General features: G+C 70.0%; 57 protein-coding genes and 1 tRNA gene (2 of these 58 only partly in view). 38 read left to right on the top strand and 20 right to left on the bottom strand.

Annotated elements, in window-relative coordinates; all coding sequences use genetic code 11:
* A protein-coding gene (locus OVA17_RS02925; RefSeq protein ID WP_267788069.1) for an NAD(+) synthase crosses the window boundary here: on the bottom strand, positions 1-1,108 show its 5' portion. It extends 953 nt beyond the left edge of the window; 1,108 of the gene's 2,061 nt are visible here — the first part of the coding sequence; it begins with the start codon at positions 1,106-1,108; its stop codon lies beyond the left edge, outside the window.
* 108 nt (positions 1,109-1,216) lie between these two features.
* Between OVA17_RS02925 and OVA17_RS02920 the strand changes: the two genes are divergently transcribed.
* Positions 1,217-4,765: a TM0106 family RecB-like putative nuclease gene (locus OVA17_RS02920; protein WP_267788067.1), complete on the top strand. Its 3,549-nt coding sequence runs from the start codon at positions 1,217-1,219 to the stop codon at positions 4,763-4,765.
* On the opposite strand, the gene upp is transcribed toward OVA17_RS02920, so the two are convergent.
* The gene (gene upp, locus OVA17_RS02915) at positions 4,750-5,382 is read right to left on the bottom strand and encodes a uracil phosphoribosyltransferase (protein ID WP_267788065.1); all 633 of its coding nucleotides are present in this window, start codon (positions 5,380-5,382) and stop codon (positions 4,750-4,752) included. The two genes, OVA17_RS02920 and upp, sit on opposite strands and share 16 nt — an antisense overlap.
* Positions 5,383-5,469: 87 nt before the next feature.
* Between upp and tadA the strand changes: the two genes are divergently transcribed.
* The gene (gene tadA, locus OVA17_RS02910; protein ID WP_267789348.1) at positions 5,470-5,901 is read left to right on the top strand and encodes a tRNA adenosine(34) deaminase TadA; all 432 of its coding nucleotides are present in this window, start codon (positions 5,470-5,472) and stop codon (positions 5,899-5,901) included.
* A gap of 4 nt (positions 5,902-5,905) precedes the next feature.
* Here the strand turns inward: tadA and OVA17_RS02905 are convergent, their stop codons facing one another.
* Both OVA17_RS02905 and OVA17_RS02900 read right to left on the bottom strand, forming a co-directional pair.
* Entirely contained in the window at positions 5,906-6,835 is a 930-nt protein-coding gene (locus OVA17_RS02905; protein ID WP_267788063.1) for an LLM class F420-dependent oxidoreductase, read from the bottom strand.
* Positions 6,836-6,871: 36 nt separating this feature from the next.
* On the bottom strand, positions 6,872-7,984 hold the full coding sequence (locus OVA17_RS02900) for an alpha/beta fold hydrolase (protein ID WP_267788062.1): 1,113 nt from the start codon (positions 7,982-7,984) through the stop codon (positions 6,872-6,874).
* 122 nt (positions 7,985-8,106) lie between these two features.
* On the opposite strand from OVA17_RS02900, the gene proC reads away from it, so the two are divergent.
* Both proC and OVA17_RS02890 read left to right on the top strand, forming a co-directional pair.
* A complete protein-coding gene (gene proC / locus OVA17_RS02895) occupies positions 8,107-8,952 on the top strand; it encodes a pyrroline-5-carboxylate reductase (protein WP_267788061.1) in 846 nt (281 codons plus the stop codon).
* A 2-nt stretch (positions 8,953-8,954) separates the two neighbouring features.
* Positions 8,955-9,242 (top strand): DUF1905 domain-containing protein, encoded by a 288-nt coding sequence (locus OVA17_RS02890; RefSeq protein ID WP_267788060.1) that lies wholly within the window; start codon positions 8,955-8,957, stop codon positions 9,240-9,242.
* 15 nt (positions 9,243-9,257) lie between these two features.
* Here the strand turns inward: OVA17_RS02890 and OVA17_RS02885 are convergent, their stop codons facing one another.
* A complete protein-coding gene (locus tag OVA17_RS02885; RefSeq protein ID WP_056224009.1) occupies positions 9,258-9,929 on the bottom strand; it encodes a potassium channel family protein in 672 nt (223 codons plus the stop codon).
* Positions 9,922-11,364 carry a TrkH family potassium uptake protein gene (locus OVA17_RS02880; protein WP_210073097.1) on the bottom strand — a complete coding sequence of 481 codons (1,443 nt, stop codon included), beginning with the start codon at positions 11,362-11,364 and terminating at the stop codon, positions 9,922-9,924. Before OVA17_RS02880 ends, OVA17_RS02885 begins: the two co-directional genes overlap by 8 nt.
* Before the next feature lie 68 nt (positions 11,365-11,432).
* Between OVA17_RS02880 and OVA17_RS02875 the strand changes: the two genes are divergently transcribed.
* The 8 genes from OVA17_RS02875 (at position 11,433) to OVA17_RS02840 (ending at position 17,233) form a co-directional block, all read left to right on the top strand.
* Positions 11,433-11,828 (top strand): ArsR/SmtB family transcription factor, encoded by a 396-nt coding sequence (locus OVA17_RS02875; RefSeq protein WP_267788057.1) that lies wholly within the window; start codon positions 11,433-11,435, stop codon positions 11,826-11,828.
* A gap of 139 nt (positions 11,829-11,967) precedes the next feature.
* The gene (locus OVA17_RS02870) at positions 11,968-12,159 is read left to right on the top strand and encodes a helix-turn-helix domain-containing protein (RefSeq protein WP_103205849.1); all 192 of its coding nucleotides are present in this window, start codon (positions 11,968-11,970) and stop codon (positions 12,157-12,159) included.
* An 82-nt stretch (positions 12,160-12,241) separates the two neighbouring features.
* On the top strand, positions 12,242-12,340 hold the full coding sequence (locus OVA17_RS02865) for a 30S ribosomal protein bS22 (protein WP_003792170.1): 99 nt from the start codon (positions 12,242-12,244) through the stop codon (positions 12,338-12,340).
* Positions 12,341-12,422: 82 nt separating this feature from the next.
* Complete coding sequence (locus tag OVA17_RS02860) at positions 12,423-12,716, top strand: rhodanese-like domain-containing protein (protein WP_210073101.1); 294 nt, start codon at positions 12,423-12,425, stop codon at positions 12,714-12,716.
* 66 nt (positions 12,717-12,782) lie between these two features.
* A complete protein-coding gene (locus OVA17_RS02855) occupies positions 12,783-13,061 on the top strand; it encodes a glutaredoxin family protein (protein WP_267788052.1) in 279 nt (92 codons plus the stop codon).
* The gene (locus OVA17_RS02850; RefSeq protein WP_210073105.1) at positions 13,058-13,360 is read left to right on the top strand and encodes a Dabb family protein; all 303 of its coding nucleotides are present in this window, start codon (positions 13,058-13,060) and stop codon (positions 13,358-13,360) included. The genes OVA17_RS02855 and OVA17_RS02850 overlap by 4 nt, the downstream gene beginning before the upstream one ends.
* A 109-nt stretch (positions 13,361-13,469) precedes the next feature.
* A complete protein-coding gene (locus tag OVA17_RS02845) occupies positions 13,470-15,242 on the top strand; it encodes a S53 family peptidase (RefSeq protein ID WP_267788050.1) in 1,773 nt (590 codons plus the stop codon).
* On the top strand, positions 15,239-17,233 hold the full coding sequence (locus OVA17_RS02840) for a hypothetical protein (RefSeq protein WP_267788049.1): 1,995 nt from the start codon (positions 15,239-15,241) through the stop codon (positions 17,231-17,233). Before OVA17_RS02845 ends, OVA17_RS02840 begins: the two co-directional genes overlap by 4 nt.
* A gap of 41 nt (positions 17,234-17,274) precedes the next feature.
* Here the strand turns inward: OVA17_RS02840 and OVA17_RS02835 are convergent, their stop codons facing one another.
* Complete coding sequence (locus OVA17_RS02835; protein WP_267788048.1) at positions 17,275-18,339, bottom strand: ATP-binding cassette domain-containing protein; 1,065 nt, start codon at positions 18,337-18,339, stop codon at positions 17,275-17,277.
* A 74-nt stretch (positions 18,340-18,413) separates the two neighbouring features.
* Positions 18,414-19,751 carry an aspartate--tRNA(Asn) ligase gene (gene aspS, locus OVA17_RS02830; protein WP_210073114.1) on the bottom strand — a complete coding sequence of 446 codons (1,338 nt, stop codon included), beginning with the start codon at positions 19,749-19,751 and terminating at the stop codon, positions 18,414-18,416.
* Positions 19,752-19,810: 59 nt separating this feature from the next.
* Between aspS and OVA17_RS02825 the strand changes: the two genes are divergently transcribed.
* From OVA17_RS02825 to ccsB, 7 genes are all read left to right on the top strand, one after another.
* Complete coding sequence (locus tag OVA17_RS02825) at positions 19,811-20,200, top strand: DUF6264 family protein (RefSeq protein WP_324289908.1); 390 nt, start codon at positions 19,811-19,813, stop codon at positions 20,198-20,200.
* Between the two features lie 100 nt (positions 20,201-20,300).
* A complete protein-coding gene (locus OVA17_RS02820; protein WP_267788046.1) occupies positions 20,301-21,026 on the top strand; it encodes a DedA family protein in 726 nt (241 codons plus the stop codon).
* Between the two features lie 85 nt (positions 21,027-21,111).
* Positions 21,112-21,756, top strand: a complete 645-nt coding sequence (locus OVA17_RS02815) for a histidine phosphatase family protein (RefSeq protein ID WP_267788044.1) — start codon at positions 21,112-21,114, stop codon at positions 21,754-21,756.
* The gene (locus tag OVA17_RS02810) at positions 21,756-22,361 is read left to right on the top strand and encodes a TlpA family protein disulfide reductase (RefSeq protein WP_210073120.1); all 606 of its coding nucleotides are present in this window, start codon (positions 21,756-21,758) and stop codon (positions 22,359-22,361) included. The genes OVA17_RS02815 and OVA17_RS02810 overlap by 1 nt, the downstream gene beginning before the upstream one ends.
* Positions 22,358-23,107 carry a cytochrome c biogenesis CcdA family protein gene (locus OVA17_RS02805; protein ID WP_267788042.1) on the top strand — a complete coding sequence of 250 codons (750 nt, stop codon included), beginning with the start codon at positions 22,358-22,360 and terminating at the stop codon, positions 23,105-23,107. Before OVA17_RS02810 ends, OVA17_RS02805 begins: the two co-directional genes overlap by 4 nt.
* On the top strand, positions 23,088-24,803 hold the full coding sequence (resB, locus tag OVA17_RS02800; RefSeq protein WP_267788040.1) for a cytochrome c biogenesis protein ResB: 1,716 nt from the start codon (positions 23,088-23,090) through the stop codon (positions 24,801-24,803). The genes OVA17_RS02805 and resB overlap by 20 nt, the downstream gene beginning before the upstream one ends.
* A gap of 4 nt (positions 24,804-24,807) precedes the next feature.
* Positions 24,808-25,818 (top strand): c-type cytochrome biogenesis protein CcsB, encoded by a 1,011-nt coding sequence (gene ccsB / locus OVA17_RS02795; protein WP_267788039.1) that lies wholly within the window; start codon positions 24,808-24,810, stop codon positions 25,816-25,818.
* Between the two features lie 177 nt (positions 25,819-25,995).
* On the opposite strand, the gene OVA17_RS02790 is transcribed toward ccsB, so the two are convergent.
* The 3 genes from OVA17_RS02790 to OVA17_RS02780 all read right to left on the bottom strand — a co-directional run bounded on the left by OVA17_RS02790 (position 25,996) and on the right by OVA17_RS02780 (position 32,093).
* Positions 25,996-26,805 carry an endonuclease domain-containing protein gene (locus tag OVA17_RS02790; protein ID WP_267788038.1) on the bottom strand — a complete coding sequence of 270 codons (810 nt, stop codon included), beginning with the start codon at positions 26,803-26,805 and terminating at the stop codon, positions 25,996-25,998.
* Between the two features lie 363 nt (positions 26,806-27,168).
* Positions 27,169-29,214 (bottom strand): YhgE/Pip domain-containing protein, encoded by a 2,046-nt coding sequence (locus OVA17_RS02785; protein ID WP_267788036.1) that lies wholly within the window; start codon positions 29,212-29,214, stop codon positions 27,169-27,171.
* Positions 29,211-32,093, bottom strand: a complete 2,883-nt coding sequence (locus tag OVA17_RS02780; RefSeq protein WP_267788035.1) for an MMPL family transporter — start codon at positions 32,091-32,093, stop codon at positions 29,211-29,213. The genes OVA17_RS02785 and OVA17_RS02780 overlap by 4 nt, the downstream gene beginning before the upstream one ends.
* Positions 32,094-32,209: 116 nt before the next feature.
* Here OVA17_RS02780 and OVA17_RS02775 point away from each other — a divergent pair, with 116 nt between their 5' ends.
* The gene (locus OVA17_RS02775) at positions 32,210-32,836 is read left to right on the top strand and encodes a TetR/AcrR family transcriptional regulator (RefSeq protein WP_267788034.1); all 627 of its coding nucleotides are present in this window, start codon (positions 32,210-32,212) and stop codon (positions 32,834-32,836) included.
* Here OVA17_RS02775 and OVA17_RS02770 read toward each other — a convergent pair.
* Together OVA17_RS02770 and OVA17_RS02765 are read right to left on the bottom strand one after the other, a co-directional pair.
* Positions 32,823-33,824, bottom strand: a complete 1,002-nt coding sequence (locus OVA17_RS02770) for an o-succinylbenzoate synthase (protein ID WP_267788032.1) — start codon at positions 33,822-33,824, stop codon at positions 32,823-32,825. The genes OVA17_RS02775 and OVA17_RS02770 overlap by 14 nt on opposite strands.
* 16 nt (positions 33,825-33,840) lie before the next feature.
* On the bottom strand, positions 33,841-34,020 hold the full coding sequence (locus tag OVA17_RS02765) for a hypothetical protein (protein ID WP_267788030.1): 180 nt from the start codon (positions 34,018-34,020) through the stop codon (positions 33,841-33,843).
* 94 nt (positions 34,021-34,114) lie between these two features.
* On the opposite strand from OVA17_RS02765, the gene OVA17_RS02760 reads away from it, so the two are divergent.
* On the top strand, positions 34,115-34,912 hold the full coding sequence (locus OVA17_RS02760; RefSeq protein ID WP_267788029.1) for an LLM class F420-dependent oxidoreductase: 798 nt from the start codon (positions 34,115-34,117) through the stop codon (positions 34,910-34,912).
* Positions 34,913-34,951: 39 nt separating this feature from the next.
* Here OVA17_RS02760 and OVA17_RS02755 read toward each other — a convergent pair whose 3' ends face one another.
* Entirely contained in the window at positions 34,952-35,131 is a 180-nt protein-coding gene (locus OVA17_RS02755; protein WP_210073143.1) for a hypothetical protein, read from the bottom strand.
* Positions 35,132-35,234: 103 nt separating this feature from the next.
* On the opposite strand from OVA17_RS02755, the gene OVA17_RS02750 reads away from it, so the two are divergent.
* Genes OVA17_RS02750 through OVA17_RS02740 form a run of 3 tightly spaced genes read left to right on the top strand, consistent with a single transcriptional unit; the run spans position 35,235 to position 38,294 of the window.
* On the top strand, positions 35,235-36,137 hold the full coding sequence (locus OVA17_RS02750) for a 1,4-dihydroxy-2-naphthoyl-CoA synthase (protein WP_267788027.1): 903 nt from the start codon (positions 35,235-35,237) through the stop codon (positions 36,135-36,137).
* Positions 36,138-36,153: 16 nt separating this feature from the next.
* Entirely contained in the window at positions 36,154-37,311 is a 1,158-nt protein-coding gene (locus tag OVA17_RS02745) for an AMP-binding protein (protein ID WP_267788026.1), read from the top strand.
* A gap of 11 nt (positions 37,312-37,322) precedes the next feature.
* Complete coding sequence (locus OVA17_RS02740) at positions 37,323-38,294, top strand: 1,4-dihydroxy-2-naphthoate polyprenyltransferase (protein ID WP_267788025.1); 972 nt, start codon at positions 37,323-37,325, stop codon at positions 38,292-38,294.
* Between the two features lie 70 nt (positions 38,295-38,364).
* Here OVA17_RS02740 and OVA17_RS02735 read toward each other — a convergent pair whose 3' ends face one another.
* Entirely contained in the window at positions 38,365-38,700 is a 336-nt protein-coding gene (locus OVA17_RS02735; RefSeq protein ID WP_210073150.1) for a DUF4229 domain-containing protein, read from the bottom strand.
* 109 nt (positions 38,701-38,809) lie between these two features.
* Between OVA17_RS02735 and OVA17_RS02730 the strand changes: the two genes are divergently transcribed.
* The 3 genes from OVA17_RS02730 to OVA17_RS02720 are packed head-to-tail and all read left to right on the top strand — an operon-like array spanning position 38,810 to position 41,917.
* A complete protein-coding gene (locus tag OVA17_RS02730) occupies positions 38,810-39,226 on the top strand; it encodes a PLD nuclease N-terminal domain-containing protein (RefSeq protein ID WP_267788024.1) in 417 nt (138 codons plus the stop codon).
* 3 nt (positions 39,227-39,229) lie between these two features.
* On the top strand, positions 39,230-41,005 hold the full coding sequence (menD, locus tag OVA17_RS02725) for a 2-succinyl-5-enolpyruvyl-6-hydroxy-3-cyclohexene-1-carboxylic-acid synthase (protein WP_267788022.1): 1,776 nt from the start codon (positions 39,230-39,232) through the stop codon (positions 41,003-41,005).
* Positions 41,006-41,059: 54 nt separating this feature from the next.
* Complete coding sequence (locus OVA17_RS02720; RefSeq protein WP_267788020.1) at positions 41,060-41,917, top strand: polyphosphate kinase 2 family protein; 858 nt, start codon at positions 41,060-41,062, stop codon at positions 41,915-41,917.
* 1 nt (position 41,918) lies between these two features.
* Here OVA17_RS02720 and OVA17_RS02715 read toward each other — a convergent pair whose 3' ends face one another.
* A complete protein-coding gene (locus tag OVA17_RS02715; protein WP_267789347.1) occupies positions 41,919-43,133 on the bottom strand; it encodes an isochorismate synthase in 1,215 nt (404 codons plus the stop codon).
* A 164-nt stretch (positions 43,134-43,297) separates the two neighbouring features.
* Between OVA17_RS02715 and OVA17_RS02710 the strand changes: the two genes are divergently transcribed.
* The 4 genes from OVA17_RS02710 to OVA17_RS02695 all read left to right on the top strand — a co-directional run bounded on the left by OVA17_RS02710 (position 43,298) and on the right by OVA17_RS02695 (position 47,131).
* The gene (locus OVA17_RS02710) at positions 43,298-43,861 is read left to right on the top strand and encodes a DUF402 domain-containing protein (protein WP_267788018.1); all 564 of its coding nucleotides are present in this window, start codon (positions 43,298-43,300) and stop codon (positions 43,859-43,861) included.
* A 9-nt stretch (positions 43,862-43,870) separates the two neighbouring features.
* Positions 43,871-44,590 (top strand): demethylmenaquinone methyltransferase, encoded by a 720-nt coding sequence (locus OVA17_RS02705; protein ID WP_267788016.1) that lies wholly within the window; start codon positions 43,871-43,873, stop codon positions 44,588-44,590.
* Positions 44,591-44,651: 61 nt separating this feature from the next.
* Complete coding sequence (locus OVA17_RS02700) at positions 44,652-45,713, top strand: polyprenyl synthetase family protein (RefSeq protein ID WP_210073162.1); 1,062 nt, start codon at positions 44,652-44,654, stop codon at positions 45,711-45,713.
* 44 nt (positions 45,714-45,757) lie between these two features.
* A complete protein-coding gene (locus OVA17_RS02695) occupies positions 45,758-47,131 on the top strand; it encodes an FAD-dependent oxidoreductase (protein WP_210073164.1) in 1,374 nt (457 codons plus the stop codon).
* Positions 47,132-47,229: 98 nt separating this feature from the next.
* Here OVA17_RS02695 and OVA17_RS02690 read toward each other — a convergent pair whose 3' ends face one another.
* The gene (locus OVA17_RS02690; RefSeq protein ID WP_267788013.1) at positions 47,230-47,853 is read right to left on the bottom strand and encodes a DUF6518 family protein; all 624 of its coding nucleotides are present in this window, start codon (positions 47,851-47,853) and stop codon (positions 47,230-47,232) included.
* A gap of 261 nt (positions 47,854-48,114) precedes the next feature.
* Between OVA17_RS02690 and OVA17_RS02685 the strand changes: the two genes are divergently transcribed.
* The 4 genes from OVA17_RS02685 (at position 48,115) to OVA17_RS02670 (ending at position 52,496) form a co-directional block, all read left to right on the top strand.
* Entirely contained in the window at positions 48,115-49,503 is a 1,389-nt protein-coding gene (locus OVA17_RS02685) for a GTP pyrophosphokinase (RefSeq protein ID WP_267788012.1), read from the top strand.
* Positions 49,504-49,621: 118 nt separating this feature from the next.
* Complete coding sequence (locus tag OVA17_RS02680; RefSeq protein ID WP_267788010.1) at positions 49,622-50,584, top strand: alpha/beta hydrolase; 963 nt, start codon at positions 49,622-49,624, stop codon at positions 50,582-50,584.
* Between the two features lie 20 nt (positions 50,585-50,604).
* Positions 50,605-52,308 (top strand): AMP-binding protein, encoded by a 1,704-nt coding sequence (locus OVA17_RS02675; protein WP_267788008.1) that lies wholly within the window; start codon positions 50,605-50,607, stop codon positions 52,306-52,308.
* Between the two features lie 47 nt (positions 52,309-52,355).
* The gene (locus OVA17_RS02670) at positions 52,356-52,496 is read left to right on the top strand and encodes a hypothetical protein (protein ID WP_210073172.1); all 141 of its coding nucleotides are present in this window, start codon (positions 52,356-52,358) and stop codon (positions 52,494-52,496) included.
* Between the two features lie 221 nt (positions 52,497-52,717).
* Here OVA17_RS02670 and OVA17_RS02665 read toward each other — a convergent pair whose 3' ends face one another.
* Positions 52,718-53,206 carry a YajQ family cyclic di-GMP-binding protein gene (locus OVA17_RS02665; protein ID WP_210073176.1) on the bottom strand — a complete coding sequence of 163 codons (489 nt, stop codon included), beginning with the start codon at positions 53,204-53,206 and terminating at the stop codon, positions 52,718-52,720.
* Between the two features lie 88 nt (positions 53,207-53,294).
* Here OVA17_RS02665 and OVA17_RS02660 point away from each other — a divergent pair, with 88 nt between their 5' ends.
* From OVA17_RS02660 to OVA17_RS02650, 3 genes are all read left to right on the top strand, one after another.
* Positions 53,295-53,795, top strand: coding sequence for an FBP domain-containing protein (locus OVA17_RS02660; RefSeq protein ID WP_267788005.1), 501 nt, complete (start codon positions 53,295-53,297; stop codon positions 53,793-53,795).
* Entirely contained in the window at positions 53,792-54,673 is an 882-nt protein-coding gene (locus tag OVA17_RS02655; RefSeq protein WP_267788004.1) for a PfkB family carbohydrate kinase, read from the top strand. The genes OVA17_RS02660 and OVA17_RS02655 overlap by 4 nt, the downstream gene beginning before the upstream one ends.
* Positions 54,674-54,761: 88 nt before the next feature.
* Positions 54,762-54,846: transfer RNA gene (locus OVA17_RS02650), tRNA-Tyr, on the top strand.
* Between the two features lie 58 nt (positions 54,847-54,904).
* On the opposite strand, the gene OVA17_RS02645 is transcribed toward OVA17_RS02650, so the two are convergent.
* Both OVA17_RS02645 and OVA17_RS02640 read right to left on the bottom strand, forming a co-directional pair.
* Positions 54,905-55,252, bottom strand: a complete 348-nt coding sequence (locus OVA17_RS02645; protein ID WP_210073182.1) for a hypothetical protein — start codon at positions 55,250-55,252, stop codon at positions 54,905-54,907.
* A 90-nt stretch (positions 55,253-55,342) separates the two neighbouring features.
* Positions 55,343-55,700: the 3' portion of a hypothetical protein gene (locus OVA17_RS02640; protein WP_210073184.1), read on the bottom strand. It continues 11 nt past the right edge of the window; 358 of the gene's 369 nt are visible here — the last part of the coding sequence; its start codon lies beyond the right edge, outside the window; the stop codon is at positions 55,343-55,345.

The following is a 55,700-nucleotide window of genomic DNA, read 5'->3' as shown; positions in this document are numbered from 1 at the left end:
TCACCCCGAGCACCGGCCGCGGGTTGCCGATGGCCTGCAGGCGCTGGACGAGCCCCGACACCTGGATGTTGAAGGCCTCGTAGCAGTCCTGCGCGAGGCGAGCGGGGTCGTCGGGGACGAACGGGAAGCGGTCGACGGCACGGCGCAGACCGAGATCGGTCGCCGGTGGTGCGAGCTCGAACGGCACCGTGCGGAATGCGGGGGCCGTGGTGCGGCGGTTGTCGTCGAACGTGCCCTGGCGCAGGCGATCCTGACGGAGCCGGTCGAGATCGACGTCGGCGACGCTGCGCCGCGGCCCGTCGGGGAAGCGCTCGGTCGTGTCGAGCAGCTGGCCGCTCTCGTAGATCATGGTCTGGCCGTCCCAAGAGACGTCGTTGGTCGACTCGCCCTGGCCCGCGGCCGCGTAGGCGTAGACGGCGAGGCACCGCATCGACTGCGATTGCGAGAGCAGGTTGCGGTCGTCGGCGCGCCCGATCGTGATGGGGCTGCCCGAGAGGTTCGCAAGCACCGTGGCCCCGGCCAGTGCCGCCCCCGATGACGGCGGGATCGGAACCCAGACGTCTTCGCACACCTCGGCGTGCAGGGTCAGACCGGGCACGTCGACCGCATCGAACAGAAGGTCGGGTCCGAACGGCACCGTCTGGCCCGCGACGCGGATGTGCTGCCCGGCCTGGTCGTCGCCGCGGGCGTACCAGCGGTGCTCGTAGAACTCGCGGTACGTGGGCAGGTACGCCTTCGGGGCGACGCCGAGCACCCGGCCCCGGTGGATCACGACCGCGCAATTGAACAGGCGGTTGCCCTGGCGCAGCGGCGCGCCCACCAGCAGCACCGGAAGGAGGTCTGCGGATGCCAGGAGCAGGCGCTCGAGGGCGGTCTCGACGGCGTCGAGCAGGGGATCCTGCATGACGAGGTCGTCGATCGCATAGCCGGTCAGGCACAGCTCGGGGAAGACCGCGACGGCGACCCCCTCGGCGTCGCAGGCGCGCGCCGATTGGAGCACGGCGTCGGCGTTCGTGGCGGGGTCGGCGACCGCGACGGGGATCGTGCACGCGGCGACGCGCGCGAACCCGTGCCGGTACACGTTCTCGAACGGCAGATCGGTGATCACCCCCTCAGTCTGTCAGCACCCTCCGACGGTGGGCAGTCCGGTTGCGAGAGCGACCTCCCCGTGGACGGTCGGCGGCCGATGTCGGCGGCCCCGGTTAGCGTGAACACCATGCGGTACATCGAGCAAGACGGGCGGATCGTCTGGAGCGCCAGCGACCTCAAGGCGGCGGCCGAGTGCGAATTCGCGTGGCTGCGCGCGATCGACGCCAAGATCGGACGCACCGCCCCCGTCGACGACCCCGAAGACGCCACCCTCGAGCGCGCGGCGCGGCTGGGTACGGCACACGAGCTGCGCGTGCTCGACGACGACCGCGCCCGCTTCGGCTCGGCGGTGCGCGAGATCCCCGCGGCGCGATCATCCGACGCCGAGGCGCTCGCCGAAGCCGTGCGCCTGACCGACGAGGCCCTCGCCGACCCGTCCATCGAGGTGGTCTATCAGGCCGCGTTCGCCACCGAGGAATTCGTCGGGTTCGCCGACTTCCTCGTGCGCGAGCCCGAGGCGTCGTCCGATGGAACACGCCGATGGATCGTGCAAGACACCAAGCTGGCGCGCCGCGCGCGCGTGACGGCGCTCATGCAGCTCGCCGCCTATGTCGATCAGCTCGATCGTCTCGGCGTGCCGCGCTCCGACGAGGTGCAGCTGCTGCTCGGCGACGGGTCGACGAGCACGCATCGCCTCGACGATCTGCTCCCGGTCTTCGGCCTCCGCCGCGAGCGCCTGCGCGCCCTGATCGCCGACCGCCGTGTCGACCTCGGTACCGCCGGACCCGTGATCGCCTGGGGCGACCCGCGCGGCGATCTCGGGGTCATCGCGTGCGGCCGATGCGCCACTTGTGAGCTCGAGGTCGTCGCCCACCGCGACCTTCTGCTCGTCGCGGGCATGCGGCCCGTCCAGCGCGACCGGTTGCGGGCGGGCGGCATCGAGACGATCGATCAGTTGGCGGTCGCGCCCGCGCCGCCCGCGGCCATGAGCGTCGACACCTTCGTCTCGTTGCGCACGCAGGCGCGCCTGCAGCTCGACAGCCCGGCCGGCATCCCGGGCGCCGACCAGCCCGCCCACGCGGTGCCCACGTTCGAGATCGTCGCGCCCAAGTCGCTGGGCGTGCTCCCGCGGCCCGACCACGGCGACCTCTTCTTCGATTTCGAGGGCGACCCGCTGTACACCGAGGGCGTCGGCGAGCACTGGGGCATCGACTACCTCTTCGGGTGGGTCGACACCCGCGAGGTCTACGGAGCGCTCTGGGCGCACACCTTCGACGAAGAGCGAGCCGCCCTCGAGCGTTTCCTCGACATGGTCGCGCTGCGACGCCAGCGGCACCCGGGCATGCACATCTACCACTACGCCCCCTACGAGCCGACACACCTGCTCACGATGGCCGCCCGCTACGGCGTCCGCGAGGCCGACGTGGATCGGCTCCTGCGCGACGGCGTCTTCGTCGACCTCTACCCGGTCGTGCGTCGAGCGCTGCGGGTGGGGTCGCGCTCGTACTCGATCAAGAAGCTCGAGCCCCTGTACATGGGCGACGACGTGCGTACGAGCGACGTGCAGCGCGGCGACGACTCGATCGTGAAGTACGTCGAGGCCCGCGCGCTCGCTGCCGACGGCGATGCGGTCGCGGCGCAGCGCGTGCTCGACGACCTGGCCGACTACAACCGCTACGACTGCGTCTCGACCCGGCGCCTGCGCGACTGGCTCGTCGATCGCGCGCGCGAGTCGGGGGCTGTCCCCGCGCGCGGAGCCGAGCCCGACGAGCAGGCCTACGAGCCGTCGCCCCGCGCGACGGCCCTGCAGCGCTGGGCGGGCGATGCGGCAGAACCCGACGCGACCGCACTCCGTCTCGCCGCGGCCGCGATCGACTACTACCCGCGCGAAGAGAAGACCTACTGGGCCACGCACTTCCTGCGTCTGCGCGAGCCGCTCTCGGTTTGGGAAGAGACCCGTGACGTCGTCGTGGTCGACGCGGCACGCTCGCGCGTCGTCGCCGATTGGCACTTCCCCGAGTCGGGCCGCGGATCGGAGCGCCGTCTCGTCGAGCTCCGCGGCGAGGTCGCACCCGGCACGCGCGTGAGCGTGGACGGCGAGCCCTTCGCGGTCTACGACCTTCCCGCGCCCTTCCCGCTCGAGACGCGCCCCCGATGGATCCACGGTGCGCGCCGAGTGACGGTGCGCGAAGTGCTCGACGACGGAGCGATCGTCGAAGAGACCGCCGTCGACGGCGCGACCTGGCGCGACCTGCCGCTCGCCCTCACCCCGCCCGCACCCCCGCGCGCCGGGAATCAGCAGAAAGCGATCGACGCATGGGCCGACGGAGTCCTCGCCGCCGCCCCCGGGATCCCCGACGGCGCGGCCGCCGACATCCTGCGTCGCGTCCCGCCGCGCACGCTGTCGGGGGCACTCTCCCCGGTCACGAGCGTCGACAGCGCGACCGGCGACGACGAGGTCACCGCCATCGCGCGTAGCGTCGCCGACCTCGACCACAGCTATCTCGCCGTCCAAGGCCCTCCCGGCACGGGCAAGACCTACGTGGGCTCGCACGTCATCGCGCGCCTCGTCGCCGAGCGCGGCTACCGCATCGGGGTCGTGGCGCAATCCCACGCGACCATCGAGCACATGCTCGATCAGGTCATCGCGGCCGGGGTGCCGGCATCCCGGGTCGGGAAGGCGCCGAAAGATCCGAGTGCCCCGCACGCTTTCACGGTGCTGCCCAAGAACGGCGTGGCGTCGTTCACCGCCGAGAACGCCTCCACCGGCTTCGTCGTCGGGGGGACCGCCTGGGATTTCAGCCACGAGGCTCGTATCCCGCGCGGGAGCCTCGATCTGCTCGTGATCGACGAGGCGGGGCAGTTCTCGCTCGCCTCCACCATCGCGGTGTCGCTCGCGGCGCAGCGTCTCCTGCTGCTGGGCGACCCGCAGCAGCTGCCGCAGGTCAGCCAGGGTACGCACCCCGAACCCGTCGACACCTCGGCCCTGGGGTGGATCATCGACGGTGCCGAGGTGGTGCCGGACGAGTTCGGCTACTTCCTCGCGCGCACGCGCCGTATGCACCCCGCCGTCGCCGAGCCGGTCTCACGGCTGTCGTACGAGGGGCGTCTCGCCTCGCACCCCTCCACCGCTCTGCGCCGTCTCGACGGCGTCGACCCCGGCGTCCACCCTCGTCCCGTGCGGCACCGCGGCAACTCGACGTTCTCGAACGAAGAGGCCGCTGAGGTCGCGCGCCTGGTGTCCGAACTCGTGGGGCGCGAGTGGACGGGCGCCGAGGGGGGAGCGGGGGACTCCGCCATCGTGCATGCTCCCCGGTCGCTGCGGGCCGACGACATCATCGTCATCACCCCCTACAACGCACAACAGGTCGCCGTCGAAGAGGCCCTGGCCGCCGCGGGCTTCGCCGATGTCCCGGTCGGGACGGTCGACCGTTTCCAGGGCAAAGAAGCGGTCGTCGCGATCCTGACCCTCGCCGCGTCGTCGGGCCGGGAGGCTCCGCGCGGCCTGGAGTTCCTGCTGCTGCGCAATCGCATCAACGTCGCGATCTCACGCGCGATGCAGGCCGCCTACGTGGTGTACTCGCCCGCTCTGCTCGACGATCTCCCGCGGACCCCCGAAGGGGTCGCGCGGCTCAGCGGGTTCGCTCGATTGGTGGGCGCTCAGGCCGTGCCGTAGAGACGGTCGCCGGCGTCACCGAGACCGGGCACGATGTAGCCCTTCTCGTTGAGGCGCTCGTCGACGGCGCCGAGCACGAGAGTGACGTCGTGGCCCTCGACCTGCTTCTCGATCGCCGCAACGCCCTCGGGCGCGCCCAGCAGGCAGATCGCGGTGACGTCCTGCGCGCCACGCGCGAACAGGAACTTGATGGCCGCGCCGAGCGAGCCGCCGGTGGCGAGCATCGGGTCGAGCACGAAGCACTGGCGGTCGCTGAGGTCGTCGGGCAGGCGCTCGGCGTAGGTCGTCGGCTCGAAGGTCTCTTCGTCGCGGACCATGCCGAGGAATCCGACCTCGGCGGTGGGCAGGAGCTTCACCATGCCCTCGAGCATGCCGAGGCCGGCGCGCAGGATGGGCACCACGATCGGCCGGGGCTCACTGATTCTCACACCCATCGTCTTGGTGACCGGGGTCTGGATCTCGATCGGGTCGACGCGCACGTTGCGGGTCGCCTCATACGCGAGGAGCGTCACGAGCTCCTCGGTGAGCTGGCGGAACACCGGCGACGACGTCTGCACGTCACGCAGCACCGTGAGCTTGTGGGTGATGAGCGGGTGGTCGGCGACGTGGACACGCATAGGCTCAAGGCTAACCGTTTCCCCCGCACCCCACCGCCGTCGATTCTCGGAGCTCCCGTGACGCCCACCGCCGCAGACCTCGCCGCGATGCGGCGGGCCTTCGAGCTCGCCGACGCCGCCGAAGTCGACGGCGACGTCCCGGTGGGAGCCGTCGTCGTCGACTCCACCGGCCGGATCATCGGCGAGGGTCGCAACCTCCGCGAGGCCACGGGCGACCCCACCGCGCACGCCGAGGTCGTGGCGCTGCGCGAGGCCGCCCGTAACCGAAGTTCGTGGCACCTGGCGGAGTGCACGCTCGTGGTCACCCTCGAGCCGTGCGTGATGTGCGCGGGGGCGATCCTGCAGGCGCGCGTCGAGCGCGTCGTCTTCGGGTCGTGGGATGCCAAGGCGGGAGCCGCGGGATCCATGTACGACGTCCTGCGCGATCGGCGTCTTCCCCACCGCGTCGAGGTGGTCGGCGGGGTCGACGAGGAGCGGGCCGCCGCACAGCTCCGGGCGTTCTTCGAGAACCGCCGCTGAGCGCTCAGCGCGGGAGGAGCGGCAGGACCTCGGCGCCGATCTGATCGGCGTGATCGACGTCGCGCAAGTCCATGAGCTGGAAGTAGACCCGCTCCGCGCCGAGGGCCCGCAGCCTTTCCACCTTCTCGGCGACCTGCTCGGGTGTGCCGACGATGTTCGTACCGTCGTCGAACTCCGCGCGCGTGCGGCCGATCGCCTGAGCGCGCCGCTCGATCGCGGCCTCGTCCGAGCCGACGATGGTCGGCAGCGCGACCGAGAGCTTCAGCGTCTGCGGGTCGCGGCCGATCGTCTCGCACGCGGCGCGGACGACGGCGAACTTCTCGGCCACGACGTCTTCCGCGACGAAGCCGATGTTGAACTCCGTGGCGTACTTCGCGGCGAGAGCGGGGGTGCGCTTCGGGCCGCCGCCGCCCACGATCACCGGCACCGGCGACTGCACCGGCTTCGGCAGCGCCGGCGCTTCGTCGAGCGCGTAGTGCTCTCCGCGGAACGAGAAGGTGTCGGCATCCGGAGTCGACCACAGACCCGTGACGACCTGGAGCTGCTCTTCGAGCAGGTCGAAGCGCTTCGCCGGGAAGGGGATGCCGTAGGCCGCGTGCTCGCGCTCGAACCAGCCCGTGCCGAGGCCCAGCTCGACGCGTCCGCCCGACATGGCGTCGACCTGTGCGACCTGGATCGCGAGGATCGCGGGGACGCGGTACGTCACCGACGACACGAGCGTGCCCAGGCGGATGCGCGAGGTCTCGCGCGCGAGGCCGGCGAGGGTCGTCCACGCGTCGGTGGGGCCCGGTCGGGGATCGCCCGGGCCCATGCGCAGGTAGTGGTCCGAGCGGAAGAAGCCGTCGAGGCCGTGCTGTTCTGCCGAGCGCGCGAAAGCGAGTTGATCGTCGTAGGTGAAGCCCTGCTGGGGCTCGGTGAACAGGCAGTACTCCACGGGGACCTCCGGGGGAACGGGCGAGTCGGGGACGGGTCAGTCGGCCGAGCGCAGGATGATCGCCTCGGTCGGCGGCGCCGGATCGGCGGGCCGACCGACGTAGCCGATGTGCGTCAGCAGCGCTCGGCGGAACTGCGCCGGGCGCTCGAGGTGCACGGAGTGTCCGGCCCCCTCGACGGGGACCTCGGTGACCTCGCCGCCCTTGTCCGCGTAAGCGGAGAGCACGTCGCGCGTCTGGGAGACCATCGGCTGTGCGGGGGCGACATCGGCGCCGGGCCAGTCGGGGACCACTCCGAGCGCGCCCAGGTGATTGACGTCCGAGAACGAGGCGTCCGAGACGATCGCGTCGGCGGTGCCGTAGATCCACAGGATCGCGGGCTTGTCTTCGAGGTCGACGATGCCCGAGACATCGAGGTACTTCGGCGCCAGCGCGTTGAGCACGCCGGTCGTGCCGGGGGCGAAGCCCGGCCAGGTCGAGGTGACGACCGAGTCGCCCGGGTAGTTGCCGGTGGCCGTGGAGGTCGACAGCATCGCCTCGACCCATACGTCCTCGTGCTCGCTCCGGTAGCCCGCGGCGACGTAGCCGGAGCGGAACACCGCGCGCGGCGAGGTCGGGGCCTCGTCGGTGGTGTCGTGGTCGATGAGTCGCTGGACGAAGTCGGGGTTCGCCGCCCCCGCACCGGCGCCGGCGTCTTCGTCGTTCAGCCGAGATCCGTCACGCCGCGTGCCCCCGAAGCCGTAGGGGGAGATGGGCGACTGCAGCGTGAGAGAGAGAACGGGGTGATCGAGCGCGTACTGCAGCACGACGGCCCCGCCCATCGACCAGCCGACGAGATGAGCGGAGGCGATGCCGAGGGCTTCGAGCGTCGCGTGGAGATCGTCGCTGAAGTCGCGGACGCCGCGGGTGGCGTCGATGGGGCTGTGCTCGGTGCGACCGAAGCCGCGCAGGTCGACGGCGACGACGCGCAGCTCGCTCGGCAGGTCCTGCATGATCTCCTGCCAGAGCAGCGAGGAGGCGACGTTGCCGTGCACGAAGACGACCGTGTGCTCGGGGGCGGTGGCGGGGTCGTCGCCGATGCGCTCGAGCACATTCACCCCCAGCCGGTCGGTCTCGACCAGGCGCGCGGTGATGCCGTCGAAGAGAGTCATCGCTAGTCCTCCGTATCGCTCGCCGGTGCTCCGGCACACCGTTTCCCGACTCTAACGCGCGCCCCTCTCGGTCGCACTCAGACTTGCCCCGCCGCGAGAGTCCGGTTCGTAGACTGGCTCGCATGACGGATGCCACGACCTCGCTGCCCCCGATCGCGATCCTCGGAGCCGGTTCCATGGGAGGCGCGATCCTCCGCGGCCTCGTCGCGGCCGGACTCACCGGGGGAGGGGTGACGGCGACCAACCGTTCGATCGCGAAGGCCGCCGAACTCGTCGACCTCGACGGGGTGACCAGCGTCGCTCTCGAGGCGAATCCGGCGGGAAACACCGACGCCGTCGCCGCCGCCGACATCGTGCTGGTGGGAGTCAAGCCCGCGATGGTGCCCGACCTGCTCGACGAGATCGCCCCGCATCTGCGCCCCGGCGCGATCGTGGTGAGCCTCGCCGCGGGCGTCACGCTCGACACGTTCGCCGCTCGTCTCGGCGAGGGCGTCGCCACCCTGCGCTCGATGCCGAACACCCCCTCGCTGGTCGGAAAGGGAGTCACCGGCCTCGCCGCCGGACCCGCGGCCTCCGCCGCCGACATCGCCGTCGTCCGGGCGCTCTTCGAGACCGTGGGCTCGGTCCTGGAGGTCCCCGAGTCGCAGATCGATGCCCTCTCGACCATCTCGGGCTCCGGTCCCGCCTACGTCTTCCTCCTCGTCGAGGACTTCACCCGGGCCGCCGTGCGGATGGGCTTCGACGACGACCAGGCGCGCCTGCTCGCGGAGCAGACCTTCATCGGGGCCGCAGCTCTCATGGCATCCGCCGATGTCGATCCCGCCGAGCTGCGTCGCCGCGTCACCAGCCCGAAGGGCACCACCGAGCGCGCCGTGGCCGTCCTGCAGGACGCCCGACTCGACGACGCCTTCACCACCGCCGCCGAAGCCGCCCTCGCCCGCGCGAAAGAACTGGCCGCCGGGAGCTGACCGTGCACCTGCGGTTCACCGGGACGATCTGGTACTGGCGCGGCCCCGCGCCGTTCCACTTCGTCTCGGTGCCCGCAGCTGAGGCCGCGATGATCGCCGAGATCGCCCCCGTCGTGACCTACGGGTGGGGGATGATCCCGGCATCCGTGACGATCGGCCGCACGACCGCGACCACCGCGCTCTGGCCGAAGGACGGCGGTTACGTCGTGCCGGTCAAGAAAGCACTTCAGGATGCCGAGGGGCTCGCCGTCGACGACGAGGTCGAGGTCGCTCTCGACATCGACGCCTGAGGCGGGCGCCGCGGCTCAGCGATCGAGCGAGGCGAACCGCTCGATGTCGGAGTTGGTCCCCGACACGATGATGAGGTCGTGGTTGGTGACGACCGTGTTGGCCTCGGCGTAGCGGAACGGCCGGCCGGGGCTCTTCACCCCCACCACGGTGACGTTGTACTTCGACCGCACGCCGGACTCGTTGAGGCCCACGCCGCGCACGAGCTTGGGCGGGTACATCTTGGCGAGCACGAAATCGTCGTCGAAACGGATGAAGTCGAGCATCCGTCCACTGACCAGGTGGGCCACGCGCTCGCCGGCCTCGGCCTCGGGGTAGATGACGTGGTTGGCGCCGACGCGGGCGAGGATCTTGCCGTGCGACTGCGAGACGGCCTTGGCCCAGATCTGCGGCACCTTGAGGTCGACGAGGTTGGCGGTGATGAGCACCGACGCCTCGATCAGCGAGCCGACGGCGACCACAGCGACCTGGAAGTCCTGGGCGCCGATCTGCCGCAGGGCGTCGATGTTGCGCGCGTCGGCCTGGACGGCGTGCGTGACGCGCTCCGACCACTTCTGCACGAGCTCGAGGTTGCCGTCGACGGCCAGGACCTCGCGGTCGAGTCGGTCGAGCTCGCCGGCGCAGGCGGCGCCGAAGCGGCCGAGTCCGATCACCAGGACGGGCGCGTCACTGCGGATGCGTTCAACCAACGATGGGCCTTTCCACGGGGAGCGCGTACAGCTGCGACCGGGACGACGCAGCCACTGCCGCAGCGAGTGTCACTGTACCAATGCGCCCCATGAACATCGTGGCCGCCATCACGTACTTCGCGGCTTCGGGGAGCTCGGCGGTGAGGCCCGTCGACAGGCCGACGGTCGCGAACGCCGAGACGACGTCGAACAGCACGTGCTCGATGGGGGCGTCGGTGATGCGGCTGATGGTGACCGTCGAGATCGCGACGATGGTCGCGCCCCACGCGACGACCGAGAGGGCGACCCGCTGCACGTCGCTCGGGATGCGGCGACCGAAGGCCTGCACCGAGGGGCGGCCCTTGGCCTCGGAGAACACCGCCAGAGCCAGCACGGCCAGGGTCGTGACCTTGATGCCGCCCGCGGTGGAAGCGGATCCGCCGCCGACGAACATGAGCATCGATCCCACGATCAGGGTGGCCCCGTTGAGGTCGCCGATGTTGATGACGCTGAACCCGCCGGAGCGTGTCATGGCCGAGAGGAAGAACGCCTGGAACGTGGTGTCCCACGCATCCATGCTTCCGAATGTGAGGGGGTTGTCGTATTCCAGCAGCAGAATGACCCCGGCTCCGGCGAAGAACAACACGACGGTGGTGATGATGGTGAGCTTCGCGTGCAGGGACCACAGGCGGAAGCGCCAGTAGTGCCGCCACAGCGTGAAGATCACCGGGAAGCCGATCGAGCCGAGGAAGACCCCAGCCATGAGCACCGTGAGCAGGAAGTAGTCCTGAGCGAAGGGTGTGAGGCCGTCGGCGTTGGGCACGAAGCCCGTGTTCGTGAACGCCATCGCCGCGTAGTACGGCGCCTCCCAGAGCGCCACGAGCGGGCTGATCCCGCCGACGACGAGCGAGGGGTAGATGAGGACGGTGAGTCCCGCCTCGATCACGAGCGTGGACAGCGCCACGGTGCGCAGCAGCTGGCCGACCTCGCCGAGACGCACGGTCTGCCCCTCGTTCACCGGACCGCCGTGCACACGCAGGGGGTTGCTGTCGCCGGCGGCGATCAGCTTCGCGCGAAGACCCAGGCGCTTGGAGATCACCAGCCCGAGGATCGAGGCGAGGGTCAGCACACCGAGGGCGCCGACGTTGACGCCGATGTAGGTGATGACGCGTCCGAGGGGGGAGAAGTCGGAGTACATGTTCAGCGTCGACAATCCGGTGACGCAGATCGTCGAGACGGCGGTGAAGAGCGCGTCGGCGAAAGGGAGGCGCACACCGGTCGCCGAGGCGGCGGGCAGAGAGAAGAGCGCCGTGAACAGGGCGATGAGCGTCACGAACACCAGCACCGCGAAACGCGCGGGGGACGCGGTCGTGAGATTGCGTAATCGGTCCCATGCCTCGAAGGCGATGCGACGCAGTCGCACGGCCAGTCGAGCCTCGTTCGGCGTCGCCGCCATGCGCCGCTCCCTTCGGTGCCCGAACCCGAATCATGGTACTCGGGCCGGGGCGCCGCTAATCTGATGCCATGGCGGACATCTTCGACGTGATCGCTGACGGAACGCGTCGCGACATCCTTCAGCTGCTCCTCGACCGGGTAACCGGTGGTGAACGGGGGACGAGCGTCTCGCAGATCGTCGCCGCTCTCGGTGTGAGCCAGCCGACCGTCTCCAAGCACCTGAAGGTGCTGCGCGAGGCGGAGCTCGTCTCCGTGCGCGAAGAGGGACAACACCGCTACTACAGCCTCGCGGTCGCCCCTCTCGACGAGGTCGACGACTGGCTCGTCCCGTTCTTCTCCATCGATGACGACCACGAACCGGCCCTTCCCGATTCGGCGATGCACGCCGCCGAGGTCGTGGGCCGCGCCGCCGCGTCGGTGAAGCACTCCTTCTCGACCGCGTTCCGCAAGCTGCCGGGGCGATGAGCCCGCGGATGCCGCGGAATCCCGGCATCCGCTCATCACATTCGTCACAGTGGGCCCATAGGTTTACAGCCGTCCCAGCCAGACCCTAGAGTGTGCTCAGCATCAGGAGGGTGAGTTCACCCGGAACGAGGGGTGAACGATGGCCGAGTTGCCGGACGTGCGGTTCTTGACGGTCGCCGAGGTCGCGGAACTCATGCGCGTCTCGAAGATGACGGTCTACCGTCTCGTCCACGCGGGCGAGCTTCCGGCGGTGCGGTTCGGACGCAGCTACCGGGTGCCCGAATCGGCCGTCGCCGATGCCGTGCAACGACCGGTGTCCGACGTCGGCTAGACTGATCCGAGGCTTTTTTTCAACGCCTGCTGTTCCCGGGGGCCGAAATCGGCACCCAGACCCCGACTTAGTGAGGTTTTCCGTGGGTTCTGTCATCAAGAAGCGCCGTAAGCGCATGGCGAAGAAGAAGCACCGCAAGCTGCTTCGCAAGACTCGTCACCAGCGCCGCAACAAGAAGTAAAGCGGCCACCACACCGAGCGCCTGTCCGATTCGCGACGGGCGCTTCGTGTATCCGGTGCCGTTCGTCTCTCCGGAGGTAAGCATGCAGTCCATCTCGGTCCACGACCTGCACGCGGGGCGTGAACGCCCCCTGATCGACGTGCGCGAGGAGCACGAGTTCGCCGCGGGTCACGTTCCCGGCGCCGTGAATCTTCCGATGTCGACCATCGGCGAGCACCTCGAGGAACTCCCCGGAGAGCCGTTCGACGTGATCTGCCAGGCCGGCGGTCGCTCGGCGCGGGTCGTCGAAGCCCTCACGGCGCGCGGACACGATGCGACCAACGTCGAGGGTGGCACGGGCGAGTGGATCGCCTCGGGCTACGACGTCGAGTCCTGACCAGCGAGCGGACACGCGCGTCGCGCACCGGCTCTCGCCCTTCCCCCGCCTTCTAGGATGGTCAGGGTGACGACTCTCACGCTGATCGGAAAGCCCGACTGCCACCTCTGCGATGTGGCGGAGCAGATCGTCGAGACGGTCGTGGGTGAGCTCCCCGAGCGAGTCGCCGACCGCGTCACGATCGAGCAGGCCTCGATCGCCGACGATGCCGCCCTCTACGACAAGTGGTGGGAGAAAATCCCCGTCGTCCTCATCGACGGGGAGCTTCACGCGCACTGGCGCGTCTCGGCCGACCGTCTCCGCGCCGCCCTCCTCGCGGCAGACACCCAAGGAGCCTCCGCGTGAGCATCCGTCACATCGTCCTCTGGAAGCTCTCGGCGGACGACGCCGACACGCGTGCGCTGCACGCGGAGCAGATCGCCGAGCGCTTGTCGGCCCTCGACGGGGTCATCGACGAGATCCAGCACATCGAGGTGGGGCGCAACGTCGTCAACCCGCAGTCGAACTGGGACGTCGCTCTGGTCAGCGAGTTCGCCGACGTCGACGCGCTCGAGCGCTACCAGGTGCATCCCGCCCACCAGGAGGTCGCGGCCTTCGTGCGCTCCGTCGTGGCGGAGCGGTCTTCGGTCGACTACCCGTTCTGAGCGGGCTCGGCCCCGACGGGGGCTTTCTTTTGCCCGTTTGTGATAACGGTTCTCAATATCGATAAGCTCTCGATCGGTTCACCCGAGCCACTGATCGAGAAAGCTGTCCATGCCCCCACGCCTCCGTCGTCGACCGACGACTTCCCTGGCCGTTCTGCTGCTCTCAGCAGCGGTCGCATCCACCGCCTGCAGCGCCCCGCCGGCGGCATCCACCGATTCCCCCGACGGTCGACGAATCCTCGTGTCGACCGCTCCGGGATGGGCCTCCGCCGCCCCCGAGGCGTCGCTCGACGCGCGCCTGACGGCCACCGTGCTGCTCACCGACTCGGCGACGGCCGCGGAGGCGAGTGCGGCGCGCTCGTGGCTCGAAACGGCCGGAATCGAGATCGTCCGAGACCGTGAGAGCATCCGCGCGCTCTCGGTGACCGGGCCGGCGTCGGCGTTCGCCTCGGCCTTCGACACCTCCTTCGGTGAGACGACCGTGGACGGTCGCGCGGCGTTCGCTCCCACCCGCGATCTGTCCGTTCCTCGCGAGGCCGGTGCCATCGAGTCCGTCGCCGGTCTCGTCGATACCGACGCGATGAGCCCCAGCACCGACGCCGCGCCCGTGCGCAGCGACGATTGCGCCGCGTACTGGGGGCAGACGCTCTCGTCGTCGTGGCCGTCGTCGGTCCAGGTCGAGCATCGCTCGAACGCGCTGTGCGGGTACGGGCCCACGCAACTGCGCGCGATCCACCAGCTCCCGGCGGATGCGCGCGGCGCGGGAGCGACCGTGGCGATCGTCGGAGTCTTCGACGATGACACGGTCGCCGCGAACACGGACGCGTACTTCGCGCGGGAGGGTCTGCCCGCTCTCCGGGAGGGGCAGTACACCCACCACGCTTCCGCGAACCCGGACGTCACCCGCTGCGGAGGTCCCTCGGCGTGGACCGTCGAGCAGCATCTTGACGTGCAGGCGGTGCGCGCGATGGCCCCTGACGCCGACATCGTCTACTGGGGGGCCGACGACTGCCTCGCCGCGACGCTCTATCTGCGCGTCCTCGACGCCGTCGAAGCCCCCGTCACCCCGAGTGTGATCTCGCTCTCGTTCGGCGGGCCCGAAGAGCTCGACACCGATGCCGACCGCACCCTGCTGAACCGCGTGCTGGTCGAAGCCGCGTCCCGCGGTGTGTCGGTCTTCGCCTCGAGCGGCAACGACGGCGACTACTCCCTCGCCGGCGACCACCACGACGAGACCGACGTGGCGACGCCGGCCTCCAGTCCGTACGTCACCGCGGTGGGCGGGGCCAGCATCGGCCTCGACGCCGACAATCGCATCGCCGTCGAATCCGGGTGGGAGGTGCAGACCCGCTTCGCCCAGAACGGTGGCATCATCCCGCCGGGCTTCCTCTACGGCGCCGGAGGCGGGGAGTCGGCCTTCTACCCGCGCCCCAGTTGGCAGAGCGAGCGCATCGCGCACGCGGGATCGGGGCGACTCGTCCCCGACGTCGCCTCGCTCGCCGATCCCAACACGGGCTTCACCGTCGCGGTGCCGCGTGACGGGGCACTGTCGTACGAGGCCCACGGCGGCACGAGCCTGGCAACGCCGATGGTCGCGAGCATGGTCGCGATCGCCAAGGCGCGCACCGGGGTGGAGGTCGGTCTTGCCGCGCCCTTCCTGTACGCCCTGGCCGGGTCGAGCGCGATTCGCGACGTCGTTCCCGCGTCAGCCGGCACGTGGTACCGCCGCGACGAGAGCACCGGTCAGCTGTGGCTCGAGACCCTCTACCTGTGGGACACCCGGCCCCAGTCCCTGCAGACCGCGGCCGGGTGGGACCCGGTCACCGGTGTCGGCATTCCGAACGGCGCCGACTTCCTCGATCGATTCGGAGCAGACCAGTGACCCCGCGACCCCGTACCCGGTTTCTCGCCGCCATCGTCGGTGCGCTCATCACGGCAGCCGCCGTCGCGGGCGCCGTCCCCGCGAACGGAGCGGTGTCGATCCCCTCGACCTCGGCCTCCGGCATCCAGATCCTCGATGCCGACGGCGGTGCGCTCCAGCAGCCCGCGCCCCTCAGCGAATGGACCAGCGGGGCGACCGCCGACAACTCCCTCTCGGAGACCGGCGACGCGCTGAAGCTCAACACCACCCGCGCGACGGGGTTGACCGCCCGAGCGGCCTCCGACGGAGCGCAGACGAGAATCGACAGCGGCCTGTTCCAGCTGCGCGACCGCGTCCCTGTCGCCTTCACCGGCCTGCGTGCCAGCTGCGGGACCGACGGGAGCACGTCGGTGACCTTCGACACGCTGACGGTCGACGGCAAGGACGTCTTGAATCCGTCCAAGCTGTCGGCGGGATACACGGTCGCGTTGCCGACGTCCGCCACGTGGGGGTCGACGCGGCTGGTCGTCGCCGAACGCACCATCGACCGCGGTCGAGCCCAGGTGACGGCCCTGCGGATCGAGGCCGAAGCGGGGTGGTCGGAGATCTGGCGCGTGCGTCTCGGCGTGGTGGCGTGTGCTCCCGCGGCGTCTGCGTCGCCCGCCCTCGTCTCGGGCGTCACCGTCACGGCGCCGAACGGGGCCGCGCTGATCCCGGGAGCTCCCCGCCTGGAGGCCGAAGGCTCGGTCGCCGCGCAGGCGGTGAGCGGGACGGCCCCGGCATCCTCCGCTGCAGACGTCTCCGTCGCTCACGCGGCCGACGGGTCGAGCGCGGTGTCGGTGGGATCGTTCCGCCAGGTGCCGGACACATCTTCCGTCGGCGAATACATGTGGTCGGCCCTACGCGTCTACGGCCTGCGTCTTTCGGTGGACGGCGACGGCTCGTCGCGCGTGAGCTTCGCCGACACCGGATCCGCCGTCTTCGTCAACGGGATCTGGATCAACACGGGAACCGACCTCTACACGGGCCTGGATGCCACGGGCTCGCCGCGCGTGCGGGTGCACCTGAACGAGCGCGTCACGCAGAGTGACGGCAGCGTACTGATCACCGCGCTGCGCTACGAGGACCTCACGGGCGCCTACCCCGCGGTCAGCCTCGGCGTCGTGCGGTGGTCTCCCGCGGCGGCCGCGCCGACGCCCACTCCCGAGCCGTCGACGACCAGCGCGCCACCGCTCCCTCCGCGTTACGCCTTCGCCGTCGACGCCGTGGGCCCTTCGGCCATCGCACCTGCTTTCGTGTCCGCACCCGGGGAGACGAAGGCCGCGCACGCCGCATCGGCCGACGCCGATGCGCAGACGGTCACCGACGGTTTCGCCGGCCAGATCAGCGTGCGGGGGATCGAGACAGCCAGCTCCGCCGGGGCGGCTTCGGTGGGGGTGGACGACCTCGTCCTGTACCCCGGGACGGCGATGGAGGTGTCGCTGCGGGACGTGCGCCTGCAGGTCACGTCGACCGGTACGACGCTGACCACCGGTGGCGGTACGGTCGCCGGGCAGACGATTCCTGCGGGGGCGGTGCCGGCGGGGACCCGCTTCGCCGTGGCGGGGCGGACGGCGGTCGTCACGCTGAACGCGCAGGCGGTCGACGGGCAGGCGCAGACCGCTGTGGCGCTCCAAGTGGATGACCGTCGCGGCCTCGGCGCGCTCGTGCGCGTCGGCGTCGTCGCGGCCGACGCTCCGCAGAGCTCGTCGGATCCGGGATCCGGGAGCCAGCCGGCACCGCAGCCTCGGCCCTCGGACGGCTCGTCCCCCGAGCAATTGACGCCCGGCCCGATCGGTAAGGACGACGTGCGCGTCCCCGGCGGTGTCGCGGCATCGACGTCGGGAGCGTTGGCGAAGACCGGTGCGGATGTCTCTGCCGTTCCCGGGCTGATCGTCGCGGGGGCGTTCGCGGCCGTCGGTGGCGCGGTCCTGATCGTCTTCACCCGACGCCGTCGCCAGGGACGCCGCTGAGGGGAGGGGGCTCCGGCAGTGCACCGGAGCCCCCTTCTCGGTCAGCCGATCGGGCGAACGGTCGCCGGCACGATCGCGAGCGCGAGGCGTACCGCGTCCCGGTCCTCGAGTCGTCGTCCCGGAGCGTGCTCGACGACGACGCGGCTTCCATCGCTGGTGAGAATCGTCGAACGGCGGACGCTGCCGAGGAAGGTCGAGTCCTCGACCACTCCATCTACCCCGGGCGAATCCGCTCCGACCAGCAGGACGTTCTCGGGGCGCACGACGACCTCGCAGTGACCGTCGTGCGCGGACTCCGCGAGCGGGAGCTCCTGGCCCCACACCTCGACGGTCAGACCTTCGACGATCCCCGGGACCGCGCTCACCGGTCCGAGGACCTCGGCTACCGCGGCATCCGCGATGCGCGCATAGACCTCGTCGGGACCGCCCGCGGCCGCGATGCGGCCTCGGTCCATGACGACGAGATGGTCGGCGACGGCCGCGGCCTCGGCGGTGTCTCGCGTCGCCCAGAGGGTCGTGACACCTCGGTCGCGGAGTTCGCGGAGCAGCCGGTCCCGCATCTCGGCGCGCGCGGTCGTGTGCAGCGCCGCGAGCGCGTCGTCGAGGAGGAGGGCCCGGGGTCGCCCGGCCAGCGTGCGCGCCAGCGCCCAGCGTTGCCGATCACCGAGCGAGAGGCGGTGCACGCTCTTGTCGGCGGAGCCGAGGCCCAGGAGGTCGAGGAGTCGATCGGTCTCCTTCTCGGGGTCGTCATCGCCGGCGTGCCGAGCCGCTGCGACGATCGCCGCACGGACGCGTCCGAACCGCGCGACGGGCGTGCGGTCGCGAACCTCCGGGATGCGCGGCGCTGCAGCCCCCGAGCGTCCCTCGACCGTCACCGTGCCGGCATCCGGTCGTTGCGTGCCGCTCACGACGCGCAGCAGGGTCGAGGCGCCGCAGCCCGACGGCCCGACGACGGCGACGATCGTGCCGGGGGCGACATCGAGATCGATGCCGCGGAGGACCGGCACTCCGGCGCGTTCGCGGTGCACGCCCCGGAGCGAGATGGACCACCCCGGGCCCGGCGACTCCCCGACGGGTGTCGGATCCACGGGGGTGACGGCGACCATTTGCTCACGCTAAAGAGAGCGCGTGACGCACGAACGCCCGGGGGGTGAACCCCGGGCGTCGTCCACTCGAACCTTTACGGAGCGAGGCGGGTGGGTCCGCGGAAGAGGAAGGTGACCTCGCGGATCGACGACTCGCCGAGCATCAGCATCAGGATGCGCGCGAGGCCCATGCCGAAGCCACCGTGCGGCGGGGCGCCGAAGCGGAAGAAGTCGAGGTAGAAGTCGAGGTGCTCGGGGTCGAGACCCTTCTCTTTCGCCTGCTCGATCAGCACGTCGACGCGGTGCTCGCGCTGCGCGCCGGTCGTGATCTCGACGCCGTTGAACAGCAGGTCGTACGACTTGGTGAGACCGGTCTCTTCGTCGCGCATGTGGTAGAAGGCGCGGATCTCGGGGTGGTAGTCGGTGATGAACACGAACGGGTGGCCGAAGGTCTCGCGCACGTGCGCGGCGATCTGCCGCTCGCCCTCGGGGTCGAGGTCGCCGTCGGTGCGGGGGATGTCGTAGCCGCGGGCGGCGACGATCTCGCGGGCCTCTGCCAGCGGGATGCGCGGGAACGGCACGGCGGGCACCTCGACCTCGACGCCGAACAGCTCGCGGATCTCGTCGCCGTGCTTGTCGGCCACGGCCTGGAACGCCGTGTGCAGGAGCTCCTCCTGCATCCGGGCGACGTCCTCGTGGGAGTCGATCCAGCTGATCTCGGCGTCGATGGAGGTGAACTCGGTCGCGTGACGGCTGGTGAACGAGGGGTCGGCGCGGAAGGCGGGCGCGATCTCGAAGATCTTGCCGAAGCCGGCGACCTGGGCCATCTGCTTGAAGAACTGCGGGCTCTGCGCGAGGTAGGCCGTCTTGTCCTCGAAGTAGGGCACCTCGAACAGCTCGGCGTTGGACTCCGAGGGGGATGCCATGAGCTTGGGGGAGTGCACCTCGATGTAGTCGCGCTCCACCCAGTACGTGCGCATGGCGTGCTCGAGGGTCGTCTGCACGCGGAAGATGAGGTTGTTGCGGCGCTGACGCAGGTCGATGAAGCGCCAGTCCATCCGCTTGTCGGGGCTGCTGTCGGCGGCGATCGGGGTCTCGGGGTTTGCGGCGGCCGCGATCTCGAGCTCGCCGACCTTGATCTCGACGCCGCCGAGCTTGACGCGCTCGTCGTGCTTGAGCTCGCCACGCACGGTCAGGAACGTGCCGGTCGCGAGGGCCCCGATCGTCTCGGTCAAGGCGAGGGCGGCGGCATCCTGCTCCGTCTCTTCGGAGGGACGCGTCGCCGGGTTGACCAACTGCACGGCGCCGGTCTCGTCGCGCAGGACGACGAACTGCACCTTCTTCTGGTCGCGCACGGTTTCGACCCATCCCGACACCTCGACGGGGCCGGCGGGGAGGGATTTCAGCTGGTTGACCAGGACGCGTTCGCTCACGATCGACCAGTCTACGTGCGTGGTCCTCACCCGACCCGGCGCAAACCTACGATGGGGGCGTGACCTTCTCGATGCCGCCCGAGTCGTTCCGTACGCTTCGGCCGGAACCGGCGGCGCGCACCTCACGCGGGTGGGACGTCGCCCTCACGATCGTGCTGCTCGTGCTGCTGCCGCTTCTGGCGCTCGCCGCCTCGTACGCCGGGGTGCTCCTGGCGTTCGCGTCCGACGCCTGCGGCTCGACGACCTGCAACACCGGGCTGATGAACATCGGCTTCTGGACGGCGGTCATCTCGCCCTGGGTCGTCCTCGTGATCGGGGTGATCGTCGCGATCGTGCGACTCGTTCGTCGTCGCCTCGCGTTCTGGGTGCCGCTGGTCACCGTCGTCGCCGTCGTCGCGGTCTGGTTCGTCGCCGCAGCCCTCGTGGGCGCCGGGGTCTCGGCATCCTGATCCGCTCGGGGGCAACCCCCAGGTAGCGCGGGCACACGCGACCTACCCTGGGAGCGGGCGTCCGCACCGGGCGGCCGATCACCGAGCGCGAAGGCACCCGATGACCGACACCACCCTCTCTCTCGCCCCGATGCGGTCGACTTCCGGCTCCGGGGGCGAACAGTCCTGGCTGACGTCGCTCGCGGACTGGACCGTCTCGCTCATGGAGATCATCGGCCCCGTCGGCGCCGGTGTCGCCATCGCCCTCGAGAACCTCTTCCCCCCGCTGCCCAGCGAGGTCGTGCTGCCGATGGCGGGGCTCACCGCCAGCCGCGGCTCCTTCTCTCTGTTCGAGGCGCTGCTGTGGACAACGGTCGGCTCTGTCGTCGGTGCGTTCATGCTCTACGGCCTGGGTCGCTGGCTCGGCGCGGCGCGACTGCGCGCGTTCGCCGCGAAGATGCCGCTCCTGCACCCCGAAGACGTCGACCGCACGATCGCGTGGTTCGAGCGGCACGGGGGCAAGGCGGTGTTCTTCGGGCGGATGATTCCGATCTTCCGCAGCCTCATCTCGATCCCCGCCGGGGTGGCGAAGATGCCGCTGTGGCGCTTCGGCCTGCTCACCGGTGCGGGCAGCCTCATCTGGAACACGATCTTCGTGCTCTCGGGTTTCCTGCTGGGCGAGAACTGGCACATCGTCGAGGAGTACGCCTCGATCCTTCAGTACGTGGTCATCGCCGCTGTCGCGATCGGCGTCGCGTGGTTCGTCTTCTCGCGCGTGCGCTCACTGCTCGCCTCGCAGCGCGCGGGCGACCGCGACGAGGCCGCATCCGCGCGACGCGACGCCTGATGGGCTGACCACGGGGTATCTCCACGTCGAAGCAACCGGCATCCGGACTCAGTCAGACCACAGAACCCGCCCGTAGACTGGCGATGTGCCCGCCGACCGCCTTCATCTCGTGCGCCACGGAGAGGTCCACAACCCCCGTCGCGTGCTCTACGGTCGGCTTCCCGGATTCGGCCTGAGCGTCGACGGGCGCCGGATGGCGCGCCAGGCGGCCGAGTACGTGAAGGGCCTCGAACGCGCGGTCGACGCCCTCGTGGTCTCGCCGCTCCAGCGCACGCGGGAGTCGGCCGAGCCCTTCGAAGAGCTGTTCGGCATCGAGCCCTACATCGACGACCGGGCCATCGAGCCGACCAATGTCTTCGAGGGTCGGCGCATGAAACAGGCCTTGGCGAATCCGCTCAACTGGCGGCACCTGAGCCGCCCGGCCGTTCCCAGCTGGGGCGAGCCGTACGAGCGCATCGTGGCTCGCATGACCGCCGCGATGACGGACGCCTGGAATCGCGTTCCCTCGGGCGACGTCGTCGTCGTGTCGCACCAACTCCCCATCTGGGTGACGCACCTCGCCCTGTCCCACCAACCCACCCGCCACGACCCCCGCAAGCGCCGCTGCGCGCTGTCGAGCGTGACGAGCTTCGAGCGGCGAGACGGCGCTGACGGCTCGCCGCGCTGGGTCGAGGTGGCGTACGCCGAGCCGGCGAGCACCGCCGGAGCCGTCGATGTAGGAGCCGTCTGATGCGCAGAATCCTCACCGCCGCGGCGTCGATCGCCGCTGCGGCCGCCCTCGTCGTGGGTCTGTCCGCGTGCTCGGAAGACCCGCTCGCCGCGCAGTACCGCGAGGGCGACAACAAGGGCTACATCGCGGCCAACGGCTTCCAGACCGATGAGATCGCTCCGGAGAACCGCACGGAGCCCGTGGAGTTCGCCGGCACCCTCGACAACGGCTCCGCCGTCTCGAGCGCCGACTTCGCCGGCAAGGTGCTCGTCGTCAACTTCTGGTACGCCACGTGCGGTCCGTGCATCATCGAGGCCCCGCGCCTTGAGCAGGCCTACCAGAGCTTCCAGGGGCAGGACGTGGCCTTCCTCGGCATCAACACCTACGACCAGCCGGCCACCGCCCTGTCGTTCGCGCGCGACCACGGGGTGTCGTACTCCAGCGCCATGGCCGTCGGCGACGCCCAGCTCAAGCTCGCGTTCACCGGTGCGACGCCGCTGAACGCCACCCCCACGACCCTCGTGCTCGACAAGCAGGGTCGTGTCGCCGCCCGCATCGTCGGCGAGCTGCCCGAGGCCTCGATCCTCGAGTCGATCGTGCGCACGCTGGTCGCGGAGAACGCGTGAACCCGGGCGCCCTCGTCTTCGACGGGGCGCTGTGGATCGCCGTTCCCATCGCTCTCGCCGCCGGCCTCATCTCGTTCCTCTCGCCCTGCGTCCTGCCGCTCGTGCCGGGATACCTCGGCTATATCGGCGGTGCCGTCGCACCGCGCGGGGGTTCGGCATCCGCCTCCGGCAAAGGCCGCCTGCTCGGCGGGACCCTCCTGTTCATCGCCGGGTTCACCCTGGTGTTCATGGCGATCAACGTCCTCGGCGGAGCGCTCGGCCGCTTCTTCATCGAGTACGCCGACCTCATCACCCGCGTCATGGGTGTCGTCATCATCATCATGGGACTGGTCTTCATCGGTCTCTTCGGCCTCGCGCAGCGCTCGGTGCGGATGCAGTCCCGTGGCAACCTCGGCCTCATCGGTGCCCCGCTGCTGGGCATCGCCCTCGGCATCGGCTGGACGCCCTGCATCGGCCCGACGCTCACGGCGATCCTGTCGGTGTCGTACAACCTGGGAGACCCCGGCCGCGCCGCGCTCCTGGGGCTGGCGTACTCGCTGGGTCTCGGCATCCCTTTCGTGCTCCTCGCCCTCGGATTCGGGTGGGCGACGAAGTCGGTGGCGTTCGTTCGCACGCACATCCGTGTCGTGAACCTCATCGGCGGAGCGCTTCTGATCGTGCTCGGACTGCTCATGGTGACCGGGTTCTGGGGCCAGTGGATGTCGACCCTGCAGGGGGTGATCGGCAATGTCCAGCTCCCGCTCTGATCGTTCCGACCGAGGTGACACCGTGACCGACCCGCTGCGCCCCTCCGACCACGCCGACTCGACGGCCGACGAGGTCACCCAGCCGCGCCTCGGGGTCGTCGGGTGGCTGCGCTGGGGGTGGCGCCAGCTGACGTCGATGCGCACCGCCCTCGTGCTGCTGCTGCTGCTCGCGATCGCGGCCGTTCCGGGCTCTCTCGTGCCGCAGCGCACCGCCGACCCGAACGGCGTCACGCAGTACTTCACCGACAATCCCGACCTCGCACCGGTGCTCGACAAGCTCAGCCTGTTCGACGTCTACAGCTCGCCGTGGTTCTCGGCCATCTACCTGCTGCTGTTCATCTCGCTTATCGGGTGCGTGCTGCCGCGGACGAAGCATCACTGGAAGGCCCTGCGCTCACAGCCTCCCCGCACCCCCGCGCGACTGTCGCGGCTGGACGACCACCGCACTCGCACGATCGAGGTGGAGGGCGACGCGGATGCCGCGGCCGCGGCCGCCGTGGACAGTGCGGCCGCACAGCTGCGCAAGAGCGGCTATCGCGTGGCCCGCTACGACTCGCGGGGCAGTTTCTCGGTGTCGGCGGAGCGCGGCTACCTGCGCGAGACCGGAAATCTGCTGTTCCACGGCGCGCTCGTGGGCGTCCTCATCGCCGTGGGGGTCGGCGGCGGCTTCACCTACACCGGTCAGCGCGTGCTCGTGGAAGGACAGGCGTTCAGCAACAGCCTGCTCGACTACTCCTCCTTCAATCCCGGTCGCTTCGTCGGCGGCGACACCCTCACGCCGTACTCGATGACCCTCGACAAGTTCGACGTCACCTACGTCCCGCCCGGGCAGCCCGGTTCGGGGCAGGCCGGCAACTTCGTCGCGCACGTGACGACCCAGGCTCCCGGCGGCGACGCACAAGACGGCGAAGTGCGGGTCAACCACCCCCTCGACGTGCAGGGCGATCGCGTGTACCTCCTCGGCAACGGCTATGCCCCGACCGTCACCATCCGCAACGCCCAGGGCGAAGAGGTGTTCCACGACTCGGTCGCCTTCCTGCCTCAGGATGCCAACATGACCTCGCTCGGCGTGATCAAAGTGGCCGATGGGCTTCCGCAGCAGCTCGGTCTGCTCGGCTTCTTCTACCCGACGATGGACGTGCTGGATTCGGGGGCCCTGACCTCGACATACGGTGCGCTCGAGTACCCGACGCTCACATTGCGCGTGTACGAGGGTGACCTCGGCATCGACGACGGCACGCCCCGGTCGGTGTACACGCTCGACCCCTCCGGCATGACCCAGATCGCCGGCGGCGACAGCGGTAACCCGGCGATCCAGCTCATGCCGGGCCAGACCGAGGACCTTCCCAACGGCCTCGGCACGATCACCTTCGAGAACGAGGCTCCGGCGGGAGCCGTGGGCTACGAGCAGTCGGTGAAACGCTTCGCCTCGCTGTCGATCCACCGCGATCTCGCCGGCCCCTGGGTGCTGGGCTTCGCGCTGCTGGCCCTGTTCGGTCTGCTCGCCGCACTCTTCGTGCCGCGCCGACGCATGTGGGTCAAGGCGACCCCGCGCGATGGCGTCGTCGAGATCGAGTACGCCGGCCTCGCCCGCGGTGAAGACCCGACCCTCGCGGCCGCCGTCGACCAGCTCGCCGACAAGCACGGCGCGACCCTTCCCACCCAGAGCCACCCCGACACCGGAAAAGTAGACTGACACCATGCCCGGAACCGACCCGCTTCTCCTCGACGAGATCTCCCTCCTCCTGGTGTGGACGGCGGTCGCCATCTACGTGCTGGCGTTCTTCGCCTACGCCATCGACCTCGCGCGTCGCTCCGACCTCGCGCTGAAGGCGAAAGACGAGGTCGTCGCGCGCGAGCTCGTCACCGCGGGCGGCGGGGGAGTGATCGGCGGATCCGCCGGTTCAACGGCATCCGGGACCTCCTCCGGCCAGCCCCGGTACCTCTGGGCTCGCCTCGGAACCGTGCTCACGGCGCTCGGCTTCGTCTTCCACCTCGTCGCGACGGTGTTGCGCGGTGTCGCCGCCGGACGCGTGCCGTGGTCAAACATGTACGAGTTCGCCCTGACCGGTCTGCTGCTGATCATCGCGGTGTACCTGGCTGTGCTGACCCGGTACGACCTGCGCTTCCTGGGCTCGCTCATGACCGGCCTCGCGGTGCTGCTGCTGGGCGGAGCGACCCTCGCCTTCCACGTCGAGGTCGTGCCCCTGGCCGACCCGCTCAAGTCGGTCTGGCTCGTCGTGCACGTGTTCGTCGCGAGCTTGGCGACGGCGTTGTTCGCTCTGGCGTTCGGCTTGTCGGTCGTCCAGCTCATCCAGACGCGGCGTGAGCGCAAGCTCGCGGAAGCCCCCGCGGATGCCGAGACGAAGCGCAGCTTCCTGCGCACGGTTCCGAACGCCGACGCGCTCGAGTCGCTCGCCTACCGTTTCGCGATCGTCGGGTTCATTTTCTGGACCTTCACCCTGATCGCCGGCTCCATCTGGGCCAATGACGCGTGGGGCCGGTTCTGGGGCTTCGACACGAAGGAAGTCTGGACCTTCGTCATCTGGGTGCTGTACGCCGGATACATCCACGCCCGCGCCACCCGCGGGTGGCGCGGCACCCGCTCGGCCTGGCTGTCGATCATCGGTTTCACCGCGGTGCTGTTCAACTTCACGATCGTCAACGTCTTCTTCAAGGGTCTGCACGCCTACAGCGGCCTGACGACCTGACGCGGGCGCGCGCGCCGCGCGGGCGCCCGCTGGGCACCGCGCAGCGCTCAGGCGCGCGCCGTGCCCGTCCCCCTGTTGAGTGTCCAAAACACCCGGACGATTTTCGAATCCGTCCGCGTGTTTTGGACACTCAACGTGCGTTTGCGCGGCTGCACGCACCATGTGGGCGGCGGGTGGTCATGAGGGCGCGACGGAGCCCGGCCAGCCTCGCGATATCAGAGCTCGTCGCGTCGGGTCGACGACACGGGCGTAGGGTTCGCGAAGGTGGTGGTCGAGCACGCGGATGAGGATCCAGCCCTGTCCGGCGATGGCCGGCCACCGGTCGGCATCCCGTCGGAACTGCGTCAGGTCGGCATGCTGGCGCCCGTCATACTCCACCGCGACACGGTAGGCGGGGTAGGCCATGTCGAGGCGGGCGACGAAGCGCCCCGCTGCGTCGCGGAGCACCCAGTTCAGCTCGGGCTCCGGCAGGCCCGCGCGCACGATCACAAGACGGACGGCTGATTCGCGAGGTGACTCGGCTCCCGCACGAAGGAACGGTACTGCCGCTGCCAGCGCCTTCACACCCCGGCGGCGCGGGCGCTCGGCGGCCTCGACCAGGTCTGCGTGATCAGCGAGACCGGCCGTCAGGAGCGCATCGCCCGCGGCGACGAGGTGGTCCTCCCCGAGGGAAGGGGCGAGTTGCGCCCACGTTTCGGCGGGATTCCCGACGGGAAGGCCGTGGCGCAGCGTCAGGAGGTCGGGCGACATCTCGAGTCGGTGCCCGATGATGCCTCGCGTGCGGGGCTCCGGCCCGGGCGCGATCGCCGATACGTGCAGGTGTTCCGGCGCGGGGCCGGGCAGCGGCACGCCCCACAGCAGCGCCGCGGTTTGATGGCTGAAGAACTGCGCCCCGGTGAGCCTGGGCTCGTAAGCGCGGCATCGGTCGACGGTGGTGGCGAGATCCATCGAGGTGCGCGTCCCATGGAACGGTGCGCTGAGGTCCATCGCTGTCAGCCGATCGCGCGGAACCCCGAGCCGTTTAGCCTCGCGCACGGTGAAGGACGTCCCGAGTTCTGCGGGGAGTGGTCGGCGTCGCACGCACCCACTTCAGCGCGTGGCGGCGTGGGCCCGCGTGCCTCACCGGCCCGATTGTGGACGGTTCCAAAAACGCGGGTGCCGGGGAGGAGTCGCCACGCGCGGCCGTCGACGCTCATGCCCGCCTGTTGAGTGTCCAAAACACCCGGACGGTTTTGAGATTCGTCCGGGTGTTTTGGACACTCAACACTCAACAGGCGGGAGCGGGAGCGGGAGCGGGAGCGGGAGCGGGAGCGGGAGCGGGAGCGGGAGCGGGAGCGCGACCCGGGCCGGTCAGCCCGCGGTCGCGACCGCGGCCCGCGCCGACACCGTGCGGCGACGCACCACCACCAGCGTCGTCACCACCAGCGCCAGCACCGCCCAGACCACCAGACCCGCGGCCCCCGCTCCCACGCCACCGACGGCCGAGAGGGCGCCGAGCATCGCGTTGTAGGCGGGGGAGGTCGGCAACAGCGTGGCGAAGGCCGCGAGCACCGGCGGCACCGTCGAGACGATGCTGGTCGCCAGAGCCAGCGCTCCGACGATCGCCGCGACCCAGCGGCCCGCGCCACCGAACAGCGCGACCAGCGCCTGGTTGACGGCCGCGAAGGCCACGCCGGCGACGATGCAGATCACCGCGAACCGGGCCCAGTCGCCCCAGTCGTAGTCCGAGGCGACCTGCACCACGCCCGCGACCAGCAGTCCCTGCACGGCTCCGACGATCGCGGAGGGGGTGAACCCGCGCAGCGCGACGAGCGCCGAGGGGCGACGGCTGGTGAGGGCGCGGGCCGAGACCGCCTGGAACACCACGAACGAAGCGAGAGCGCCGAACCACAGCACGGCCATCGCCAGCAGCGGCACCGCCGCGACACCGAACAGCGAGTTGCTGCTTCCCGTTGCCGAGACGGGGTCGGCGACGACGTCGGCGAGGTTCGTGGCCTGCGCGTCGGTGTAGGTGGGCAGCTTCGACACCGCGGCGTCCAGACCGTCAGCGAGCGACGTCGTGCCCGTCGCGACCTGGTTGACGCCGTCCGCGAGCTGGGCGGCTCCGGTCTGTGCGTCGGAGGCTCCGGATGCCACCTGCCCGGCGCCCGAGGCCAGGGCCGAGGCTCCCGTGCCGAACTGGCGGGCGCCGTCGGCGAGCTTCGTGGCTCCGCCGGCGATGCCGTCCATGCCGCCGGCGATGGTGGTGATGCCCTTCGCGGCGTCGTAGCCGCCATCGGCGAGCTTCTGGTTCGCCTCGGCGAGGGCGCTGAAACCGGCGGGGAGTTTGGAGGCCCCCGCCGAGAGGTCGCCGATCTGCGTCACCGCCTGTTTCGCCTTCGGCAGGGCCGCGTTGGCGTTGTCGGATGCCGTGCGCAGAGCCGCGCACTGCTCGGGGGTGCCGGTGCAGTCGTCGGCCGCTTTCTGGAGGGCGGCCGCGGCGTCGGTGAGAGCGGAGCTGATCTGCGGCGCCGCGTTCGCCAGCTGTTGCGCGTTCTGGGCGAAGCTCGGCGGGATCTGCGCGGCGAGGGCGCCGATCTGCTTCGCCAGTTCGGCGTTGCCGTCGGCGAGCTTCGTGACCCCTGCCGCCGCCGAGCGCGTTCCCCCGGCCAGTGCTTCCGCGCCGCTCGAGAGCTGGTCTGCGCCGCTGGCGAGAGGACCGGCTCCCGCGGCGAGCTTCGCGGCGCCGTCGGACAGACCGGTTGCGCCGGTGGAGAGCTGCCCCAGCCCGTCGCGGAGGCTCCCGGCGCCGTCGGCCGCTCGAGAGGCCCCGTCGGCGAGCTGGTGGGCGCCGCTCGCGGCCGTGCCGAGCTGGTCGCTCAGGGTGGTGAACCCGAGGAAGACGTTCTTCAGGTACTGCGACGACAGCGTGCTGCCGTAGACGTCGGAGGCGGTGGATGCCAGCGCTCCGGTGATCGCGCCGTCGACGACGCGCGCGTTGGGTGCCGTCTGCACACCGATCGTGGCCTTCTCGGGCGTCTCGCCCGGTCGGGTGGAGAGCGAGGCGGCCGTGAAGTTCTCGGGGATCGTGACGACGGCGGTGTACGTGCCGTCCTTGAGGCCGGCCGCGGCGTCTTCGTCGTTCGAGATGACCCAGTCGATGTTGCTCGGCTGGTCATCGGCTCCCTTGACGAGGCCACCGGTCAGCTGTCGCCCGAGAGGGACGAGCTGACCGTTGAGTTCCACGGCCTTGTCGTCGTTGACGATCGCGGCCGTGATGTTCTCGAGGCGGTCGGTGGGCTTGTACAGCGCGCCGACGAGGATGCCGCCGATGACGGCGGGCAGCAGCAGCACACCGATGAGCGTGAGCCAGGTGACGGGGCGGCGCGAACGGGAGCGCTCGACGGGGAGAGTCATGCGAACACCTCGGAGAGATCGGCGAAGGTTTCGGGTTCGGGGCGGTGGCGACGCGGGGTCGGCAGGGCGAGGGTCGTGACGTCGGGGCGCTGCGCTTGGGCGAGCAGGGCGAGAGCCAGGCGTTCGTCGCGGGCCGACACGATGAGCGTGAAGGGCGACGAGGCGTCGTCGCTGCGCTCGCGCGCATCGGTTGCGGCTCGGCGAAGCACCTGGGCCACGTCTTCCCGGGCATCGTCGTCGAGGCGGTCGATGTCCGACACCAGCACGACCCGCGTGCCGCGCGAGGCGGCTCGGGCGATGTCGGCCGCGGCTTCGGTGGGGTCGTCCAGCAGGGCGACGCCGACGCGCGAGCGCACGGCCCCGGCGCGCTCGGGTACGAGGAGTCCGTCGACGCGCAGGCGTCCATCGATCTGCGACATCCGTCCCGACAGGGCGAGCAGCAGGGCTCGCGTCGTGCGGGTCTCACCGGTCACGAGCAGGGTTTCGCCGTAGGGCAGTCGCAGCGACAGGTCCGAGAAGACCGGCTCCTCGGCATCCGTGGATCCGACCGTGCGCAGGTCGTCGGCGGCGATCGCGATCGAGGGCTCGCTCGGCCAGTCGGCCAGGCGCACCTCGCGTTCGACCGCTTCGCCTTCGACGTCGAGCTTCGGCAGCAACCGGTCGAGCCAACGGGGCATCCACCACGCTTTCGCGCCCAGCAGCGCGAGGATCGCCGGCACCAGTGTCATGCGCACCAGGAATGCGTCCACCGCGACGCCCACGGCCAGGCCCAGGGCGATCGGCTTGAGGCTCGAGTCCCCCTCGGGTACGAAGGCGACGAAGACGGCGAACATGATGACGGCGGCGGCGACGACCACGCGGGCGGATGCCGAGAACCCGCTGCGGACGGCTCCGAGGGCGATCTCGCGCGGCGTGCGGCCTTCGCGGTCGGCGTGCACGTAGTCCTCGCGCATGCGCGAGACGAGGAACACCTGGTAGTCCATCGCGAGCCCGAACAGCACGCCCATGACGACGATGGGCATGAAGCTGATGATCGGTCCGACCTTGGCCACGTGCAGAGCGTCGGCGAACCAGCCCCACTCGAACACCGCGGCCACGACGCCGAACGACGCGGCGACGGACAGCAGATAGCCGCCGGCGGCCGTGAGCGGCACCCAGACCGAGCGGAACACGATCATCAGCAGCACGAGCGACAGCCCCACCACGAACAGACCGAAAGGCAGCAGGGCGGCGCCCAGCTGGTCGGAGATGTCGATCGTGACGGCGGTGTAGCCGGTGACGAGCAGGTGCACGCCGAACTGGTCGTACAGGCGCGGTTCGGCGGCGCGGAGCTCGCGCACGAGGTCGGCGGTGCGCGGGTCGTCGGGGGCCGTCTCGGGCACGATCTGCACGATGCCGGTGTCGGCCGTCGCGTTGGGGGTGGCCAGGGCCACCTTGGCGACCCCCGGGATCTTCGCGATCTCGTCACCGATGCTCGTCATGAGATTCAGCGGGTCGTTCGAGGTGACGATCGTGCCGGTCATGATGAGCGGGCCGTTGGCGCCGGGGCCGAAGTACTCGTCGGTCAGCTCGTACGCCACGCGCGCCTCGTCGCCCTGGGGTAGTTGACCGGCGTTGGGCAGGGTGAGGGCGAGCGAGGCCGCGGGGATCGCGGTCACACCGAGCAGGCCGATCACCGCGACGGTGGTGACGACCGGATGCCGCGTCACCAGCCCCACCCAGCGCTGGGCGGGGCCTGTCCGTCCGGCGCGCGAAGCTGCCGCGGTGGTCTCCCTCTCGCGCTCCGCGTCGGCGTCGGCTTCCTGCGGGGGCGACATGCCGCGTCGGAGGCGCGCGGCCTTCGACCGGCTGTACCCCCAACCCACGACGCGGTGTCCGGCGAACCCGAGGAACGCGGGGGTGAGCGTCAGGCCCACGCACACCGCGATCGCCACGGCGACGGAGGCCGCGATGCCCATGGTCGTCAGGAACGGGATGCCGGCGAAGCTCAGCCCGATGAGCGCGATGAGCACCGTGATGCCGGCGAACACGACGGCCGACCCCGCGGTGCCGACGGCGCGGGCGGTCGACTCCTCGGGGTCCATCCCCGCGCGGGTCTGGTCCTGATGTCGCGACACGATGAACAGGGCGTAGTCGATGCCGACCGCCAGGCCCAGCATGACCGCCAGCAGCGGGGTGGTCGACGACACGGTCGCGAACCCGGTCGCGATGAAGATGAGCCCGATCGACAGCGCGACGCCGAGGATCGCGGTGGCCAACGGCATCCCGGCCACCAGGAACGAGCGGAACGTCACCATGAGCACGAGCGCGGCGATCAGTACGCCGAGTGCCTCGGTCAGCGAGGCGCCGGGGATCTCGGTGGCGAAGAGCTGGCCACCCAGGATCGCCTGCGACCCCGAGAGAAGCTCCTGCCCCAGGGCGGTGGTCGCGTCCCGCAGGGCGTCCTTGGTGGCGGCGGGCACCTCGGTCGATTCGCCGGCGAACTGGATTCGGATGATCGCGGCTCGGCCGTCGTCGGAGATCCCGCCCGAGATGCGCGCGTCGTAGGGGCCGGTGACGGCTTCGACGAAGTCGAGTCGACCGATATCGGTCGACGCCTTCTGAACGGCATCCTGATAGTTCTGGTCGCGCACGCTCGTGCCGTCGGCCGAGACGACGATGATCTGGGCGCTCGCCCCGCTGACCTGGGGGAAGGTGCGCCCGAGCATCTCGAGACCGGCCTGCGACTCGGTTCCCGGGATCGAGAAGGTGTTGTCGGTGCCCTTGGCGAACACGGCGACGCCGCCGCCCGCGATCACGAGGACCAGCAGCCAGCCCGTCAGCACGCGCCAGGGGTGGCGGAACGACCAGCGGCCCAGGGTGTACAGGAATGTCGACACGGCGGCTCCCACGATCGGTGAACGAGTCGATACATCACCGTATCGGATACATCAATGTATCGTAGACCTCGTGGGTGGGACCCCGGCTGGACGTCCACCTAGAACAGGAGACGCGGATGACCGACACCGCCCCCGCCCCCTCGCGACGACGCGAGAACACCCGCACGCGTCTCGTGGACGCCGCCGCCGAGATGTTCGCCGAGGTCGGCATCGACGCAGCCTCGGTGGAGGCGATCTGCGACCGGGCCGGCTTCACGCGCGGCGCCTTCTACTCGAACTTCGCCTCGAAAGAAGAGCTCTTCCTCGCCCTGTGCGCGCGCTCCGCCGAGTCGACGATCGCCGCCGTGCGCGAGCGCGTCACCTCGATCGAGGACCGGGGCCTGGATGCCGCGGGCGAGGTCCTGCATCTCGTGCAGGAGGTGCTCGAGGTCGCGGGAGAAGACCGGCTCGACGTTCTGCTGGGCGCCGAGACGCGCGTGCAGGCGCTGCGCAACCCGGAGTTCGCCGCCGCCTATCTCTCGTCGAACGGCGCGCTGTGCGAGAGCGTCACGCAACTCGTCCGCGACATCGCCGAGGCGCGAGGACTGACCCTTCGGCTGCCGGCCGACGCCGCGACCGAGCTTCTGCTGTCGGCATGGATCTCGACGGCCGAGACCGCCGTCATGACGGGGACGTCTCCCTCCGCCTCGCGCGCTCAGCTCGGGGAGAGGCTCGCGCAGATCGTGCGACTCATCCTCGAGTGACCTCGACGAGCGCGTAGCAGCGCCGCAGGCGATCCATCCACCAGTCGCGACGTTCCTCGCTCGCCTCCACCCGGTCGAGATCGGCGCTTCGCGGGCGGGGACGCTCGAGCGACAGCGCCCCGTCACGCGCAACAAGAGGGGATGCCACGACGTCGGCCGTGAACAGCGCGGCGGTGCCGAGGCCGCAGTCGTAGTCGAGTTCGGGCAACGAGGCCGCCAGAGCCACGCCCATCGACAGACCGATCGACGTGTCGAGCGCGCTGGAGACGACGGCCGGGAGCCCCGCGTGCGCGACGATTTCTCTAGCTGCGTGCACGCCGCCGAGAGGCTGGGCCTTGATGACGAGCAGATCGGCGGCGCCCGCGCGGGCCACCCGAAGAGGATCGGCGGCCTTGCGCACGCTCTCGTCGGCGGCGATCGGGATGTCGAGGTAGCCGACCCGCTCGCGAAGCGCGGCCAGCTCGTCGACCTCGGCGCACGGCTGCTCGACGTACTCGAGATCGAATTCCGCCAGTGCGTGGATGGCGCGCTCGGCCTCGTCGACGTTCCACGCGCCGTTGGCGTCGACGCGCACGCGCCCCTCGGGGCCCATCGCCTCGCGGACCGCTCGTACGCGCGCGACGTCGTCGGCGAGCGTCTGGCCCGCCTCGGCGACCTTCACCTTGACCGTGCGGCATCCGTCGTAGCGGGCGAGGATCCTCGGCACCTCGGATGCCGCGACAGCGGGCATGGTGGCGTTGACGGCCACGAGGTCGCGCACGGCGGGCGGTGATGGACGCCACCCGAAGTCGATGGCTCCGGCGAGCCAGGTCGCGGCCTCGACGTCGGCGTACTCGACGAACGGCGAGAACTCCGCCCAGCCCTCGGGCCCCTCGAACACGAGCGCCTCTCGCGTGTCGATCCCCCGGAAGCGGGCGGCGAGCGGAAGAGAGACGACGCGCGCCGACGCGAGGATGTCGGAGAGCGGGGGGAGGGCGACGGTGCTCATGCCCTCATCCTGCCGCTCAGCGCGGTCCGAAGCCGCCGAACCCGCCGAACCAGGACGTCTGGCGCTCGACCGTGTAGGACGACAGGTCCTTCTGCGAATCGAGCGATTGCCGAGCGTTCTCAGCCTGCTCGTGCGTGCGGCGCGGACCGAAGAGGTAGTCGCGCAGCCGCGCGAGCTTTGACACGTTCTTCGTCATGGTGACTCCGATCGTCGGTAGCCCTCCACGCTACGTGCGATCGACCCCGCGGTCCACCCGTCCCGGCGCACGGACACGGGCATAGGCTGACGCCATGCTCTTCGATACCCCCGTCCGGCTCGGCGTGCAGATCCAGCCGCAGCACGTGCAGTATTCCGACATCCGCGACGCCGTCCTTCGTCTGGAAGAGATGGGCGTCGACGTCCTGTTCAATTGGGACCACTTCTACCCCCTCTACGGTGACCCCGAGGGCGAGCACTTCGAGTCGTGGACCATGCTCTCCGCCTGGGCCGAGCAGACCGAGCGCGTCGAGTTCGGCGCGCTCGTCAACTGCAACAGCTACCGCAATCCCGACCTGCAGGCCGACATGGCCCGCACCGTCGACCACATCAGCAAGAAGGGCGGCGACACGGGTCGCTTCATCTTCGGCACCGGCTCGGGCTGGTTCCAGCGCGATTACGACGAGTACGGCTACGACTTCGGAACCGCCGGTTCGCGGCTCAACGCCCTGGCGACCGACCTCGACCGGGTCGTCGCGCGGTGGAGCAAGCTCAACCCGGCGCCCACCCGCAAGATCCCCGTCATGATCGGCGGCAAGGGCGAGCAGAAGACCCTGCGCATCGTCGCCCGTCATGCCGACATCTGGCACAGCTTCGTCACCCCCGACGAGCTGCCGCACAAGTTCGGGGTGATCGAGAAGTGGGCCGAGGCCGAGCAGCGCGACCTGTCGGGCCTCGTCGTCTCGAACGAGCTGAAGGACCGCGACGAAGACGTCGCCGACGCCCTCTACGACGCCGGCACGCGCCTGTTCACCCTCGGCTTCGGCGGTCCGGACTGGGACTACTCGCTCGTCGAGCGCTGGCTGCGCTGGCGCGACAGCAAGAACGCGTGACGACGACGGCGCCCCGGCGATGTCGGGGCGCCGTCGCGGTCACGGCTTGAATTGCGCGCCCCCGGACGTCCCCGTCCAGTTCTTCGCGGCCTCGCCCTGGTAGTACGCGGTCTCGCTCTGGTGGTTCAGCGACCGCCTCGCGTCCTCGGACTGCTCGTGTGCGGGCGCTCCGAGGAAGTACTCGCGGATGCGGCCCAGTATCGACACCTTCTTCGCCATGATGACTCCGATCGTCGGGTCGTTCAGGCTACGGGTGATGCCGGCGAGAATCCAGCTTCTCGGCGTCTCCGCACGCCCCGGCCCCCGCGCGTAGGCTGATCGGGTGACCGTCTCCGAGCTCTTCGATCCCGCGGAATGGACCCTGGCGCCCGGCGCCGCGGACTACACCGACATCACCGCCCACGTGACGCACGATGGGCGCGTCGCGCGCATCGCATTCGACCGACCCGAGGTGCGCAACGCCTTCCGGCCGCACACCGTCGACGAGCTGTACCGCGCCCTCGACATCGCTCGCCAGGACCACCGCATCGGCGTCGTCCTGCTCACCGGCAACGGTCCGAGCCCGAAGGACGGCGGGTGGGCGTTCTGCTCCGGCGGCGACCAGCGCATCCGCGGCCGCGACGGCTACAAGTATTCGACCGACGAGACCACCGTGCACGATCCCGGTCGCGCCGGACGCCTGCACATCCTCGAGGTGCAGCGCCTCATCCGTTTCATGCCGAAGGTCGTCATCGCCGTGGTTCCGGGCTGGGCCGCCGGAGGCGGGCACTCGCTCAACGTGGTCTGCGACCTCTCGATCGCGAGCGCCGAGCACGGCCGTTTCAAGCAGACGGATGCCGATGTCGGCTCGTTCGACGCGGGCTACGGCTCCGCGTACTTTGCGCGCCAGATCGGGCAGAAGTTCGCTCGGGAGATCTTCTTCCTCGCCGAGGAGTACTCGGCCGAGCGCGCCTACGAGATGGGCGCGGTCAACCGCGTCGTGCCCCACGCGGATCTCGAGCGCGAAGCCCTGTCGATGGCGCGGACCATCCTGACGAAGTCGCCCACCGCGATCCGCATGCTCAAGTATGCGTTCAACGCCGTCGACGACGGCCTGGTCGGCCAGCAGCTCTTCGCGGGCGAGGCCACGCGTCTCGCCTACGGCACCGACGAAGCCGCCGAGGGCCGCGACTCCTTCCTCGAGAAGCGAGACCCCGACTGGTCCGACGTGCCGTGGCACTACTGATCGCCGGGACCCGCGCGTGAGGCTCGACCCGCCGGCATCCGACGACCCGCGCGACGTGCTGCGGGCGTTGCGCGCGGCCGTCCTCGGTGCCGGGCCGGCCGTCGCCCTCGGCGGCGCGGTCCTGCCCGGCGAGGTCCCGCCGGGTACCGCCGCGGTCGTGACGACCTCGGGCTCGACGGGCGTGCCGAAGTCGGTCGTGATCGGCCGCAACGCCCTCATCTCCAGCGCGTACGCCACGGCCGCCCGCATCGGGGAGGGCGCGTGGCTGCTCGCGGTCCCGGCGAGCTACGTCGCGGGCGTCCAGGTGATCGTGCGGGCGCTCCTCGCCGATCGCGAGCCCGCGGTCGTCGCCGGTCCTTTCCGCCCGGAGCCCTTCGCTGCCGCAGCCCTCGGCATGGCCTCGCACCTCGACGGAGCCCGCGTCCCCAGCTATACCTCGCTGGTTCCGGCGCAATTGCAAAGACTCCTGGATGCCGCCGAGCACGACGCCACCGTCGCCCAGGCGCTGCGTTCGTTCGAGGCGATCCTCATCGGGGGGCAGGCACTCGCCCCCTCGGTACGCGAGCGTGCCGAGGCCGTGGGGGCGCGCATCGTGCGCACCTACGGCTCGAGCGAGACCAGCGGTGGGTGCGTCTACGACGGGGTGCCCCTCGACGGCGTCGATGTGGCGATCGTCGACGGAGAGGTACGCCTTTCGGGACCGACTCTCGCCGAGGGGTACCTCGGGGATCCCGAGCGCACGGCATCCGTGTTCCCCCGCGTCGACGGCACCCGCTGGTACCGCACGGGCGACGGGGGCGAGATCGTGCACGGCGTCCTGCAGGTCACCGGTCGTCTCGACAACGTCATCGTCTCGGGGGGCGTCAACGTCTCGCTGGACCGGGTCGAAGCCGCCGTGCGCGGCATCGCGGGGCTGGAATCCGCCGTCGTCGTGCCGATCCCGGATGCGACATGGGGTCAGGGGTCCGCCGTGGTGGTGCCCGGGATCGCGGCGGCTCGCGAACACGACCTGCTCGCCACGATCCGCGAGGTCGTCGGCGTGGCCGTCGGAGCGCCCGCGCGGCCGGCCCGCGTCGTCGCGGTCGACGAGCTCCCGACGCTGCGCTCCGGCAAGCCCGACCGCGCGACGCTGCGGCGCTTCGTCGGCGAAGGCGCGCCGAACCCGCGGGATTAGACTGACCCCTCGTGGCAGCACAGTCTCGCAAGCGTCCGAACACCGCCAAGACGCGTCGTCCCGGCGGCAACCCGCAGAAGGCGAAGACGGGTGCTCCGCAGGCCGTCGCCCCGGCGACCGCGCGCGACTGGATCGCCGCGGCGCGCCTGCGCACGCTGCCCCTCGCCATCACGCCGGTGCTCATCGGTACCGGAGCGGCCACGCTCGTCGATGACGACCTGCACTGGGTCATCGCGCTCGCCTGCCTGGCCGTCGCCTTCGCCCTGCAGATCGGCGTGAACTACGCGAACGACTACTCGGACGGCATCCGCGGCACCGACGACGTGCGCGTCGGGCCGGGCCGCCTGACCGGCGGGAAGAAGGCGAAGCCGCGGACCGTGCTGATCGTCGCACTGTCGTTCTTCGCGCTCGCCGCGGTGATCGGGCTCGCCCTGGTGATTCGGACGGGGCAGTGGTGGCTTCTCCCGGTGGGCGCCGTCTGCATCGTCGCCGCGTGGCTCTACACCGGTGGCAAACGCCCGTACGGCTACAACGCGATGGGCGAGATCTTCGTCTTCGTCTTCTTCGGCCTCGTCGCCACCCTCGGTACGACGTGGTTGCAGGTGCTGTCGCTGCCGCAGGAGGCGTGGTTCGGCGCGGTCTCGGCGGGTCTGCTCGCGTGCGCCGTGCTGCTGGCCAACAATCTGCGCGACATCGACCAGGACCGCCTCGCCGCAAAGCGCACGCTCTCGGTGCTCATCGGGCGGCGGGCGACCCAGGTGCTGTTCACGGTCTTCGTGCTGGTGCCCTTCGGCATCGCTGCGTTCCTGGCGCAGGTGTACCCGCTGGCATGGCTGGAGGGGATCCCCCTGCTCGGCGGTCTCGCGGCGATCCTCATCGTGTGGACCTACCGTGTCCCGCGCGAGCTCATCACGGCGCTCCAGGTGACGAGCTTCACGTCGGTGGCCTACGGCGCGATCCTGTTCGCAGCGTTCGCGCTCTGACGACGCCTCGCGCGGAGCGGCCGTCGGGCATCGGCGCGAGAACCGGGCTACCGAAACCCTCGAGGGGCGATCAGCCGCGCGGAGCCTCGCCCGCCGCGCTCGGATCCTCGGCGACGTCGGTGCGCGTGGCATCGACCACCGCATCTTCGGCGTCGGCGTCGGTCTGAGCGCCGGTCCGGCGACCGGTCGCGGTGCGCTGGGCGCGTCGCTCGGCGAGACCGCCGGTGACCTGGTCGAGCGGACGACGCAGGAACAGCGTCGACAGGCTCAACCCGATCAGAGCGGCGAAGATCGCGGCGAGCCACGGCAGCTCCTGGAACACCGGGAACAGCAGCAGGATGCCGAGGGGCACGAGGAAGGCGAGCAATCGCAGCACCGTGTAGACGAGGGCCGAACGAGCGCGCATGTCCTCATTCTACGGCGGACGCCTCGGCGCCCATCCCGGGTCGTTCGACGGCGGAAGATCGCGTGCCGGCTCCGGGCCGCTGCCCAGCCGGCACACGTAGAATCGGGTCATGGCACGGTTGCTTCTCATCCTGGCGCTCGTGGCGACCGTCTTCTGGGTCTACACGATCGTGGATTGCGCCGTGCAGAGCCCTGCTCGTCACCGCGGCGTCAGCAAGCCCGCGTGGTTGGCGATCGTCATCCTCCTTCCGGTGCTCGGCGGCATCCTGTGGTTCGCGATCGGCCGAGGCCGCGCGACCCAGACGGTCGTGCGACGCGCCCCCGACGACGACCCCGAGTTCCTGGGGCGCATGACCGCGTCGGCACGCGCCGAGCAGGACGAGCGGATCCGACGTCTCGAAGAAGAGCTGTCACAGCTCGATTCCGAGGCCGACGACCCGCAGCCTCCGAAGAAGGCGACCGACCCCGGTGACACCCCCGGCAAGGGCGACGACGACACCCGCGATCAGCGCGGCGCCGTCGGCTGAACCATGCCCCTCGACACCCGGCGCGCGGCCGCGCCGGCCACCGACGCGGCCGCCGCCCTTCTCGCCGGGCTGGTCTCGCGCGGCGTCCGACACCTCGTCGTGAGCCCCGGATCGCGCTCCCAGGCCCTGGCGTTGGTCGCCGCCGAGCTCGAGCGCCAGGGACTCGTGCACCTGCACGTGCGCATCGACGAGCGCGTCGCGGGCTTCACCGCCCTCGGCATCGGACGAGAGACCGGGATGCCGGCGGTCGTGGTCTGCACCTCCGGCACCGCCGTGGCCAACCTCGTCCCGGCCGCTCTCGAGGCGCATCACGCCGGGGTGCCCCTGCTTCTGCTCACCGCCGATCGACCGCCCGAGCTCCGCGGTGTGGGTGCGAATCAGACCACTCGACAGCCGGGGCTGTTCCGCTCCGCCGTCCGCCTCGAAGCCGACCTCGCGGTCCCCGCGGTTATAGACGGCGACGCGACCTCGGAGCAGACGGCCGAGCTCGACGCCGTGGCGGCTTCCGCGCTCGCCGCGGCTCTGGGGGAGGGCGCTCGAGCAGCCGGCCCCGTGCACCTGAACGTGCCGTTCCGCGAGCCGCTCGCGGGCGCGGTTCCGTCGTGGTTGGCCGAGCGGGCGGCATCCGGTGCTCACCCCGCCGAGGAAGACGCCGACGGATCCGGAGCCCTGTACCAGGGCGGCGGAGGCATCGGCGAGGCCGATGTGGCGCCCGAGGTCGAGGCGGCGTACGTGATCGAGCCCGGGCCGCGGACGGTCGTGATCGCGGGCGCCGATGCGGGCGCCGCCGCGGAGCAGGTGGCCCACGACGGGGGCTTCCCCCTCATCGCCGAGATCGTCAGCGGTTCGCGTTTCGGGCGACAGATCGTGCACGGCTACCGAGCGCTCGTGGACGACCCCGCGCTGGGCGGGCGTGTCGAACGCGTCGTCGTGTTCGGGCGCCCCACGCTCAGCCGCGAAGTGACCCGTTTGCTCATGCGCGGCGACGTCGAGGTGCTCGCGGTGCGCGGACCCGGTGAACCGGTCAACCTCAACGGCACGACGCAGGCCGTCGACGCCGTGCGCGTCGGATCGGGCGAGAACGACCGCGCGTGGTTGGGGGAGTGGATGCGCGCCTCTCGCGCCCGCACCGTCGACCTCTCGCCGCCCGCCCCCGACGCCGACGGACTCGCCTCCGCCGTACCGCACGAGCGGCTCGGGGCGATCAACGCCGAGGTCGAGGTCATGCGCGCGCCCCTCGATCGCCCCGCCCTGGTCGACGCCCTCTGGCGGGCGACCTGGCCGCACGACCGTCTCGTCTTCGGTTCGTCGCGCATCGTGCGTGTCGCTGACGAGCTGCTCGGCGGCAAGAAGGTCGCCGTGCACTCCAACCGGGGGCTCGCGGGTATCGACGGGACGATCGCGACGGCCACAGGTGTCGCTCTGGCCAGCCAGGTCGAGGAGCGCCCCGGTGTGACGCGCCTGCTGCTCGGCGATCTCGCCTTCCTCCACGACATCGGCGCGCTGATGCTGCCTCCCGGCGAGACGGAGCCGCGACTGCAGGTCGTCGTCGGAAACGACGGCGGGGGCACGATCTTCGACGGTCTCGAGGTGGCCGAGGTCGCCGGCGACGACGCGATGGCCCGCGTGCAGTACACCCCGCATACGGCCCGTCTCGAGCAGCTCGCCCTCGCCTTCGGGTGGGAGTACCACCGCTGCACCACGCGCGTCGCGCTCGACCAGGTGCTGACCGCCCCTACCGGCGGCCGGCAGCTGATCGAGGTCCCCCTCCCGCGCTGAATCCGGGCCGTCAACGGGTGGCGATGATCCCGGATGCCGCGGCAGCATGAGCCTATGAGCTCGAAGAATCGCTGGTCCACGCCCGCCGCCGACGCCCTGCGGGTGGAGCCCGGGTTCCGCCTCGTCGACATCGACCCCCGCTCGACGCCCGGCTACGACGGCGACAAGAACGACGGCCGAGCCGACCTCGAGGCGGGCCGTGCACCGCTCGAGGGACTGCAGGAGCGTCTCTTCGCGCAGAGCGTCGCAGGCACCGCCACGGGATCGGTGCTGCTCGTGCTGCAGGCGATGGACACCGCGGGCAAGGGCGGGATCGTGCGGCACGTCGTCGGAGCGGTCGACCCGCAGGGCGTGGAGCTCGCCTCGTTCAAGAAGCCCACCGCCGAAGAGCTCGAGCACGACTTCCTCTGGCGCATCGAGAAGCGGTTGCCGGATGCCGGTCGCCTCGGCGTCTTCGACCGATCCCACTACGAGGACGTGCTGATCGGACGGGTGCGCGAACTCGCCCCGCCCGAGGAGATCGAGCGCCGCTACGGCGCCATCGTGTCGTTCGAAGCGCAGGCGGCCGAGATGGGCATCCGCGTGGTCAAGGTCATGCTCCACATCTCGAAGGACGAGCAGCGCGAGCGCCTCGGCGAACGGCTCGCGCGCCCCGACAAGCACTGGAAGTACAACCCGTCCGACGTCGATGAGCGAAAGCTCTGGGACGCCTACATGGACGCGTACCAGGTCGCGATCGAACGCACGTCGACGCCGATCGCTCCCTGGCACGTCGTTCCTGCGGACCGCAAGTGGTACGCCCGCCTCGCTGTTCAGCAGTTGCTGATCGACGCCCTCGAAGACATCGACCCGCAGTGGCCCGCGGCAGACTATGACGTCGAGGTCGAGAAGCAGCGGCTCGCGAACTCCTGAGTCAGGCCAGCGCCTCCACGATCGGGCGGAACTTCACGCGCGTCTCGAGCAGCTCCGACTCCGGCACGCTGTCGGCGACGATGCCCGCTCCGGCGTAGGCGGTGATCGGCGCGGTGGGCGACGAGGGGGCGGCGCGATCGATCTGCGCGCATCGCAGAGCGATCGCCCACTCGCCGTCGCCCGAGGCAGCGGTCCAGCCGACCGCGCCGGCGTAGCGGCCGCGGTCGAAGGGCTCGAGGCGACGGATGACGTCCATGGCCGCGGCGGTGGGCGTACCCGCGACCGCGGCCGTCGGGTGCAGGACCGAGAGCAGGTCGAGGGACGAAGCATCCTCGCTCAGCTCGCCCTCGACATCGGTGGCGAGGTGCCAGACGTTCGGGAGTTTGAGAGTGAAGGGCTCGTCGGCGGCGGCGAGGGCCGAGGTATGGGGAGTGAGGGCTTTCAAGACGCTCTGCACGGCGAACCGGTGTTCGTCCTGGTCCTTCGTGCTCCGGGCGAGAGCGATGGATGCCGCGACATCGGCGTCGGCGTCGCCGCCGCGCGCCACGGTGCCGGCGAGGACGCGAGCGGTCACGGTTCCGCCCGAGACGGTGACGAGGGTCTCGGGGCTCGCGCCGATCAGGCCGTCGACGGCGAAGACCCAGCAGTCCGGGTACCCCTCGAGGAGGGAGCGGACGAGGCGTCGCAGGTCGGAGCCGGCGGGAACGGTTCCGGTGATGTCGCGCGCCAGGACGACCTTGCCCACCTCGCGGCGACCGATCGCCTCGATTCCCTGGCGGACGGCATCCTGATATCCCTCCGCCGTCTGCAGGCCCGGGCCGAGAGTCGCGGACCAGTGCGGACCGAAGGGGGAGCGGGGTGGGAGCTCGGGTTCGGGCTCGTCGGGGGTGTCGTCGAAAGCGAGGCGGGTCACCCAGGCACGCCCGCTGTGACGGCCGACGATCATGCCGGGGACGCGCAGGACGTTCTCGCGCTCGGACTGCGGATCGAACACGAACGACCCGAAGGCCACGAGACCTGTTCCGGGAAGCTGCACGGGGTCGTCGACCTCCGCCGCGGCCGCGATCGCGCGCCAGCGCTCCGAGACGGTGGCATCGCCGGGCTGCTCCCCGGTGTAGCGCAGGGTCAGCAGGTCGCCGAAGGCGGCGAGGGACTCGCCGCGACGACTCCAGAACAAGGGGTCGTAGGGGGTGGTGTAGGCCAGGACATCGTCCATGGGGGGCAGCTCGCGCGTGATCACGCGCAGGCGCGGCACGACGTCTTCCGCGGGTTCCAGCACGTGTTTCAGCGTAGACCCGCGTCCGGCGGGACGGACGCGGCACCGCGATGCTTCGGCGTCGAGCGAGACGCCGGCGCCCGAGCGCGTTTTAGACTCCGAGCATGGATCCTCGACCCGCCCCCGGCACCCGCCTGATGTTCGAGTGGCGCAAGTGGGACGGCTCGCCGCACTGGGTCCAGGACAGCGTGTACCTCGGTTCCGACCAGTGGGGCGAGTGGTTCGGCCAGCAGGTGGGGTGGCGCAGTGCCCGCCCCGGAGCCGAGTTCGTGTGCCGTCAACCCAATGTGACGCTGGTTCCCGCAACGGGCGACTGGGCCTTCACGCACAACGCCGACCCGCACCCGGTGGCCGTCTACATCGACCTCGGGTGGGACGTACGGTGGCACGACGACGGCGTGCCCCGCGGCATCGACATGGATCTCGACGTCGTCCGCCGCACCGACGACCGGGGCACCTGGATCGACGACCGCGACGAGTGGGACGAGCATCGCGTGCAGTACGGCTATCCCGCGCAGATCGTCGCGCACCTGGAGGCGACCGCCCTCGACCTCGAACGCCGTGTGCTCGCGCGCGAGGCCCCATTCTCGGACGACGTGACCGGCCCCTGGCTCGAACGTCTCGCCGCCATGGCAACCCCCGAAGACCCCTCGAGCCCGCGCGCCTAGAATCGACGGGTGAGCAGCGACCCCAACCGCGCCGACCTCGGCAAAGACCCGCAGCGTGTCAGTGGCATGTTCGACCAGGTCGCGGCCGCATACGACCGCACCAACTCCGTGCTGAGCCTCGGCAACGACCGCTTCTGGCGCGTCGCAACCTTGCGCGCGGTCGCCCCGCAGCGCGGGGAGCGCATCCTCGACCTCGCGGCCGGCACCGGCACCTCGTCGATGGCATTCGTGCCGAGCGGGGCGCACGTCGTCGCCGCTGACTTCTCGCGCGGCATGATCGAGGAGGGCCGTCGCCGTCACGGAGACGTGCCGAACCTCGAGTTCGTGCAGGCCGACGCCACCGACCTGCCCTTCGCCGACGGCGAGTTCGACGCCGTGACGATGTCGTTCGGCCTGCGCAACGTCATCGACCCGCGTCGAGCGCTGCGCGAGTTGCGGCGCGTCACGCGCCCCGGCGGTCGCATCGTGGTGTGCGAGTTCTCGCACCCGCCGTCCCGCGCCTTCAACGGCTTGTACCGCTTCTACAACGACCGGGTCCTGCCGATCGTCGCGAAGGCGGTGAGCTCGAACGCCGAGGCCTACGACTACCTCAACGAGTCGATCCGCGACTGGCCCGATCAGCCGACGTTGGCCGGATGGATGAGAGACGCCGGGTGGGACGACGTGGCCTACCGCAACCTCACCTTCGGCATCGTCGCGCTGCATCGCGGCATCCGTCCGGCTTCGTAACCCCTGTCAACCGTCGAGATACCGTCGGCGGGCCTGCGGCGCGCCAGGATAGGCTGAAACCGTGACCCCGAGACCGCCCGCGGCCGGCACCCGCCTGTCGGGCAAGCTGGGCCTGAGTGACCGCATCTTCGCCGGCCTGCGTTCGCGTACCCTCCTCTCCACCGTCGAGGCGGGACTCGCGCGTGTCGAGACCGAGCTCGAGGGCGAGGTGCGCAGCGCCGACAAGCTCGCCGACGTCACCGCCCGTTACCTCTACGAGGCCGGGGGCAAGCGTGTGCGCCCCATGCTCGCGATCCTCACCGCGCAGCTCGGTCAGGGCACGACCAAGGAGGTCGTCGAGGTGGCCACGGCCCTCGAGCTGACCCACCTCGGTTCGCTCTACCACGACGACGTCATGGACGGCGCCGACAAGCGTCGCGGTGTGCCCAGTGCGCAGACGGTGTGGGGAAACAACATCGCCATCCTCACCGGCGACCTTCTCTTCGCCCGCGCCAGCCAGCTCATGGCCCGCCGCGGCGAGCGAGCGATCCAGCTGCAGGCCGACACCTTCGAGCGCCTCGTCCTCGGGCAGATGCACGAGACCGTGGGGCCGCAAGAGGGCGACGAGCCCGTCGATTTCTACCTCCAGGTGCTCGCCGACAAGACGGGGTCGCTGATCGCTGCCGCCGCGCAGTCGGGCGTCATCTACTCCGGCGCGCCGAAAGAGTTCGAAGAGCCCATGGTCGTCTTCGGTGAGAAGGCAGGTGTGGCCTTCCAGCTGCTCGACGACGTGATCGACCTGTCGCCCGATCCCTCCGAGACGGGCAAGGTCCCCGGCACCGACCTGCGCGCGGGCGTGCCGACCATGCCGTACCTGCTGCTCGGGCACCGTTCCGACGCGGCATCCGCCGATCTTCGTGCGCGTATCGACGAGGGCCAGCAACGCATCGCCGCCGGAGCCGACCCGTCGGTGCTCGACGGCGCGCTTGCCGAGCTCCGCGAGCACGACACGACGCACGAGACCCTGCGCCTCGCGCACCAGTGGTCGCAAGAGGCGATCGACGCCCTCGCGCCGCTTCCCGACGGTGCCGTGCGCGAAGCGCTGACGCGCTTCGCCCGCGCCGTGGCCGATCGCTCGGCCTGACCCCTTTCCGCCCCACCCCCCCCGATCGCGATCGAGAGGAACCCATGACGAAGCTGCGCCTCGCCATCGTCGGAGCCGGTCCCGCCGGCATCTACGCCGCCGACATTCTGCTGAAGTCCGAGCGTCAGTTCGACGTGTCGATCGACCTGTTCGAGCAACTGCCCGCGCCCTACGGTCTCGTGCGCTACGGCGTCGCCCCCGACCACCCGCGCATCAAGGGCGTCGTCACCGCGCTGCGCGAGGTTCTCGACCGCGGTGACATCCGCATCTTCGGCAACGTGCGCTTCGGCGAGGACATCACCCTCGACGACCTCAAGCAGCACTACAACGCCGTCATCTTCTCGACCGGCGCGATCCGCGACGCCGACCTCGACATCCCCGGCATCGACGCCGACGGCTCGTACGGCGCCGCCGACTTCGTCAGCTGGTTCGACGGCCACCCCGACGTGCCGCGCGAGTGGCCTCTCGAGGCGGAGTCGGTCGCCGTCATCGGCAACGGGAACGTCGCTCTCGACGTGACCCGCATGCTGGCCAAGCACGCCGACGACCTGCTGCCCACCGAGGTACCCGACAACGTCTACCAGGGGCTCAAGGCCTCGCCCGTCACCGACGTGCACGTCTTCGGCCGCCGCGGTCCCGCGCAGGTGAAGTTCACCCCTCTCGAACTGCGCGAACTGGGCGAGCTGCGCGATGTCGACATGGTCGTCTACGACGAGGACTTCGACTACGACGAGGCGTCCCTGGCCGCGATCCAGACCAACAAGCAGGTCAAGGTCATCGACCGTGTGCTGCAGCAGTGGCGCACCCGCCCGGGCGTGAACAACTCCGGCGGAGAAGCATCGCGTCGCCTGCACCTGCACTTCTGGGCGAAGCCCGTCGAGGTCGTCAAGGATGCCGCGGGTCGGGTCGCCGCGTTCCGGTACGAGCGCACCCGGCCCGACGCCGAGGGCGGTGTCGTCGGAACCGGCGAGATCCGCGAGGTGCCGATCCAGGCCCTGTACCGCGCCGTCGGCTACTTCGGCTCACCGCTGAAGGGCGTTCCCTTCGACGAGAAGCACGGTGTCATCCCCAACCACGAGGGCCAGGTGCTCGCCGCCGACTCGAACTCGCGTCTGCCCGGCGTCTACGCCACGGGCTGGATCAAGCGCGGCCCCGTCGGCCTCATCGGGCACACCAAGTCGGATGCCATGGAGACGGTGCGCCACGTCATCAACGACGCCGGTGAGTGGTGGCAGCCCGCGCACCCCGAAGAAGAGGCGATCCCCGCCCTGCTCGAGGAGCGCGGCGTGCGCTGGACCGACCTCGACGGCTGGCACCGCCTCGACGAGCACGAGGTCGCCCTCGGTGCCCCGCACGAGCGCGCGCGCATCAAGGTCGTCCCGCGCGACGAGATGATCGCGATCTCGCGCGGCGAGTAACACGCCCATGAAGAACCGCCCCGGTGCTTACCGGGGCGGTTCTTCGTGGGGCGGCTGCCGATGCGCCCCGGCTCTTCGAGAGCGTGTCCGCTGAGTTCTCACCGCGCCGAACCGAGCTGGCCCAGCCACAGGTAGAAGGCGATGAACACCGCGGCGCCCGCGAGGGAAGAGACGGCGCCGATCGCGCTCGGCATGATGCGGGGGCGGGCGCCGACGATCGTGCCCGCGAGCAACGCGGTGCCCAGCACGATCTGCACGACCCAGTACGCCGGGCTCGTCGAGCCGGCCACGACGGTCAGGCCGTAGACGCCCTCTCCGATCAGCACGGCCGCCACAGGAGCCGCCGCGACAGGTTTCCACGGCACGGGTCCCGAGCGTACGAGAGCTGCGGAGAGTCCGACCACGGGACCGGCGACGATGCCGATGAGGGTGAACGTGTCGTGGAACGGCTCGGCGTAGAAGAAACCCCGCCAGCCGGAGACGATGCGATAACCCTCGATGAGCAGCACGAACGATACGAGTCCGAGAGCCGCGGCCACGGGGAGCCGGACTCGTGCCAGCCACACCAGGCCGAACGTGAGAATCGTCCATCCACCGGCGGAGTTCGCGAACGAGACCAGCGATTCGGGCAGGACGCTCTGGCCGAAGCTCGTCAGACCGCCGAGAACGAGGGATGCCGCGGCGACGGCGAGAGCGGGAAGAAACCACGATCGGGGGTGCACGTTCTCACGGTAGGCAGCGGCGCGCCCGGGCGCGTCCGTCGTGAGATGGCGTTGAGGTCATACTCCCGATGGATGCGGCGGTCGTAGGTTGAACCTCCTATCCGCTCGGGCTGCAGGCTCTTGCCCGCTCGTGACCGGAACACAGCCGGTGTGGTCTCGGCGTACGACCATATTTGGGTTTCAGTCCTAAGGTGGGCGACTCCGTCGCGACGGGCAGTGCCTGTAGCGTGTGGGCAGAAGGTGCTCTTGGGGGGCGAAGGCATGACGAAAGATGTATCGATCGATTACACGACGTGGGACTGGATCCCCGGTGCAGCGGCCGAGATGCAGGCGTATGTAGCTCGGTTGTTGCAGGAGGCGGGGATTCGGCCGCACGACGTGACGGCGCGAGTCAAGTCGATCGCGTCGGCGCAGCGCAAGCAAGCATCGAAGCGCTATGCATCGCCAATGCGGGAGATGACTGACATCGTCGCGGTCCGGATCATTACTTACTCCAACACTGACCGAGAACGGGCGGCAGATCTCGTGCGCGAGCGCTTCGTCGTGATCGACGGCGAAGATCGCAACCCTGGTGACGATAAGCCCATCCGTTTGCGCGGATATGACTGCCAACACATCGTTGTTTCGGGGCAACGTCCCACCCTCGAGACCGACTGGCTGGTCTCAGGTGGTCAGTTGTCGCAGTTCTTCGACGAACTCGGCGGTATCGAAATACAGATCCGAACGGTCGCGGGGCATGCCTGGGCGGAGTTCGAGCATGCGCGTCGATACAAGGGTGCCCAGTACGGGTCTATCGACACTCAGGACCAGGAGACGATTGATCAGCTCTTCGGAGCAGCGTCCGATGCGCGGCGGGCGCTGGACGAGGTCTTCGTCGCAATCGATCGCATGCTCGCGCGGCCATCCATCGACGAGTCGTCGATTCCTCTCGCGCAAACGGACGCAGAATCGGCGAACGTTGACGAAGGCGACGACGCCGCTATCGCGGCCGCTTCCCTTCGATCGTTCCTCTCCGCCCGCTTCCCAGACGACCGCGATCCAAGCGAGAACGGTCTCGAGTTCGGACTGAGGCTCGTCGCGGCTTGTGGAATCACGACGGTTGGTGCGCTTAAGGCCGCCCTCGAGCCGGTGGATAGCGAGCAGATTCTCGACCTCATGGATATTACGACGCCGGTCACTTCCATTCGTCGTCTCGATGACGAACTGCTCGCCAGGTATGGGGAGAGGTACATTCACGACACCGGATCGCTGGGACTGAATCAATCGCGCTCGCAGCAACTGGAATGGCGTTTCGACCGCTTAAGGGGCAAGAGTCGGTACAAGGTTTACTTCATCGAGGGGGCTGATCGTCCAGACGACCTCCCCCACAGGCCTCTGACGGCGACCGGAGTCGTGCGGGAACTTGCAGCTCTCGTCGCTCGTGAGAAGGGCGTCGAGACCGTCGTCGAGCTCGACGCTGTCAGTCGTTTTGATGACTTGCCGAGAGGGGCGCGGGGCAAGGCGGTTGCGATACGCCCGGGGGAGGTCATCTGGGTTTCGACCAACCTGAACCGCGACGGGTCTGAGGAATTGATGAGGAACCTCCTCGCTCTCGTGGACGGCTTCGACCTTCGAGTGCAAAGAGACGGGGAAACGGTAGCTGCTGCGTAGTAGTCCGCCGACCTCCCCGCGCCATGGGTGGCGCATTTCAGGATGTGCCATTGCAGGTGCATGAGGACGTGCCCGTTTTCACAACCAGGCTCGGATGCGGTGGTCGTAGGCTGGCGCGATGGGGGAGTGGCATCCGGATGTCCTCGGGGACGGGTTCGAACAGCAGACCCTGCCGCTTGGCAGCGATACCGAGGGCGAGGTCGTCGCTACCCTCGTGCGCTCGCGTCCCCACCCCGGTGCCCGTCTGTTCGGCGAATTGCGTGAGACCGACGTGCTGTACGTGCACGGGTGGTCGGACTACTTCTTCCAGGCCGATCTCGCGCGGTTCTTCACCGACCGCGGTGCCCGCTTCTGCGCCCTGGACCTGCGCAAGTACGGCCGTAGTCTGCGACCCGGTCAGACCCCGGGCTACGTTGCGGCGCTCGACGTGTACGACGCCGACATCGAGGTAGCCCTGGATGCCATGGGCACCAAGAGCGCGGGGCGGCTCCTCCTGCTGCTCGGGCACAGCACCGGGGGGCTCACGCTGACCCTCTGGGCGGCGCGGCATCCGGGTGTCGCCGATGCCCTCGTGCTCAACAGCCCGTGGCTCGAGCTGCAGCTCGGCCCGCTCGGACGCCAGGCGCTCGCGCCGATCGTGAACGCGCGCGCTCGCTTCGACCCGCTCGGCACGCATCCGGTCGTCGACCTCGGCTTCTACACGCGCGCCCAGCGCGAGCTGGGCACCCTCCCCGACGGTCCCGAGGGGTGGCGCCCGGCCCAGGGATTCCCGACCCATCCCGGCTGGCTCGCCGCGATCATCGCGGGTCATGCGCGGGTGGCATCCGGGGTCGATGTGGGGTGCCCGACGCTGGTGCTGCTGTCGGCCCGATCGACGGTGACGCTCGGGTGGAGCGACGCGATGCGCGAGACGGACTCGGTGCTCGTGGTCGACGACATCGCGCGCGCCGCCACCCGCATCGCCCGCACCGTCACCATTTCGCGCATCGAAGGGGCGGTGCACGACGTTTTCCTGTCGGCGCCGGCCGCGCGCGCCGCGGCCTTCGACGCGCTCGGATCCTGGGTGGGACGGATAGCGTAGAACGCGATCGAAGGAGCACCATGATCCCCACCGACGCGTCCGCCACCGAGCGCTACCGGGCCGCGAGAGACGAACTCCTCGCCGCGCGGACCGCCCCCGAGCAGGCGGCGTCCTTCCGCTGGCCGACCTTCGAGGGTGCGTTCAACTGGGCGATCGACTGGTTCGACCCGATGGCGCGCGGAAACGACGCGCCCGCCCTCATCGTCGTCGACGACGACGGCACCCACCACCAGCGCACGTTCGACGAGCTGGCGCGCCGTTCCGACCAGGTCGCGGCATGGTTGGCATCCCGCGGCGTCCGTCGCGGCGAGTCGGTGCTGCTGATGCTCGACAATCGCGTCGAGCTCTGGGAGGCGATGCTCGCGATCATGAAGATCGGCGGGGTCATCGCCCCGACCACCACGGCCCTCGGCCGGGTCGATCTCACCGACCGCATCGCGCGCGCCGAGATCCGTCACGTCGTCGTCGGCGCAGCCGATGCCGACAAGTTCCACGACCTGCCCGAGGGACTCGGCCGTATCGTCGTGGGCGGCGAATACGCCGGCTGGGCGACGTACGACGACGCCTTCCAGACGGATGCCGAGCCGGCCCGGCATCCGGGGACCACCGCAGACGACCGCCTGCTGCTCTATTTCACCTCGGGCACCACCTCGAAGCCCAAGCTCGTCGAGCACACGCATTCGTCGTACCCGGTCGGCCACCTCAGCACGATGTACTGGCTCGGGCTGCAGCCCGGCGACGTGCACCTCGCGATCAGCTCGCCCGGGTGGGCCAAGCACGCGTGGAGCCTGTTCTTCGCGCCGTGGATCGCGGGGGCGACCGTGCTCGCCCTGAACTACTCGCGCTTCTCGGCCGAGCGGCTGCTCTCGGAGCTCGAGAACGACCGCGTCACGACCTTCTGCGCGCCGCCGACCGTGTGGCGCATGCTCATCCAGGCCGATCTCACCGGGCGCCGCGGCGCGCTTCGCGAGGTCGTGTCAGCGGGCGAGCCGCTCAACCCCGAGGTCATCGCCTCGGTGCAGCGCGCATGGGGCCTCGATATCCGTGATGGCTACGGCCAGACCGAGATGACCGCCGTGGTGGCGAACACGCCGAACGCCCAGCTCGTGCCCGGTTCGATGGGTCGCCCGCTGCCCGGCTGCCCCGTGGTGCTCGTCGACCCGGTCACGGGCGAGCGCGGCGACGAGGGCGAGATCTGCATCGATCTCGCCGAACGGCCCGTCAACCTCATGACCGGCTACGTGGGCGATCCCGAGCGCAACGCCGAGGCTTTCGCCGACGGTCTGTTCCACACCGGCGATGTCGCGAGACGCGACGAGACCGGCAGCATCACGTACATCGGGCGCACCGACGACGTGTTCAAGGCGTCCGACTACAAGATCAGCCCGTTCGAGCTGGAGAGCGTGCTCATCGAGCACCCCGCAGTGATGGAGGCCGCCGTCGTGCCCGCCCCCGACGAGCTGCGGCTCGCCGTGCCGAAGGCCTACATCGTGCTGGCCGCGGGCCACGAGGCGGGCGAAGAGGTCGCGCTCGACATCCTCCGCTTCGCGCGCGAGCGGCTCGCGCCGTTCCAGCGTGTGCGCCGTGTCGAGTTCTTCGAGCTGCCGAAGACGATCTCGGGCAAGATCCGCCGCGTCGAACTCCGCCAGCGCGAGGAGGCCGTCGCCCGCGGCGAGGTCGCGCACGAAGAGTGGACGGATGCCGCCCTGCGGGGCGACCGCTGACGCGCAACCCCCTCGCCGCGGTCGCGTCGGCGTGTGAGCATCGAAGTATGGAAAAGGATCAGAAGCAGCCGTTCGAAAACCCTTCCGTCGACGACGACAGCGACATGCCTTCTCACATGGAGGAGCGAAACATCGGTCGGGAGACCGAGCGCGAGATCACGCAGATGATCAACGGCATCGAGGGCTGATCGACTCGGGGTGGTCGATCTTTCGGCTACTCCATCGAGGAACAGGGTCGTTCAGACCGGTTCCGTCGTGCGAATGAGGCCGCAGGTCACGCACGACCACGCCACGAGAAAGCGCTCGTCGTCGAGGACCTCGAACCGCAACACGTCGCCGCAGGTCGGACAACGCGGGTATCCGTCGGGAACGCTCATCGCGTGACCACGGCCTCGCTCCGACTCGGGGCTTACCGGTAGTTCGTGAACTGCAGGTCGACGTCGAGATCGGCGGCCTTCAGGAGGCGCTGGACTTCCTGCAGGTCATCGCGCGACTTCGACTGCACGCGCAGCTCATCGCCCTGGATCTGCGACTTGACGCCCTTGGGGCCCTCGTCGCGGATGATCTTGTTGACCTTCTTCGCGTTCTCTTGCGAGATGCCCTCCTTGAGCGTGGAGGTGATGCGGTACTCCTTGCCGCTTTGCACGGGCTCGCCGGTCTCGAGGCTCTTGAGCGAGATGCCGCGCTTGATGAGCTTGGTCTGGAAGACGTCGAGCACGGCGTTGGCGCGCTCCTCGGAGTTCGCCTTGATGACGATCGACTCGCCGCTCCAGGCGATGGAGGCATCGGTGCCCTTGAAGTCGTACCGCTGCTCCACCTCTTTATGCGCCTGATTGAGCGCGTTGTCGGCTTCCTGCCGGTCGATCTTGGAGACGATGTCGAACGAAGAATCAGCCATGGATTGATTCTATTCGCGGCCCCCGCGTCGACACCCCCTCGACATCGTCCGCCCCATGCGGGTAGAGGCGCTCGTAGACTCGGATGCCATGCGAGCACTCACGGAACAAGAGGTGCGGGGGGCGTTCGTCAACGCCACCGCCGAAGAGTTGCGAGTCGTGGCGCTTCCGCTCGACTTCGTGCTGACGGACTGGGATCACCTCGACTTCCTGGCCTGGCGCGATCCGCGCACGCGCGGGCGGGGCTACGTCCTCACCGAAACCGACGGAGAACCCGCCGCGATCGTGCTGCGCGCGGCCGAGGGCCAGTCCCGGGCGCGCTCGGCGATGTGCAACCTCTGCCACACGATGCAGCCCGGCGACCAGGTGTCGCTGTTCACGGCGCGCAAGGCCGGTGAAGCGGGTGAGCACGGCGACACCGTCGGTACCTACATCTGCGCCGACATGTCGTGCCACGAGACCGTGCGCCTGGCCGCCCCCCTGGCGCCGAGCGAGATCCGCGCGAGCGTCGACCGCAAGATCGACGGCACCAAGCGCCGCACCGAGGACTTCGTCAGCCGCGTGCTCGACACCGCCGAGGTCTCGCGGTGACCGGGCGGGTCGTCGTCATCGGCGACGCGTTGATCGATGAGATCCGCGACGAGACCGGTGTGCGCGAGTTCGTCGGCGGAGCGGGACTCAACGTGGCGGTGGGACTGTCGCGGCTGGGGGTACCGGCTTCGCTCATCGCCATGGTCGGCGACGATGCGGCGGGGGAGCAAATCCGCGCCTTCCTGCACGAGCACGACGTCGAGCTGCTCGCGAGCCCCGCGAAGCACGGGTCTTCGCGCGCCGTGAGCACGCGCTCGCCGGGTGGCGAGCCCGAGTACGTCTTCAACGAGGCGGCACAGAACCGACGTGTGGCGTACGGAGAGGCCGAGCGCGCCGCGATCGCGGCCGCCCCGATGGTCGTCGTGAGCTGCTTCCCCTTCGACGACCCCGAGCAGACCTCCCTGCTGGTGGAGGCGACGGCGTCGCTCTCGATGCCCCTCGCGATCGACCCCAACCCGCGCAGCGGCATGTTGCGGGACCGCGCCGAGTTCGTCCGCGGCTTCGAGCGGGCGGCATCCGGAGCTCTTCTCGTGAAGGTCGGCGAGGACGACGCGCAACTGCTGTACGGCGGGCCCCTCGACGACCTGCGCGCACGGCTGGTCGACCTGGGCGTCGGCGCGGTGCTCGCCACCTATGGCGCGGGTGGCGCGGCGATCGATGCGGCCGGCACCTCGGTGTCGCATCCGATCGCGGATCTTCCCGGGCGCATCGTCGACACGATGGGCGGGGGAGACGCGGTGCTCGCCACCACCGCCGCCCTCGTGCGCGACCGACTGCCCGCGGATGCTCGGGAGTGGGATGCCGTGCTCTCGCGCGCCATGGACGTCGCCGCCGCGACCTGCCGGCACGAAGGCGCCCTGCTGCGCACGCCCGAGTGAGCGGGATGGTTTCGAGCATCCCTCGCGGGATAGTAGAGTGGTCTATCGCGCCTCCGGTCGACTGAGAAAGCCGGACGGGTGCGCACCTGGCGAGTTACCCAAGCGGCCAAAGGGATCTGACTGTAAATCAGACTGCATTGCATTCGGGGGTTCGAATCCCTCACTCGCCACCACCATCAGAAAAGGGCACCCGGATCGGGTGCCCTTTTCTTGTTCCCCAGCGTTGCGGGCTCAGCCTGCTGCGAGGAGCGCTTTCGACTTCGCCTCGAGGAAGCTCACGAGCGCGCCGAGCACGTTCACCTCGTTGCCGAGGTTGACCAGGGCGACGGCGCCGAGCTCGATGGTGGCGTCGCGCGCCTCCATGGTCGCCTTCCAACTGCCGTCCCCGCCGGTGATGGGCTGCAAGTACGTGATGGTCTTCGCCTCGGTGAGGTCGACAACGATGAGTCCGGAGTCCGGGTCGGTCTCGTCCTCCTGATCGAGGACGCGGATATCGCTGCCGGTGAGATAGCCGAGCGCGCGGAACTCGGTCAGCCACGCCTCGAGGAGGGACTTGTCGAGCAAAGTTCGTACCGGCATGGGCCTCTCCGATTCATTCGCACGAATATGGCGCGCCCCCACATTATGCGGGGTGATGAGAGAAGTCGACCGACGGGCCTCGAGGTGGTATCAGGCGGCGCGGACGGGGCGACCGGCGGGACGTGCCGCGCGGACAGGTGCGTGGGTCGCCTGCTCGGCGGCCTCCCACGTGTGGGTGTCAATCACGAGACCCGAAGCGGCGTTCGCCTGGTCGGCGAGGGACCGGAGGTATTCGCCCACGAGCTGCTCGGGCTCGACGGCATCGAAGACGAACCGCAGGGGAATGGAGGGCTGGAGCCAGATCGTGGAGCGGCCGGCTTCTTCGGGGGTGCCGGTCCACGTCAGGGTGAACGATTCACCGCGGCGGAGCTTGGTCGAGGTGATCACCTTGATGTAACCCATCAGGCGATCGGGCAGAACGATCGGGTCCTTGTCGGATCCGTAGAAC

This window comes from Microbacterium sp. SL75 (assembly GCF_026625865.1).
GTDB lineage: Bacteria > Actinomycetota > Actinomycetes > Actinomycetales > Microbacteriaceae > Microbacterium.
The sequence above is the reverse complement of the archived record's forward strand: the minus strand, read 5'-3'. Positions and strand labels throughout refer to the sequence as shown.

Bases quoted from the DNA above. Each gene is read 5' to 3' on its own strand.
- OVA17_RS02920 (WP_267788067.1), top strand. From the start codon at position 1,217: ATGCGGTACATCGAGCAAGACGGGCGGATCGTCTGGAGCGCCAGCGAC.
- upp (WP_267788065.1), bottom strand. From the start codon at position 5,382: ATGCGTGTCCACGTCGCCGACCACCCGCTCATCACCCACAAGCTCACG.
- tadA (WP_267789348.1), top strand. From the start codon at position 5,470: ATGCGGCGGGCCTTCGAGCTCGCCGACGCCGCCGAAGTCGACGGCGAC.
- OVA17_RS02900 (WP_267788062.1), bottom strand. From the start codon at position 7,984: ATGACTCTCTTCGACGGCATCACCGCGCGCCTGGTCGAGACCGACCGG.
- proC (WP_267788061.1), top strand. From the start codon at position 8,107: ATGACGGATGCCACGACCTCGCTGCCCCCGATCGCGATCCTCGGAGCC.
- OVA17_RS02880 (WP_210073097.1), bottom strand. From the start codon at position 11,364: ATGGCGGCGACGCCGAACGAGGCTCGACTGGCCGTGCGACTGCGTCGC.
- OVA17_RS02875 (WP_267788057.1), top strand. From the start codon at position 11,433: ATGGCGGACATCTTCGACGTGATCGCTGACGGAACGCGTCGCGACATC.
- OVA17_RS02870 (WP_103205849.1), top strand. From the start codon at position 11,968: ATGGCCGAGTTGCCGGACGTGCGGTTCTTGACGGTCGCCGAGGTCGCG.
- OVA17_RS02860 (WP_210073101.1), top strand. From the start codon at position 12,423: ATGCAGTCCATCTCGGTCCACGACCTGCACGCGGGGCGTGAACGCCCC.
- OVA17_RS02845 (WP_267788050.1), top strand. From the start codon at position 13,470: ATGCCCCCACGCCTCCGTCGTCGACCGACGACTTCCCTGGCCGTTCTG.
- OVA17_RS02835 (WP_267788048.1), bottom strand. From the start codon at position 18,339: ATGGTCGCCGTCACCCCCGTGGATCCGACACCCGTCGGGGAGTCGCCG.
- OVA17_RS02820 (WP_267788046.1), top strand. From the start codon at position 20,301: ATGACCGACACCACCCTCTCTCTCGCCCCGATGCGGTCGACTTCCGGC.
- OVA17_RS02810 (WP_210073120.1), top strand. From the start codon at position 21,756: ATGCGCAGAATCCTCACCGCCGCGGCGTCGATCGCCGCTGCGGCCGCC.
- resB (WP_267788040.1), top strand. From the start codon at position 23,088: ATGTCCAGCTCCCGCTCTGATCGTTCCGACCGAGGTGACACCGTGACC.
- ccsB (WP_267788039.1), top strand. From the start codon at position 24,808: ATGCCCGGAACCGACCCGCTTCTCCTCGACGAGATCTCCCTCCTCCTG.
- OVA17_RS02790 (WP_267788038.1), bottom strand. From the start codon at position 26,805: ATGGACCTCAGCGCACCGTTCCATGGGACGCGCACCTCGATGGATCTC.
- OVA17_RS02785 (WP_267788036.1), bottom strand. From the start codon at position 29,214: ATGACTCTCCCCGTCGAGCGCTCCCGTTCGCGCCGCCCCGTCACCTGG.
- OVA17_RS02775 (WP_267788034.1), top strand. From the start codon at position 32,210: ATGACCGACACCGCCCCCGCCCCCTCGCGACGACGCGAGAACACCCGC.
- OVA17_RS02770 (WP_267788032.1), bottom strand. From the start codon at position 33,824: ATGAGCACCGTCGCCCTCCCCCCGCTCTCCGACATCCTCGCGTCGGCG.
- OVA17_RS02765 (WP_267788030.1), bottom strand. From the start codon at position 34,020: ATGACGAAGAACGTGTCAAAGCTCGCGCGGCTGCGCGACTACCTCTTC.
- OVA17_RS02760 (WP_267788029.1), top strand. From the start codon at position 34,115: ATGCTCTTCGATACCCCCGTCCGGCTCGGCGTGCAGATCCAGCCGCAG.
- OVA17_RS02755 (WP_210073143.1), bottom strand. From the start codon at position 35,131: ATGGCGAAGAAGGTGTCGATACTGGGCCGCATCCGCGAGTACTTCCTC.
- OVA17_RS02735 (WP_210073150.1), bottom strand. From the start codon at position 38,700: ATGCGCGCTCGTTCGGCCCTCGTCTACACGGTGCTGCGATTGCTCGCC.
- OVA17_RS02730 (WP_267788024.1), top strand. From the start codon at position 38,810: ATGGCACGGTTGCTTCTCATCCTGGCGCTCGTGGCGACCGTCTTCTGG.
- menD (WP_267788022.1), top strand. From the start codon at position 39,230: ATGCCCCTCGACACCCGGCGCGCGGCCGCGCCGGCCACCGACGCGGCC.
- OVA17_RS02720 (WP_267788020.1), top strand. From the start codon at position 41,060: ATGAGCTCGAAGAATCGCTGGTCCACGCCCGCCGCCGACGCCCTGCGG.
- OVA17_RS02715 (WP_267789347.1), bottom strand. From the start codon at position 43,133: ATGGACGATGTCCTGGCCTACACCACCCCCTACGACCCCTTGTTCTGG.
- OVA17_RS02710 (WP_267788018.1), top strand. From the start codon at position 43,298: ATGGATCCTCGACCCGCCCCCGGCACCCGCCTGATGTTCGAGTGGCGC.
- OVA17_RS02695 (WP_210073164.1), top strand. From the start codon at position 45,758: ATGACGAAGCTGCGCCTCGCCATCGTCGGAGCCGGTCCCGCCGGCATC.
- OVA17_RS02685 (WP_267788012.1), top strand. From the start codon at position 48,115: ATGACGAAAGATGTATCGATCGATTACACGACGTGGGACTGGATCCCC.
- OVA17_RS02680 (WP_267788010.1), top strand. From the start codon at position 49,622: ATGGGGGAGTGGCATCCGGATGTCCTCGGGGACGGGTTCGAACAGCAG.
- OVA17_RS02675 (WP_267788008.1), top strand. From the start codon at position 50,605: ATGATCCCCACCGACGCGTCCGCCACCGAGCGCTACCGGGCCGCGAGA.
- OVA17_RS02670 (WP_210073172.1), top strand. From the start codon at position 52,356: ATGGAAAAGGATCAGAAGCAGCCGTTCGAAAACCCTTCCGTCGACGAC.
- OVA17_RS02665 (WP_210073176.1), bottom strand. From the start codon at position 53,206: ATGGCTGATTCTTCGTTCGACATCGTCTCCAAGATCGACCGGCAGGAA.
- OVA17_RS02660 (WP_267788005.1), top strand. From the start codon at position 53,295: ATGCGAGCACTCACGGAACAAGAGGTGCGGGGGGCGTTCGTCAACGCC.
- OVA17_RS02645 (WP_210073182.1), bottom strand. From the start codon at position 55,252: ATGCCGGTACGAACTTTGCTCGACAAGTCCCTCCTCGAGGCGTGGCTG.